This is a genomic window from Alkalilacustris brevis (genome assembly GCF_003350345.1).
GTDB classification, from domain to species: Bacteria; Pseudomonadota; Alphaproteobacteria; order Rhodobacterales; family Rhodobacteraceae; genus Alkalilacustris; species Alkalilacustris brevis.
The window spans coordinates 1-57671 of the sequence record NZ_QNVJ01000010.1 but is presented as its reverse complement, the minus strand read 5'-3'; the positions used below and the strand labels follow the sequence as shown (position 1 = coordinate 57671).

General features: G+C 65.6%; 50 protein-coding genes (1 of these 50 running past the window's edge). 17 read left to right on the top strand and 33 right to left on the bottom strand.

Annotated elements, in window-relative coordinates; genetic code table 11:
- On the bottom strand, positions 1-163 hold the beginning of the coding sequence (locus DQ229_RS01615; RefSeq protein WP_114964528.1) for a PaaI family thioesterase. It extends 257 nt beyond the left edge of the window; 163 of the gene's 420 nt are visible here — the first part of the coding sequence; its start codon is at positions 161-163; its stop codon lies beyond the left edge, outside the window.
- A gap of 146 nt (positions 164-309) precedes the next feature.
- Here DQ229_RS01615 and DQ229_RS01610 point away from each other — a divergent pair, with 146 nt between their 5' ends.
- From DQ229_RS01610 to DQ229_RS01600, 3 genes are all read left to right on the top strand, one after another.
- Positions 310-2235, top strand: coding sequence for a heavy metal translocating P-type ATPase (locus DQ229_RS01610; protein WP_114964527.1), 1926 nt, complete (start codon positions 310-312; stop codon positions 2233-2235).
- A gap of 30 nt (positions 2236-2265) precedes the next feature.
- A complete protein-coding gene (locus DQ229_RS01605; protein WP_155326416.1) occupies positions 2266-3045 on the top strand; it encodes a hypothetical protein in 780 nt (259 codons plus the stop codon).
- Between the two features lie 61 nt (positions 3046-3106).
- Positions 3107-4033, top strand: coding sequence for a glycosyltransferase family 2 protein (locus tag DQ229_RS01600; protein WP_114964525.1), 927 nt, complete (start codon positions 3107-3109; stop codon positions 4031-4033).
- Positions 4034-4198: 165 nt separating this feature from the next.
- Here the strand turns inward: DQ229_RS01600 and lepA are convergent, their stop codons facing one another.
- The 5 genes from lepA to DQ229_RS01575 form a co-directional block, all read right to left on the bottom strand.
- The gene (gene lepA / locus DQ229_RS01595) at positions 4199-5998 is read right to left on the bottom strand and encodes a translation elongation factor 4 (RefSeq protein WP_114964524.1); all 1800 of its coding nucleotides are present in this window, start codon (positions 5996-5998) and stop codon (positions 4199-4201) included.
- A gap of 88 nt (positions 5999-6086) precedes the next feature.
- A complete protein-coding gene (locus DQ229_RS01590; protein WP_114964523.1) occupies positions 6087-7610 on the bottom strand; it encodes a phosphate ABC transporter substrate-binding/OmpA family protein in 1524 nt (507 codons plus the stop codon).
- A gap of 21 nt (positions 7611-7631) precedes the next feature.
- Complete coding sequence (locus DQ229_RS01585) at positions 7632-8750, bottom strand: hypothetical protein (RefSeq protein ID WP_114964522.1); 1119 nt, start codon at positions 8748-8750, stop codon at positions 7632-7634.
- Between the two features lie 175 nt (positions 8751-8925).
- The gene (locus tag DQ229_RS01580; protein ID WP_114964521.1) at positions 8926-9297 is read right to left on the bottom strand and encodes a hypothetical protein; all 372 of its coding nucleotides are present in this window, start codon (positions 9295-9297) and stop codon (positions 8926-8928) included.
- 94 nt (positions 9298-9391) lie between these two features.
- A complete protein-coding gene (locus DQ229_RS01575) occupies positions 9392-9943 on the bottom strand; it encodes an NADPH-dependent FMN reductase (protein ID WP_114964520.1) in 552 nt (183 codons plus the stop codon).
- A gap of 147 nt (positions 9944-10090) precedes the next feature.
- On the opposite strand from DQ229_RS01575, the gene DQ229_RS01570 reads away from it, so the two are divergent.
- Complete coding sequence (locus DQ229_RS01570) at positions 10091-11776, top strand: thiamine pyrophosphate-binding protein (protein ID WP_114964538.1); 1686 nt, start codon at positions 10091-10093, stop codon at positions 11774-11776.
- 76 nt (positions 11777-11852) lie between these two features.
- Here the strand turns inward: DQ229_RS01570 and DQ229_RS01565 are convergent, their stop codons facing one another.
- Positions 11853-13073, bottom strand: coding sequence for a TsoY family (seleno)protein (locus tag DQ229_RS01565; protein ID WP_114964519.1), 1221 nt, complete (start codon positions 13071-13073; stop codon positions 11853-11855).
- Positions 13074-13288: 215 nt separating this feature from the next.
- On the opposite strand from DQ229_RS01565, the gene DQ229_RS01560 reads away from it, so the two are divergent.
- The gene (locus DQ229_RS01560) at positions 13289-16609 is read left to right on the top strand and encodes a PAS domain-containing protein (protein WP_162300717.1); all 3321 of its coding nucleotides are present in this window, start codon (positions 13289-13291) and stop codon (positions 16607-16609) included.
- Positions 16610-16641: 32 nt separating this feature from the next.
- Here the strand turns inward: DQ229_RS01560 and DQ229_RS01555 are convergent, their stop codons facing one another.
- The 5 genes from DQ229_RS01555 to DQ229_RS01540 all read right to left on the bottom strand — a co-directional run bounded on the left by DQ229_RS01555 (position 16642) and on the right by DQ229_RS01540 (position 20284).
- Positions 16642-17343, bottom strand: a complete 702-nt coding sequence (locus DQ229_RS01555; protein ID WP_114964517.1) for a methyltransferase domain-containing protein — start codon at positions 17341-17343, stop codon at positions 16642-16644.
- Entirely contained in the window at positions 17340-18029 is a 690-nt protein-coding gene (locus DQ229_RS01550; protein WP_114964516.1) for a class I SAM-dependent methyltransferase, read from the bottom strand. The genes DQ229_RS01555 and DQ229_RS01550 overlap by 4 nt, the downstream gene beginning before the upstream one ends.
- Positions 18026-18157 carry a hypothetical protein gene (locus DQ229_RS16880; RefSeq protein ID WP_274378815.1) on the bottom strand — a complete coding sequence of 44 codons (132 nt, stop codon included), beginning with the start codon at positions 18155-18157 and terminating at the stop codon, positions 18026-18028. Before DQ229_RS16880 ends, DQ229_RS01550 begins: the two co-directional genes overlap by 4 nt.
- A gap of 104 nt (positions 18158-18261) precedes the next feature.
- Positions 18262-19077 (bottom strand): glutathione S-transferase family protein, encoded by an 816-nt coding sequence (locus tag DQ229_RS01545; protein WP_114964515.1) that lies wholly within the window; start codon positions 19075-19077, stop codon positions 18262-18264.
- 79 nt (positions 19078-19156) lie between these two features.
- Entirely contained in the window at positions 19157-20284 is a 1128-nt protein-coding gene (locus tag DQ229_RS01540; RefSeq protein ID WP_114964514.1) for an S-(hydroxymethyl)glutathione dehydrogenase/class III alcohol dehydrogenase, read from the bottom strand.
- Positions 20285-20420: 136 nt separating this feature from the next.
- On the opposite strand from DQ229_RS01540, the gene DQ229_RS01535 reads away from it, so the two are divergent.
- Both DQ229_RS01535 and DQ229_RS01530 read left to right on the top strand, forming a co-directional pair.
- Positions 20421-21818, top strand: coding sequence for a leucyl aminopeptidase family protein (locus DQ229_RS01535; RefSeq protein ID WP_114964513.1), 1398 nt, complete (start codon positions 20421-20423; stop codon positions 21816-21818).
- A complete protein-coding gene (locus DQ229_RS01530) occupies positions 21808-22704 on the top strand; it encodes an NlpC/P60 family protein (RefSeq protein WP_114964537.1) in 897 nt (298 codons plus the stop codon). Before DQ229_RS01535 ends, DQ229_RS01530 begins: the two co-directional genes overlap by 11 nt.
- A gap of 9 nt (positions 22705-22713) precedes the next feature.
- On the opposite strand, the gene map is transcribed toward DQ229_RS01530, so the two are convergent.
- Positions 22714-23586: a type I methionyl aminopeptidase gene (gene map / locus DQ229_RS01525; RefSeq protein ID WP_238380918.1), complete on the bottom strand. Its 873-nt coding sequence runs from the start codon at positions 23584-23586 to the stop codon at positions 22714-22716.
- A gap of 74 nt (positions 23587-23660) precedes the next feature.
- Complete coding sequence (gene sfsA / locus DQ229_RS01520; RefSeq protein ID WP_114964535.1) at positions 23661-24377, bottom strand: DNA/RNA nuclease SfsA; 717 nt, start codon at positions 24375-24377, stop codon at positions 23661-23663.
- 48 nt (positions 24378-24425) lie between these two features.
- On the opposite strand from sfsA, the gene DQ229_RS01515 reads away from it, so the two are divergent.
- A complete protein-coding gene (locus tag DQ229_RS01515) occupies positions 24426-25157 on the top strand; it encodes a competence/damage-inducible protein A (RefSeq protein WP_114964512.1) in 732 nt (243 codons plus the stop codon).
- Positions 25154-25900 carry a GNAT family N-acetyltransferase gene (locus DQ229_RS01510; protein ID WP_114964511.1) on the top strand — a complete coding sequence of 249 codons (747 nt, stop codon included), beginning with the start codon at positions 25154-25156 and terminating at the stop codon, positions 25898-25900. Before DQ229_RS01515 ends, DQ229_RS01510 begins: the two co-directional genes overlap by 4 nt.
- Before the next feature lie 88 nt (positions 25901-25988).
- On the opposite strand, the gene DQ229_RS01505 is transcribed toward DQ229_RS01510, so the two are convergent.
- The 4 genes from DQ229_RS01505 to ilvD all read right to left on the bottom strand — a co-directional run bounded on the left by DQ229_RS01505 (position 25989) and on the right by ilvD (position 30026).
- Positions 25989-26894 carry a LysR family transcriptional regulator gene (locus DQ229_RS01505; RefSeq protein WP_114964510.1) on the bottom strand — a complete coding sequence of 302 codons (906 nt, stop codon included), beginning with the start codon at positions 26892-26894 and terminating at the stop codon, positions 25989-25991.
- Positions 26895-27050: 156 nt separating this feature from the next.
- A complete protein-coding gene (locus DQ229_RS01500) occupies positions 27051-27692 on the bottom strand; it encodes a DUF6478 family protein (protein ID WP_114964509.1) in 642 nt (213 codons plus the stop codon).
- The gene (locus DQ229_RS01495) at positions 27689-28312 is read right to left on the bottom strand and encodes a hypothetical protein (RefSeq protein WP_155326415.1); all 624 of its coding nucleotides are present in this window, start codon (positions 28310-28312) and stop codon (positions 27689-27691) included. The genes DQ229_RS01500 and DQ229_RS01495 overlap by 4 nt, the downstream gene beginning before the upstream one ends.
- Positions 28293-30026, bottom strand: coding sequence for a dihydroxy-acid dehydratase (gene ilvD, locus DQ229_RS01490; RefSeq protein WP_114964507.1), 1734 nt, complete (start codon positions 30024-30026; stop codon positions 28293-28295). Before ilvD ends, DQ229_RS01495 begins: the two co-directional genes overlap by 20 nt.
- A 230-nt stretch (positions 30027-30256) precedes the next feature.
- Between ilvD and DQ229_RS01485 the strand changes: the two genes are divergently transcribed.
- From DQ229_RS01485 to DQ229_RS01475, 3 genes are all read left to right on the top strand, one after another.
- Positions 30257-31150: a CPBP family intramembrane glutamic endopeptidase gene (locus DQ229_RS01485; protein WP_114964506.1), complete on the top strand. Its 894-nt coding sequence runs from the start codon at positions 30257-30259 to the stop codon at positions 31148-31150.
- Positions 31151-31216: 66 nt separating this feature from the next.
- Positions 31217-32224 carry an acetyl-CoA carboxylase, carboxyltransferase subunit beta gene (accD, locus tag DQ229_RS01480; RefSeq protein ID WP_114964534.1) on the top strand — a complete coding sequence of 336 codons (1008 nt, stop codon included), beginning with the start codon at positions 31217-31219 and terminating at the stop codon, positions 32222-32224.
- Complete coding sequence (locus DQ229_RS01475) at positions 32221-33495, top strand: bifunctional folylpolyglutamate synthase/dihydrofolate synthase (RefSeq protein WP_114964505.1); 1275 nt, start codon at positions 32221-32223, stop codon at positions 33493-33495. Before accD ends, DQ229_RS01475 begins: the two co-directional genes overlap by 4 nt.
- Before the next feature lie 19 nt (positions 33496-33514).
- On the opposite strand, the gene zapE is transcribed toward DQ229_RS01475, so the two are convergent.
- From zapE to DQ229_RS01425, 10 genes are all read right to left on the bottom strand, one after another.
- Positions 33515-34615: a cell division protein ZapE gene (gene zapE, locus DQ229_RS01470; protein ID WP_114964504.1), complete on the bottom strand. Its 1101-nt coding sequence runs from the start codon at positions 34613-34615 to the stop codon at positions 33515-33517.
- 175 nt (positions 34616-34790) lie between these two features.
- A complete protein-coding gene (locus tag DQ229_RS01465; protein ID WP_114964503.1) occupies positions 34791-35927 on the bottom strand; it encodes a polysaccharide biosynthesis/export family protein in 1137 nt (378 codons plus the stop codon).
- Between the two features lie 47 nt (positions 35928-35974).
- A complete protein-coding gene (locus DQ229_RS01460; protein WP_114964502.1) occupies positions 35975-36652 on the bottom strand; it encodes a sugar transferase in 678 nt (225 codons plus the stop codon).
- A 34-nt stretch (positions 36653-36686) separates the two neighbouring features.
- Positions 36687-37604, bottom strand: coding sequence for a glycosyltransferase (locus DQ229_RS01455; RefSeq protein WP_238380917.1), 918 nt, complete (start codon positions 37602-37604; stop codon positions 36687-36689).
- A gap of 300 nt (positions 37605-37904) precedes the next feature.
- Positions 37905-38927: a hypothetical protein gene (locus tag DQ229_RS01450; RefSeq protein ID WP_114964501.1), complete on the bottom strand. Its 1023-nt coding sequence runs from the start codon at positions 38925-38927 to the stop codon at positions 37905-37907.
- Positions 38927-40087 (bottom strand): hypothetical protein, encoded by a 1161-nt coding sequence (locus DQ229_RS01445; RefSeq protein WP_114964500.1) that lies wholly within the window; start codon positions 40085-40087, stop codon positions 38927-38929. The genes DQ229_RS01450 and DQ229_RS01445 overlap by 1 nt, the downstream gene beginning before the upstream one ends.
- A 4-nt stretch (positions 40088-40091) precedes the next feature.
- Positions 40092-41159, bottom strand: coding sequence for a hypothetical protein (locus tag DQ229_RS01440; RefSeq protein WP_155326413.1), 1068 nt, complete (start codon positions 41157-41159; stop codon positions 40092-40094).
- 8 nt (positions 41160-41167) lie between these two features.
- Positions 41168-42169, bottom strand: a complete 1002-nt coding sequence (locus tag DQ229_RS01435; RefSeq protein WP_114964498.1) for a hypothetical protein — start codon at positions 42167-42169, stop codon at positions 41168-41170.
- Positions 42170-42173: 4 nt separating this feature from the next.
- On the bottom strand, positions 42174-44396 hold the full coding sequence (locus DQ229_RS01430; RefSeq protein ID WP_114964497.1) for a glycoside hydrolase family 99-like domain-containing protein: 2223 nt from the start codon (positions 44394-44396) through the stop codon (positions 42174-42176).
- Between the two features lie 121 nt (positions 44397-44517).
- Positions 44518-45318 (bottom strand): ABC transporter permease, encoded by an 801-nt coding sequence (locus DQ229_RS01425; RefSeq protein WP_114964496.1) that lies wholly within the window; start codon positions 45316-45318, stop codon positions 44518-44520.
- 94 nt (positions 45319-45412) lie between these two features.
- Between DQ229_RS01425 and DQ229_RS01420 the strand changes: the two genes are divergently transcribed.
- From DQ229_RS01420 to DQ229_RS01410, 3 genes are all read left to right on the top strand, one after another.
- Positions 45413-46681, top strand: coding sequence for a KpsE/RkpR family capsule polysaccharide export protein (locus DQ229_RS01420; protein ID WP_238380916.1), 1269 nt, complete (start codon positions 45413-45415; stop codon positions 46679-46681).
- A gap of 3 nt (positions 46682-46684) precedes the next feature.
- Positions 46685-47365 carry an ABC transporter ATP-binding protein gene (locus DQ229_RS01415; protein WP_114964495.1) on the top strand — a complete coding sequence of 227 codons (681 nt, stop codon included), beginning with the start codon at positions 46685-46687 and terminating at the stop codon, positions 47363-47365.
- Positions 47366-47461: 96 nt separating this feature from the next.
- Complete coding sequence (locus tag DQ229_RS01410; protein WP_155326412.1) at positions 47462-49144, top strand: nidogen-like domain-containing protein; 1683 nt, start codon at positions 47462-47464, stop codon at positions 49142-49144.
- Between the two features lie 190 nt (positions 49145-49334).
- Here the strand turns inward: DQ229_RS01410 and DQ229_RS01405 are convergent, their stop codons facing one another.
- The 5 genes from DQ229_RS01405 to DQ229_RS01385 all read right to left on the bottom strand — a co-directional run bounded on the left by DQ229_RS01405 (position 49335) and on the right by DQ229_RS01385 (position 54633).
- Positions 49335-50063, bottom strand: a complete 729-nt coding sequence (locus tag DQ229_RS01405) for a ThuA domain-containing protein (protein ID WP_114964493.1) — start codon at positions 50061-50063, stop codon at positions 49335-49337.
- Between the two features lie 33 nt (positions 50064-50096).
- On the bottom strand, positions 50097-51608 hold the full coding sequence (locus tag DQ229_RS01400; RefSeq protein ID WP_114964492.1) for a sugar ABC transporter ATP-binding protein: 1512 nt from the start codon (positions 51606-51608) through the stop codon (positions 50097-50099).
- Positions 51605-52594: an ABC transporter permease gene (locus DQ229_RS01395; RefSeq protein ID WP_202909488.1), complete on the bottom strand. Its 990-nt coding sequence runs from the start codon at positions 52592-52594 to the stop codon at positions 51605-51607. The genes DQ229_RS01400 and DQ229_RS01395 overlap by 4 nt, the downstream gene beginning before the upstream one ends.
- An 8-nt stretch (positions 52595-52602) precedes the next feature.
- Complete coding sequence (locus DQ229_RS01390) at positions 52603-53577, bottom strand: ABC transporter permease (RefSeq protein ID WP_114964491.1); 975 nt, start codon at positions 53575-53577, stop codon at positions 52603-52605.
- 114 nt (positions 53578-53691) lie between these two features.
- The gene (locus DQ229_RS01385) at positions 53692-54633 is read right to left on the bottom strand and encodes a sugar ABC transporter substrate-binding protein (protein WP_114964490.1); all 942 of its coding nucleotides are present in this window, start codon (positions 54631-54633) and stop codon (positions 53692-53694) included.
- Between the two features lie 208 nt (positions 54634-54841).
- Between DQ229_RS01385 and DQ229_RS01380 the strand changes: the two genes are divergently transcribed.
- Positions 54842-56665, top strand: coding sequence for an extracellular solute-binding protein (locus DQ229_RS01380; RefSeq protein WP_114964489.1), 1824 nt, complete (start codon positions 54842-54844; stop codon positions 56663-56665).
- 10 nt (positions 56666-56675) lie between these two features.
- Positions 56676-57485: an SDR family NAD(P)-dependent oxidoreductase gene (locus DQ229_RS01375; protein ID WP_114964488.1), complete on the top strand. Its 810-nt coding sequence runs from the start codon at positions 56676-56678 to the stop codon at positions 57483-57485.
- The last annotated feature ends 186 nt before the right edge of the window (positions 57486-57671 follow it).

Here is a 57671-nt window from a genome sequence, read left to right as displayed (position 1 = left end):
TCGCACCGCCATGCAGAACCCCGTTGCGATTGGCCAGAACGTCGCTGACCTCCATTTCCGCCACCACGCACTCGGTGTCGAATGACACAACGCGCATTCCCAGAAAGCGGGCAAAAGGCGGCTGATCGCGGGCGATCTCTTCAAGATCGGGCTGGTCGTTCATGGGCGGGACCTGTCGGTTGTTCCGGTAGCGGATTCCGCAAGACCTAGGCCAAGCAGCAACCCTGCGCAATGGACGTGCCGCAGGTTTCGCGCGAAGCGAAGCGAAGGGATTGCGCCCGCTGCGGATAATGTGATTATGCCCCGATAATGACCAAGCCACCTGACTCCGGGCAGCCCGGCATCATCCTCACCCTACTCACGACGCTGGGCCTGTTTGGCGGCGTCGCCGCCAGCCTGTCGGGGTTCGAGACGGTCGCGCTGGGTGCCTATCTTCTGGCCTATATGGCAGGCGGCATCCCGGCCGGTGTCCGCGCGCTGAACAGCCTCTGGAACGAGCGCACGCTGGATATCGACCTGCTGATGGTGACAGCCGCCCTCGCCGCCGCCGCCGTGGGCGAGATGCTGGAAGGGGCGGTGCTGCTTTTTCTTTTCAGCCTGGCAAGCACGCTGGAAGCCCGGGCCATGGCGCGCGCCCGCAACGAGGTGCGCGCGCTCATGGCGCTGCGGCCTGAAACCGCCTTTCGCCGCGCGGATGATGGCAGCATCCGCGAGGTGCCCGTTGGCGAACTTTCTCCCGGCGATGTCGTTGTCGTGAAGCCGGGCGGGCGCATCCCCGTGGACGGGCGCATTGCCAGCGGTGAAACCGCGATCGACGAAGCCACCGTCACCGGCGAATCCATGCCCGTGCGCAAGGGTGCAGACGCGCAGGTGTTCGAGGCCACCGTCAACCTGCACGGGGTGATCGAGGTCGAGGTGACACGCCCGGCCGCCGAAAGCACCGTGGCACGCATGATCGAGCTGGTAACACAGGCGCAAGCCGCCAAGGCCCCCAGCGAACGCTTCAGCGCCTGGTTCGGCCAGCGCTATACCGTGGCGGTGCTTCTGGGGTCGGTTCTGGCCTTTACGGCGTTGCTGTGGCTCGGCTGGATATGGGAAGACGCGCTTTACCGTGCCGCCACGCTTCTGGTGGCGGCAAGCCCCTGCGCGATCGTCATCAGCGTGCCCGCCGCGATTCTTTCGGCACTCTCCGCCTCGGCCCGGGGCGGTGTGCTGTTCAAGGGCGGCGCGGCGCTGGAGACGTTCGGAACGATTCGACAATTCGCGTTCGACAAGACGGGCACCCTGACGACCGGCCGCGCAACGATCACCGATATCGTCACCAACGGAACCGACGAGGCCGAGTTTCTCGCCCTGCTGGCCGGGATCGAGGCGCATTCGGAGCATCACATCGCGGCCGCCGTGCTGCGCGCGGCACAGGAAAGGGACATCAGCCCGGCCCGGATCGAAGACCTGCAAGCACAGCCGGGCGAGGGTATCACCGGCCGGGATGCCGAAGGCCCGCTCTGGGCCGGCAATGCCAGGATGGCCGCGCGGATGGGGGCTGACAGCCGCCTGACCGCTTTCGATGAGATTCACGATGGCGCGGGAACGGTGGTTTTCCTCGGGCGGGGCGACAAGGTGCTGGGGGCGGTGGCGCTGGCCGATCAACCCCGCGCATCGGCGGCCAAGGCAATCGCCGCGCTGCGCACCGGCGGCGTCACCCATATCATGATGATGACAGGCGACAGGCTGCCGGTGGCCCGGCGTATCGCCGCCGAACTGGGCCTGCGCGATGACGAGGTGCTGGCAGAACTGCTGCCCGAAGACAAAGTTGCCCGCATCGCCGAGATGCGTCGGGGCGGCAAGGTCGCCTTCGTGGGCGATGGCGTCAACGATGCCGCCGCCCTGGCCAGCGCAGACGTAGGCATCGCGATGGGCGCGGCGGGCAGCGAGGTCGCGCTTCAGGCCGCCGATGTGGCGCTTTTGTCGGACGATCTCGAGCGGCTCGAGAAAGCCCGGCGCCTGGCCGCGCGCACCAACCGCATCATCCGCCAGAACCTGACCTTCGCCATGGGGGCGATGCTGTTTCTCGTCACTGCGACACTGTTCTGGGATCTGACGCTGCCGCTTGCGGTGATCGGCCACGAGGGCGGCACGCTGCTCGTGGTGCTCAACGGCCTGCGCCTGCTGTTCGACCCGATCCGCGCTGATCGGGGCAAGCGGGGTGGGCAACCCGAGGCCCGCCCAATCTGATGGCGGCAAAACGTTATCCGAGGTGCTTCAGTGACTGACTACCATGTGATCTGCATGAAATGGGGAACGGCCTTCGCTGCCGAGGATGTCAACGTCCTGCACAACGCATGCCGCCGCAGAACGACCCTTCCGTTTCGCTTCATCTGCCTGACCGATGATGCCGAAGGGCTGGCCCCCGGTGTCGAGACGATGCCGATCCCCGATATGGGCCTGCCGAAGGACCAGTGGCTGCGCCCCGGAGTCTGGCCCAAGATTGCCCTTTACCATCCTGACCTGCATGGGCTTCGGGGGCGCGCATTGTTCATCGACCTCGACATGATGATACTCGACTCCCTTGATGATTTCCTCACGTTTCCCGCCTCTTTCGTGACAACAGACATGGGGCGGTCGTGGCGGCCCGGCGGTGGGTCGTCGCCCCCTGAGCCGGGCACCTGCATCTTCGCTTTCAGCCTGGGAAACGAAAGCCAGTTATTCGAGCAGTTCGGTAGTGCCCCCGAGGCCGCGATCAGGACATACAGAAATGACCAGAACTTTGCCGCCGCATACGCCTCCTCCATGGCGTTCTGGCCCGATGGCTGGGTGATCTCGTTCAAGCGATGGCTGCGGCGGCCGATCGGGCTCGATCTGTTTCTCGAACCCCGGCGCCCCCCGCCTTCGGCCAAGGTTCTGGCTTTTCACGGCACACCGCGTCCAACGGCATTGCTTCGCCCCGGTGGCGGCCTGTGGGATCGTTTCCCCCATATGGGACGGGGGCAGGTAAGCTGGGTGGTGGAATATTGGCGCGAGATGGGTGGGACGATCCCGGAGTAGGTTCATCCATCGACAATTGGCCGTCACCTTGACAGGCAAGCAGGCACGAGCGCGACCTCCCATGGACGAACTGGACTTTTCAATTGTGATCCCGACCCACAACCGGCCCAAGATGCTGGTAGAGGCCGTAGAATCTGCACTTGCCGAGTGCCGCGAAGGTGGCGAGGTCATCGTGGTAGACGATGCTTCGGAACGGCCTGCCCGAGACATCTTGCGCCCTCTACGCGATCCACGCCTGCGAGTTGTCGAGAATCCGGGGCCACATGGCGCAGCGGGAGCGCGGAATCATGGCGTCTTGCACGCAAAGGGCCGGATCATATTTTTCCTCGATGACGATGACCGTTTCATGGAAGGCTACGCCAGGCGGGTTCTCGACCGGCCTGAACAAGGCTGCACCGGTGATTACGGTTTTGCCGCCGCGAAAGTCATCTGGCCCGGTGGACACAGCGAGGTTCTGTCGCACCGCATGCCCACGGGGCTGGTGGCCGAGCGGGCGGCTCTGCGACGCAGAATTGCCTCCACAGGAATGGGCTTCTGGGTCCGCCGCAAGGCATTCGTTGAAATTGGCGGCTTCGATACGATGCAGCAAGTCGATGAGGATACCGACCTCTGCGTCAGGCTTGCCGCCCGTGGGCATCAGGTCTGGTATGACGCGGACCCTGGCACATTGGTCACTTGGGGTCATGGGGGACCTGAAGGTGAAGCTTCGCAATTGACTACGGCCACACCGTCCAAACTGGCAGCAAACTGTTATCTGCGCACTTACGAAAAGTCAGAAGGCGACCTGCCAGCTTTCAGCGAGGCCCGCTGGTGGCTGGCGACACGTTACATCCGGCGCGCCGCGAAAGCGGGTGATATCCGGCGTGCGCAGAAATTTGCGACGGGCCAACGCCCGGTCCCGTTCAAGCTGGCCTTGCTGGGCTACTGGGCATTCCGGACCCTGCGCAAAGGTCTTACCAGCGATCCGCACCGCGCAAAAATCAGCTGACTCGTGCCACGAGGCCGACGCTATTGCCCCGCTTTCGATACTGAACGGGCAAGCAAGATCTTCACTCCCCATTGAATGGTGGCGGCCTGCTCCCGCTGGCCGGCGGGCCGCTTATGCTGATTGCAGCGCCGACCCTTCGCTTCCTGCAATCAGCAGAACCGCAACTCACCCGTCCATCTTCAGCGCATTGATAAACGCCTGCTGCGGAATTTCCACCTTGCCGAACTGGCGCATCTTCTTCTTGCCGGCCTTCTGCTTTTCCAGCAGCTTCTTCTTGCGGGTCACGTCGCCGCCATAGCATTTGGCGGTCACGTCCTTGCGCATGGCCGAAAGCGTCTCGCGCGCGATCACGCGCCCGCCTATGGCCGCCTGGATCGGGATCTTGAACATGTGGCGGGGGATCAGCTCCTTGAGCTTTTCGCACATCATGCGGCCGCGCCCCTCGGCCCGGTCGCGATGCACCATCATCGACAGGGCATCCACCGGCTCATCATTCACCAGGACGCTCATCTTGACTAGGTTGTCCTCGCGGTAGCCGGTGATCTCGTAGTCGAAGCTTGCATAGCCCTTGGTGATGGATTTCAGCCGGTCATAGAAGTCGAACACCACCTCGTTCAAGGGCAGGTCATAAACCACCATCGCCCGGCTGCCGACATAGGTGAGTTCCTGCTGGATGCCGCGGCGTTCCTGGCACAGCTTGAGCACGTCGCCAAGGTAATCATCGGGCACCAGGATCGTGGCCTTGATGCGCGGCTCTTCGATATGGTCAACATGGGTCAGGTCGGGCATGTCGGCGGGGTTGTGCAGGTCCATCACCGTGCCGTCGCGCATATGCACCTTGTAGACGACGCTGGGCGCGGTGGTGATCAGCTCGATGCCGTATTCGCGCTCCAGCCGGTCGCGCACGACCTCCAGGTGCAGAAGCCCGAGGAACCCGCAGCGAAACCCGAAGCCCAGCGCCGCCGAGGTTTCCATCTCGTAGGTGAAGGAGGCATCGTTGAGCGCGAGCTTTTCGATCGCTTCGCGCAGATCCTCGAAATCATTGGCGTCGATGGGGAACAGGCCGCAAAACACCACAGGGATCGAGGGCTTGAACCCCGGCAGCGGCTTTTCGCAACGCTTCTTTTCATGGGTGATCGTGTCGCCCACCCGCGTATCGCGCACCTGTTTGATCGACCCGGTGAAAATGCCGATCTCGCCCGGCCCCAGCTCCGGGATATCGACCATGGCGGGCTTGAGCACCGCCAGCTTGTCCACCCCATGGGTCGCGCCGGTCTGCATCATGTGGATGCGGTCGCCCTTGCGGATCACCCCGTCCATCACCCGGATCAGGACGACCACGCCCAGATAGGGGTCATACCAACTGTCGACCAGCATCGCCTTGAGCGGCGCGTCGCGGTTGCCCTGGGGCGCGGGCAGGCGGGTGACGATGGCCTCCAGCACCTCGGGGATGCCCAGGCCCGATTTGGCGCTGATCTCGATGGCCTCAGACGCGTCGATGCCGATCACATCCTCGATCTGTTCCTTCACACGCTCGGGCTCGGCGGCGGGCAGGTCGATCTTGTTGAGGACCGGCACGATCTCGTGATCGGCCTCGATGGCGGTGTAAACATTGGCGAGTGTCTGCGCCTCGACCCCCTGGGAGGCATCGACCACCAAGAGCGATCCCTCGACCGCGCGCATGGAGCGACTGACCTCATAGGCGAAGTCCACATGCCCCGGCGTGTCGATCAGGTTGAGGATATAGGTGTGGCCATCCTTGGCGGGGTATTCGATCCGCACGGTGTTGGCCTTGATGGTGATGCCGCGCTCGCGCTCGATATCCATCGCGTCGAGCATCTGCTCTTTCATGTCGCGTTCGGCCACGGTGCCGGTCAGCTGGATCAGCCGGTCGGCAAGAGTGGATTTCCCGTGGTCGATATGCGCCACGATCGAGAAATTGCGGATATATGCGAGTTCGGTCATGCGCACGGATATGATGGGGTTTCAGGGGCTGGTCAATGGGGCACGCAGGTGTTGCGAAGCGAATACGGCCAGATCCGCCACACCCCCGTCACCTGAGCCAGACTTCCACGCGACGGTTTACACGACTGCCCCATTCATTGTCATCGCAGGCCAGCGGCAGGGCGGGGCCGAAACCTTCGGCTGTCAGCGTCACGGCGTTCTCGGCACGCAGCGGCGCGGCCCGGGACACGGCATCGCGGATTGCCTCGGCCCGCGCGCGCGAAAGACGCAGATTCACATCCAGCGGACCTTCGCCATCCGTGAACCCCGCAAAGACCAGTTCGCGCCCGTCATAAAGCCCGGCTTCGATGTCGCGGGCCAGCGTCTCGATATAGGCGCGCGACTGGACATCGGGCGTCGAGGTGCCGCTTTCGAAACGAAAGCTGAGCGACAGCCGCTCGGCCTTTTCCATCACTCGCAGGAGACGCTGCAATTCGGCCAGACCCTCGCTCCCTTCGGCGGCCAGAACCGCGTTGGCCAGCCGCCGGCCCTGGGCATCAAGGCCCTGCCTCTGGGGCAGTTGATCGACAAAGCCGATGCTGCGCGCGGCCATCTGGCCCGACGGCCCCGCCACATGCGCCAGAAAGCGCCGCACCTGCAGCGGCTGGCGCCCGGTGCGGGCATAAAGCAGCACCGGCAAGGTCAGCGGATAATCTTCGGTCTTGATGGCCAGGGGACTGGCCGGCAGCTCCAGCCCGCAACGACCGGTGAGGGTGAGCGCCTCCTCCGCCAGCCCGCGCGACCAGAGCATCACGCCCAGCGCGAAGGGATCGCGCCGCAGCGCACGCAGCAACCCGGCATCGTCGTCATGCCGCACCACGCCGGAGGCCAGCGGCAACTCGCGTGACGCCAGAAGCTGCGTCTCGAGGGCCTGCTGAACCCCCGAGCCGGCATCACGCACATGCAGGGTGATCGGGGCCTCCATCCAGCCCAGCGCAGACCAGTTGTCGATCTCGCCCGCGTAAATGGCGGCAAGGTCGGTTGTGGTGATTCGTTCCAGCGGGTTTCCACGCCCGACAATGGGCAGAAAGGCATCAAGAGCCACGACGCGGCCATGCACTGCCGGGTCGCGCAACTCGTTGAGCGAAAGCGCAAGGTCGGCGCTGCCGTCGAGCAGCTCGATCAGGCCCGCATCGCTGGTGCTCAACCGCAATCCGATGCGCATGACCGGCTGGTGCGTTTCGGCATCTGCAAGGGTGAAGTGGCGCATCGCCCGTGTATCGTCGGCGACATGCAGCACAAGACCCCGCGCCCCGGCGAAATCGGCAATCAGCGCCGGAAGAAGCCGCCGCCCGGCTGTCGCCGACCCGGAAATGACGAGCGCCGCGACATGGGCGGTCAGGTCAGGGCAGCCCGGCCCGGCGCAGGCAACGCCTTCGGCCGCCAGGGTAAGAAGCCCGTAATCGGTCTCAATCTGATAGAATTCCCCGTCATAGGACCGCAGGGTGCCGCTCAGTTCGACCCCGCCATCATGCGAGGTCAGCGTCACATCCTGCGCCCGCGCCGGAGCGCCCCATGACAGGGAAAGAAGCGCGGCAAGGATGGCCCCTGCGGCGGAGAATGCTCGGAACATGAAACCTTCGCGCCAAATAGGTCAGTTCTGCGCGATTCTCATGTCTGGAAGCAGATTGTTCAACACAAGAAACCCGTCGGGGGTATCGCATTCGGGCATCGCCAGGGTGATCTCGATCACTTCGGTTGGCGCGCCGGGGCGCATATGCAATGCCTCGCCCAGCATGTCACGCCCGCAGGTTCGTTGGGTGACCGCAGCCTCCACGTCAAAGCGCACGACGCCTTCACGCCCGGCCTGTTCGACGGGAAAGCTGTAAACCTCGGCCAGCAGGGGCCAGTCGCCACGGCCATCGCCCAGACGCAGCAGAAATCCGCCCGCTCCCTCAAGTGCATCCTCGATGGCGCCCGGCGCGCGGGCCGAGACATGCCCCTCCTCGCCAAACCTTGCGCCGAACTCATACGCGTGAAGCTGAAACGAATCCTCGCCCTGCCACTGCACGGCAACACGCTCGAAACCGGCCAGTTCGGGAACCCGGATCTCGGCCTCGGCGCTGGGGCCACCCCGGATCGCAAGCGTGACCGAAGCCTCCTGCGCCATCGCTGGAACCGACAGATCCAGCGCGCCCGTTTCCGAGGTGTGAACCGTGAAGGCCAACCCTTCATGCCGCAGCAGAACCCTTGCACCAGGGTGGCAGGGGGCATCGAAAGCCAGATCCATCATCGCACCCGGCGCAACGGCGAGCACAAGCTCCGGCGTGCAGGAATCATCCGCCTGCGCGGGGGCTTCGGCCAGCACGATGGCCTCATCCTGGCCTGCATACGCGCCATTGACGCGCGCCAGCGCCATGCGCGGCATTGCCGGGAACAGCTCGGGCAGGGCATCAGGCGGGGTATCAGGCGCCATGGAAAGGGCAAGCAACGGCGGCTCGGGCGCAGCGGGTGCGGCGCCCGGCGCGGCGTCAAAGGCAAGGTTTGCCGGGGCAGCTTCGGAAATCTCCGCCGGGCCTGACAGCAACTGTGGGACAGCAGGAACGCCGCTTGCGATTTCTTGGCGCACGGGGGCCATCGCAGGCTCCGGCGCGGCGGCGCGCAGGGTGTTGGCCGGGTGATCCTCGCCGGTGGCACGCTGCATGACATGGCCGGTCAAAGCCGCCAGGGCCACGGTCGTCGCCAGCATCGCGATCTTTCGCTTAAGGTCCATCGGGGCCTCCACCCACTGCTCGTTGATGCGAAACTTACACCAAAAAGCGGCGACGCCTAGGCCAGACGGTGGCCTTTCCGGTATCTGTCAGGGGCGGTTCTATGAAAAGAATGGGGCATGAGTTTGTCAGGCCAGGCACGGCGCCGATGCGTCGAGGCCACGCGCGGCGCTCGTTTCAGCCCCGGCGCGGACGCTCGCGCATGGCCTTTGCGGCAAGCCGGCGGGCGACATCGGCCCGCGCAACGTCGCGCGCGGCCTTCTGGCGTTTGTCCTGCCACGCGGCGGTTTGCGCAGCCAGCCGGATGTTGAGCGCGGCGCGGCGGTGCTGCCGCCATTGCTGATGGCGCGCAAGGATGCACAGATCACCCAGCCCACCAACATCTTGCGCAGCGGATGTGTCGGCCTGCAGCCGCCCCAGCGCGCCCAGTGTTGCCAGACGCTCTTCCGACACGGCGCTCAGACGGGCCAGACTGCCCGCCTCGATCATGCCTGCCAGATCCGCCAGGCTGGCGATCTGTGCCGCGCGCTGTCCTTTCAAAGCCTTCATGCCAACACCTGCACAACCAGCAGCCGGTTCACCCGCCGTTGGTGATCGGGATACACCGCAGCGATTAACCGGGCGTTGACACCAGCCGCCCGGCTCAATCGCGGCGGGCAGAGGCGATCTTGCGCAATTCGCCCATCAACTCGTCAAGCTGGTCGAGATGCCGCTGGTTGGTCAGCCGACCTTCCGCATCAAAATGTTCAGAAGCATTGCCCACCAGCACTTCGGGCCCCGGCAGCACACGCGGTCGGAACGGGTTGAGGCAAAGCCGCAGCGAATATTGCGAGCGCTCGCCCCCCGCACGGCCCGCCGCCGCCGACATTATGGCCACCGGCTTGTCGCGCCAGGGGTTGCCTTTGGTCCGGCTAACCCAATCGAGCGCGTTCTTCATCACCCCCGACAGCCCCTTGTTGTATTCAGGGCAGGCAATCACCACCGCATCCGCGCGGGCAATCTGGTCGGCCAGTTCCTGCACCTGGGCCGGGATGCCCTGTTCGGTCTCGACATCGACATCGAGCAGGGGCAGCCGCAGATTGCCATCGACAAACGTCGCGGGGCCGAACCTCTCGACCGCGGCGCGCATCAGCTTGCGGTTGAACGACTCGCGGCGCAGCGATCCGCAAAGGCCAAGCAGGGTGAGGTCTGGCATGTCTGCTCCTTGATGGTGTTTCATGTCCTCCTTCACCTAAGGCAATCGCGTGCAAGGCCAAGCCCCCTGGCCACGCTTGCGGCGGGCCAAGGATTGCCGCAGGGTGCTGTCAGGCTGCAGGCAGAGCGGAAAGGCGGGCAGATGAGTTTGCGCCACGGCGGAAAGATCTTGACCGATCAATTGGTTGTTCACGGGGTGCAGCGGGTCTTTTCGGTGCCCGGTGAAAGCTTTCTCGCAGCGCTCGACGGGCTGCATGACAGCGGCATCCGCAATATCGTCTGCCGCCACGAAGGCGGCGCGGCGATCATGGCCGAAGCCACCGGCAAGCTGACCGGGCGGCCCGGCGTGGTGTTCGTCACACGCGGGCCGGGGGCGACCAACGCCTCGGCCGGCATTCACATCGCGCGGCAGGATTCCACGCCGCTGGTGATGTTCGTGGGGCAGATTGCGCGGGGTCACCGCGACCGCGAGGCCTTTCAGGAGGTCGATTACCGCGCCTTCTTCGGGCCGCTGGCGAAATGGGTGGCCGAAGTAGACCAGACCGACCGGTTGCCCGAATACATCAGCCGCGCCTTTCATGTGGCGCAATCGGGCCGTCCGGGGCCCGTGGTGCTGGCCCTGCCCGAGGACATGCTGGCCGAGAAGGTGGATATCCCTGACCAGCCGCCGCTCACCGTGCCGCCGCAGCAGGTCTCTACGGCGCAGGTCGCGGCAGTGATGGAGGCGCTTGCGCAGGCCGAACGGCCGCTTGTGGTGGTGGGCGGCAGCCAATGGACAGCCGAGGCAGGCGCACAGCTTGCCCGCATCGCCGAGCGGATGGATCTGCCGGTGGCGGCCTCGTTCCGGCGGCAGGACCGGTTCGACAATCACGACCGCCACTATGTGGGCGATCTGGGCGTGGGCATGAACCCGCGTCTGGGCCGGAGGCTGGCCGAGGCCGATTGCCTGCTGGTGTTAGGCGCGCGGCTGGGTGACACGGCGACAGGCGGCTACCGGCTGCTTGACCCCACGCGCCCGGGCGAGGCGCGGCTGCTGCATGTGCATCCCGACCCTGACGAGTTGGGCCGCGTGTTCCGCCCCGATCCCGGCATCGCGGTGCCAGCGCCCGATCTGGTCGCAGCCCTCCATGCGGCGCTGCCCGCCGATGGCAGCGTCCCCGCGCACCCTGATCGGGCCGACTGGCGACGCGCCGCCCGTGCAGATTACGAGGCCTGGATCACCCCGCAGGAAACCCCCGGCAAGGTCAAGCTTGAGCGCGTCGTGACATGGCTGAGCGACAACCTGCCCGAGGATGCCATCATCACCAATGGCGCGGGCAATTTCGCCGCATGGGTGCACCGCTACATGCAGGCGCGGCGCTTTCCCGGGCAGCTTGCGCCCATCTCGGGCAGCATGGGCTATGGCTTCCCCGCCGCCATCGCCGCCAAGCTTGAGCGCCCGGCCAGCACCGTTGTCTGCATTGACGGCGACGGCTGCTTCCAGATGACTCTCAACGAGATGTCCACCGCCGTTCAGCATGGCGCAGCCCCGATCGTGATCGTGTGCAACAATGGCCAGTACGGCACCATCCGCATGCATCAGGAACGGACCTATCCGGGGCGGGTCAGCGGCACGGCGCTGGCCAATCCCGATTTCAAGGCGCTGGCGCGGGCTTATGGCGGCTATGGCGAGCGGGTCGAACGCAGCGCCGACTTTCCGGCAGCGTTCCAGCGCGCGCTGGCATCGGGCCTGCCGGCGGTGATCGAACTGATGCTCGAGGCAGAGGCGCTCAGCCCCGCTCAGACCCTGACCCAGGCGCGTGCGGCGGGTGAGGCTGCGCAATCGCAGGGCTGAACCGAGGCCGCCGCAAACGAAAACGGGCGGGCTTGTGCTGGCCCGCCCGCTTGTGAATCATGTCAGTGGCCAAAGCTTACTCGGCAGGGACAGCCGACGCCTGTTTCGGCGCGCCGAAGTGACGCCGGTTGAGGTGCAGCACCAGCCAGATCATCGCCGCCTGCGACACCAGCGCCACCGCCGTCAGCGCCCAGAAACCGGCGCCGAACTTGGCCAGCAGGCCCGCATCGACCAGCCCCTTGTTGATCCAGAATTGCAGCATCACCGCAAAGCCGACACCGGGGCAGACCAGCGCGTAGGAGCCCGGCGAATTCTCGTCCCCGAAGATAAAGCGCTTCGCATAGCCCTGGCGCGCCAGGATCAGCAGGCCGAACAGACCGAACAGCACCTGCACCGAGACGAATTTGGTCAGCAGGCTGAGGTTCTCACCCGCGTTGGCCATCAGGCCGAAATGTTCGCCCAGCCCGTGGTTCTGGCGCAGCATCAGGATACCCAGCACCGTCACCAGCGGCACGATGATCATCAGCGTGGGCGCGGTTTCGGGGTTGGCGCCGTTTTCCATCATGGCGCGGAGCCCGAGGATCATCGCAACCACCGCGATCAGCGCGGCGGTGACCAGAAAGAAGGTCGACAACATAAGCGAGATGCCCGCGATCGCCGGCGCCGTGCTGAGCGCGCTGGGGGCCGCCAGCCCGACCCCGACCATCGCGAAGGCAAAGGCCGGCAGGATCTGGCCGAAATTGTTGTTGGCCGCACAGTTGAAGCCCCCTTCGGTCAGCACCCGGCCGATGAAACCGCCCATGATCCGGAATGCCAGGACCGCGATCGCCAGAAAGGCAACCATTGCCAGCGGAAACAGGTATTCGACCACGTTCCACAACCCGGGCACGAAAACCAGCCCGAGGATAAAGCCGACATTCACGATCATCGCCAGCGCCAGCGGCAGCGCCATGAGTTGAGATTGCGCGTTGGTGCGGCTGAATTTCGCGAAGGCCTCGCTCCGCCTCCAGGAGGCAAAGGCGCGCAGGTTCCAGACCAGCGAGCGTATCGCGATGGCGGCGAATGTGGCGATCCCTGCCATGGCGGCGGCGATCATGCCCTTCATCGCCAGGCCACCCGCAGCAAAGGCCGCGGCAATGTCTTCAAAGACAGGCACCGGCTGACCCGGGTGCGGCACCCAGAACATCAGCCACATGAAGAAGGTCACCGCCAGACCACCGGCGCCAAGCGACGCCAGGAAGTAGAGCGGCGAATAATTGTCTGCCGGTCGGGCGAGAGTGTTCGTCACAGGGTGCATGGTTCGCTCCTCACTTGATATTCGTTTTAATGAATATGATTTGTTGAATGTGTTCTGTCAAGGCTGCTTTTGCCCAGCGACAATCTGCCTTTTCCCCCGAATTACGCGCTCTTGCGAAGGCCCGACATCTGACCGATCGTGCCTGCTTCCCTGCTCCGGAACAGGCTGCTAGTGTCGCGGCAACCGGAAACATTGGCCGAAAAGACCGTAGAGCAGTGGCACGAGATGCAATCTTCGCCGACCACCCCGATCCGATCTGGGTGGTGTGCAAGGCCTCTGGCAGGATCCTCGCAGCCAACCGCGCGGCCTGTCGGCTGTATGGCTATTGCGAAGAGGCGTTTCAGCGCATGGCATTTGCCGCGCTGGAATGCGAGGCCGCCCCCGGACAGCCTGACGGCGCCCGCTATCACCGGCTGAGTGATGGCCGCTGCGTGCCCGTTCAGGTGGACCGCGAGAGCACCGAATGGAAAGGGCGTGACGCCGAGATCGTGATCGCGCGCCACCGGGCGCCCCAGCTTTCACGGCGACTCATGCAGACGCTGGAATCACTCTCCGATCCGTTTGTCCTGCTCGACCCCGACCTCAGCGTCGCCTTCATGAATGGCGAAGCCATCCGGCTCTTCAAGAAACTTCAAAGCGGAACGCCCGACCCGTTTCAGGGTTTCACCCAAGGCGGCCTGCCCTTGCACCGGCATTTCACACAGGCGCTGGAAACCGGCGCGAGAGTGACCGCCGAGGCTTGCGCTCCGGGCAGCGCGGGCCGGTTCTTCGTGAACGCCTACCCCACCGGCGACGGCCTTGCGGTGCATGTTCAGGACATTACCGAAAACCGCGCCCAGAAGGATCAGATCCGCCTGTTCGACAATGCGATGTCCAGGTTGAAGGACATCGTGATGATCACCGAGGTGTCGCCGATCGATGCCCCCTTTGGGCCGCGCATCGTCTGGGTCAACGACGCGTTCGAGCGCAACACCGGCTTCAGCCGCGAGGAAGCGCTGGGCAAGACACCACGCATTCTGCAAGGCCCGGACACCCAACGCGACGTGCTCGACCGCATCCGCGCCGCGCTTGAACGGCAGGCCCCCGTCAGCGCGGAACTTGTCAACTACCGCAAGGACGGCACGCCGATCTGGCTTGAGATCGATATCGTGCCCTTCTCGAACGATAGCGGCGGGGAGATCACGCATTTCATCGCGACCCAGCGCGACATTACCGACCGCAAACATGCCCAAGCCGCCCTGTGCGAAAGCGAAACACGCTTTCAGCTTGTCGCCAAGGCCGCCAATGAGGTGATCTTCGACTATGATGTCGTCAACGACCGCGTCTGGTGGAACGAGGCCATGCAGGCGATCTTCGGGCACCCGCTGGAGGATCACAACAACTCGCTTTCCTTCTGGACACAGATGATTCATCCCGACGACCTGCCCGCCAACTATCAAAGCCTGATGCGGGCTTTCGAAGGCGATAGCGATACCTGGGTGGGCGAATACCGTTTTCGCCGCGCCGATGGCAGCTATGCCAATGTGGTCGACCGCGGGCTGATCCTGCGCGATGCGGACGGCAACCCGCTACGCTGGGTCGGCAGCATGATTGATGTCACCGCCCTGCGTGAAAGCGAGCAAAACTTCCGCCTGGCGGCCAAGGCCGCCAAGGACGTGATCTTCGTTTATGATTTCGCCACCGACAGCCACTGGTGGAGCGAGGCGATCCATACCCATTACGGCCATGCCGCCGCCATTGATGGCGGCACCCTCGAAGACTGGCTTGAACTGGTTCACCCCGATGACCGCGCACGGGTAAGTGCCGCGCATGAGGACGCTGCCGAAAGCGATCAGGAGACCTGGTCAGCGCATTACCGGCTGATGCGGGCCGACGGCCGCTATGCGCATGTCATTGACCGCAAGTTTTTCATCCGCGACAGCGAGGGCCGCCCCCAGCGCAGCATCGGCAGCATCGTCGATGTCACGCAGATCCGCGAGGACGAGATGCGATTTCGCGCTGTCGCACAGGTCGCCACCGACGCGATCTATGATTACGACCCGCTGCGCCAGATCATCCATTACAGCCAGGGGATGCAGGAGTTGTTCGGCCATGCCTGGCAGGGGGCGCACAAGCAGGCGGCCGACTGGTACGACCATATCGCCGAAGGCGACCGCGACACCGTTCGACAGGGCTATGAAAACTTCATCGCCGGCTGTGACGAGCAGGCACAGTTCGAGTATCGGCTGCGCCGCACCGATGGCACATTCGCCACCGTCGAGGAAAAGGCCGTCGCCCTGCGGGATTCGGATGGCCGTGCAACGCGGATCATCGGCTCGATCCGCGATGTCAGCATCGCGCGCCAGATGGAAGAGCGGCTGCGCCAGTCGCAGAAACTGGAAGCTATGGGCCACATGACCGGCGGAGTCGCGCATGATTTCAACAACCTTTTGACGATCATGATGGGAAATGCCGAACTGCTGGCTGAATCTCCCTCTGTTTCGCCGGTGCATCGTGGAATGGCGCGCTCTGTCGTCACGGCCGCCGAACGTGGCGCGGGGCTGGTCAACAGCCTGCTGGCCTTCGCCCGGCGCCAGCCGCTGGATGCCCGCCCGGTGGACCTGCACGAGCTGTGCGAAGAACTTGCCTGCCTGCTCGAGCGCACCCTGCCTGCCAATGTGGAAACACATATCCAGCCGGCGCCCGACCTATGGCTTGCCCAGGCGGATCCGGCCCAGTTGACCACCGCACTGATCAACTTGGCACTGAATGCGCGTGACGCCATGCCAAGGGGTGGAACACTTGTCATTCGCTGCGAGAACATGGCGCTGAACGAGAGTGAGGCGCAGAGGCTCCTGTTGGGGCGGCCAGGCGAGTATCTGGCGATTTCGGTCATCGATACCGGCTCCGGCATGAGCCGCAAGGTGCGCGAACGGGCCTTCGACCCCTTTTTCACGACCAAGCCGCCGGGGCGCGGTTCGGGTATGGGGCTGAGCATGGTGTATGGCTTCGCGCGTCAGTCCGGGGGCCATGCACAGATCCAGTCGGAACCGGGAATGGGCACCACCGTCAGCATCTATCTGCCACGCAGCAATGAATGCGGCAGGGTGGACTCAGGTGCCGACGCCCGCGAAGCCTTCCCCCTGGGGCGGGGCGAGCATGTTCTTGTCGTCGAAGACGACGCCATGCTGCGCGATCATGTCCAGGCAACCATCGCCGGGTTGGGGTATCGCGTCTCGGTCGCCGCAAATGCCGCCGAGGCGCTGGCCGTGCTGCGCAGCCAGCCGGGAATCAGCCTGCTGTTTTCCGACATCGTGATGCCTGGCGACATGGACGGCCGCGCCCTGGCCCGCGCCGCGAGAAAAGAGTTTCCGAGCCTGCAAATGCTACTGACCTCCGGCTATGCCGAAAACACGGTGCTTCATAACGGAAAACTGGAAGCGGGCGTAGCGCTGCTGAGCAAGCCATACCGGCGTATCGACATCGCCCGAAAGCTGCGCAGCGTGCTGGAAACGGACGCGTCGACATCTTCTCAAGGCACCCCTGCAAATCGATAGGGTCGCTCACGATGGCCACCATCTTGATGTCGTCAGCAATCAGGCCGCGAGTCACCGGCATCCTGATCGATCGCGGCATCGGCTTCCCCGCATGGTGCATCTTCATGGACGCGTGATGCCTGCTGCTTGCCGGTGATCGTGCGTCTGCGGAACACGGCCATCTGGCTGGCACCGCCGAGGTCGGGATGACAGCCCGCGATATCGCGAAACCGCACATCATAGCACCAGGCCGCAGCCACGCGCTGCCCCCAGGCGCGGAACCGGGCGCGCGGCCACTCGAAACGGTGATCGGGGTGGCGAAAGCGGTGCGCCGGCACGCCCAGCAGCGGGTTGAACTCGGCATTCGGGGTGGTGATGATGACGGTGCCGGGCTGCATCTGCCCGAAGACCGCGCGCTCGAGCCGCGAGAGATGCGCAGGCTCGACATGTTCGATCGTCTCGACCAGAACGGCGCAATCGAACCCTGTCAGGGCGGGGTCGGCCTCGGTCATCGATGCGCAGCGCAATTCGATGGCGCCTGCCCTCGCCGCCTGCTCCCTGAGCCTGCCTTGCAGCCGCTCCAGCGACGCGGCGCAGATGTCGATTCCCACCAGCCGCTCGAGTTCCGGCGCGGTGGCGAGGCGCACGAAAAGATCGCCATCGCCACACCCAAGGTCGAGCACGCTTTGCGCGCCACTGTCCAGCACCTCGGCGCGCACCGCCTCCAGCCGCTGTTCGTGCAGCCAGGTCGTCATGCGCCCCCCTGCGTGCCGGGGCGCTGCAACAGGGCGACATCCTTGGCCGGCACCTCGCAATGCCAGCCCCAGCCCTGCGCCAGATAGCGAAACGTGGCCGCGCGGTAGAATACCACATGCGTAGGGTCCTTGCGGTAATGCCACGCCGCGAAACGTGCATCATCTGTCTGAAAACAGGTCATCACCGCCAGCCAGCCGCCGGGGCGCACAAGCCCCCGCAGGCGGGCGAATTCGGCGTATGGATCGTGGAAATGCTCGGCCACCTCGGTGCAGGTGATGAAATTATAGGTTTCGGACAAAGGCGCCGGGTCAGGGGCAAAGAACGGGTCATACAGCGCCACCTCATGCCCCGCCTCGCGCAACATCGCCGCCAGCGCCGGGCCGGGGCCGCAGCCATAATCCAGCCCGCGCGCGCCGGGCGCGAGACGCTCCAGCAGTGGATCGGCCAGCTTTGACAGAAAACGGCGATAGCGCGGATCGTCGGGGGCGTTCTCGTGATGCAGGTAATGTGCGAATTCGTCGTCGCGCGACGGGCGCTGCGCGGGCGCCAGATAGCGCGCCTCGCATTCGGCGCAGCACCAGTAGTCGCGTCCTTCTACGTGCAGGAAAGGCTCAATCGCCGCCGCACCGCAGACCGGGCAGGCATCCCCGGCGGGGGCAACGGGCGAGTTGGCCGCCGCCGTCATGCCCCGGCGCCGCCGTCATTGCGCGCCAGATAGACCGTCTGGGTGACGGGACGATCGGTTAGCGGGTTGCACCACCGTGCATCCACGCGCGTCACACAGTCATCAAGTTCTTCAAAAAGTTGGCTCATGGGAACGGCCCGGAAAGGGCCTTGCGCCTTTCGTTGCCAGCACCGCAAGACAACCTTATCGGTGGTTTGCGCAAAACATACAACGTCATCCGCCTCAGGCCGGCTCAACCCGCCAGCAGCCCCAGTTCGCGATCGGTCGCCGCCCGCCCATACTTGTCGCGCGGAGGCCAGGGCCGCGCGGACCAGTGCGGTGTGAAAACAAGGCTCGAAACCTGCCGCCCTTCGGGAAGTGCGCCGTTGCCGGCGCCAAGCGCGTAATCATAGTAGAGCTTGATGATTTCCTCGCGGCTGACCTGATCGACATGCGCATGCTCAAGGCAAGCCTCGCGCCACCGCCGGACGCGGGCATAATCGGCTGTCTGCGGCAGGTCGAACCCCTCGTAATACTCAAGAAACCAGAACCGCATGAAGATCGGCGTGAACACCGCCTCTGCCAGGCCGAAACGATCGAACAGATAGGTGCCGTCAGGATTATGGCGGGTGAGGAAGGCATCGAGCTTGCCGAACTCCTCCAGCATCCGTTCCACGTGCGCATCACGCGCATCCGGGTCGCGGTTCATCACAAACCTATACCCGCAGGCGGTGAACGGTCCTTCATGTGCGATCAGCATACGCTCAAACGCGCGCTCGACAGGGTCGCGCCGGGCGATGACCGGCTCGGGAAAGGCCTCTTCCAGATAGCGCAGGATCACCAGGCTTTCCTTGATGACCCCGCCATCGGGCAGTAGCAGAACCGGCATCGCCGTGGTCCCCTCCGTGCGTTCGAGCAGCCAGCCCGGCCGCGGGCGGGTGATATCGACAACGTGGAAATCGACGGCATCACTCAACCCCTTGAGCGCAAGCAGGATTTCCAGCCTTTGCGAAAACGGGCACACCGGGATGTGGCATACGAGCGGGCGCTTGAGTTCGGGCAAGGACATCCGGGCTACCGTTCACGGGCAATGGCGGGACACGGCCCGAAATGCGCAAGCGCACCACGGGCCGTTGAAACGGGGCGCGTCAGTAGACCACCACCGAGCGGATCGATTCACCCTTGTGCATCATCTCGAACCCCTTGTTGATCTCGTCAAGTTTCAGCTTGTGGGTGATCATCGGGTCGATCTCGATCTTGCCGTCCATGTACCAGTCGACGATCTTCGGCACATCGGTGCGCCCGCGCGCGCCACCAAAGGCAGTGCCTTTCCAGACCCGCCCGGTGACCAGCTGGAAGGGGCGGGTGCTGATCTCGGCGCCTGCGGGCGCGACGCCGATGATGATCGACTGGCCCCAGCCCCGGTGCGTGCATTCCAGCGCATCGCGCATCACCTGCACATTGCCGGTGCAATCAAAGCTGTAATCGGCGCCGCCGATCTGGTCGAAGGGCGTTTTCGTCAGGTTGACGATCTCGGCCACGACGTTGTCGCAATCCTTGGGGTTGACGAAATGGGTCATGCCGAAGCGTTCGGCCATTTCCTTCTTGCCCGGGTTGATATCGACGCCGATAATCATGTCGGCCCCAGCCAGCCGCAGGCCCTGGATCACGTTGAGCCCGATGCCGCCCAGCCCGAACACCACCGCCTTGGCGCCAATCTCGACCTTGGCGGTGTTGATCACCGCGCCGATGCCGGTGGTGACACCGCAGCCGATATAGCAGACCTTGTCGAAGGGCGCGTCCTCGCGGATTTTCGCAACGGCAATCTCCGGCAGCACCGTGTAGTTCGAGAATGTCGAGCAGCCCATGTAATGCAGGATCGGGTCGCCATCGAGGGTGGAGAAGCGCGAGCTTCCATCGGGCATCACCCCCTGGCCCTGGGTGGCGCGGATCGAGGTGCAGAGGTTGGTCTTCTGGCTCAGGCACGAAGGGCAGGCGCGGCATTCGGGCGTATAAAGCGGGATGACATGATCGCCCGGTTTCACGCTGGTCACGCCTGCGCCCACCTCGACGACGACGCCGGCACCCTCATGGCCCAGGATGGCAGGAAACAGCCCCTCCGGGTCGGCACCCGAAAGGGTGAAATCATCGGTGTGGCAAAGCCCGGTGGCCTTGATCTCGACCATCACCTCGCCGGGGCGCGGGCCTTCCAGGTTCACATCCATGATTTCAAGCGGTTTTCCGGCCTCGACGGCAACAGCAGCGCGGGTACGCATGGCGGCTCCTCCACACAGGTGATTTTTGCGCAAGCGTGATCGAAACACCGCCCGCGCGCAAGAGCCGAACGGACAGCTTGCGCCGGCCTGTCAAAGCATTAGGCTTCAGCCCATACCCGAAACCGGAGGATCATTCGTGACATTCACCTTTGCCGCGCCCGAGGACGACTCTCTGCCGCTTCACGTCATCGACAGCGCGGGCTTGAAAACCTGGCGCGAAACCCTGCCCGAGCCGCAGCGCGCCTGGGTCGAGGCCGCGGGCTTTCGCGCCAAGCTGGGCGAAACGCTGGCCCTGCCCGGCCCCGATGGCCGCCCCGCAGGTGCCGTTCTGGGCCATGGCGACGGCAAGGCGCGGGCGCGGGCGCGGTTTGGCGCGCTCAAGGGCGTGGCGGGGCTGCCCGAGGCCGCCTATCATCTGGCGACGGTGTTGCCTGAAGAGGACCGCGACGAGCTGGCGCTGGGCTGGCTTCTCTCGGCCTATCGGTTCGAACGCTATCGGGTGGGTTCCACCCGCGCCTTGCCGCGCCTCAAGGCCCCCGAGGGCGCCGATGCCGCGCGGCTGGAAAGCATCGCCACGGCCGAGGCGCTGACGCGCGATCTGATCAACACGCCCGCCGCCGACATGGGCCCCGATGACCTTGAGGCCGCCGTGACGGCGCTGGCACGCGAGTTTGACGCCGACCTGATCGTCACGCGCGACGACGAATTGCTGACCGGCAACCTGCCGCTGATCCATGCGGTTGGCCGGGCCTCGCCGCGCGCGCCGCGGCTGCTCGACATGACATGGGGCAGTGAGGGGCCGCGCCTGACGCTGGTGGGCAAGGGCGTGTGTTTCGACACCGGCGGGCTGAACATCAAACCCGGTTCTTCGATGGGCCTCATGAAAAAGGACATGGGCGGCGCGGCCACGCAGATCGGGCTGGCGCGGATGATCATGGCGGCGGGCTGGAAGGTGCGGCTGCGGCTGCTGATCCCCGCGGTGGAGAACGCCATTGACGGGAATGCCTTCCGCCCCGGCGACATCCTGACCAGCCGCAAGGGCCTGACGGTCGAGGTGAACAACACCGACGCCGAGGGCCGGCTCGTGCTGGCCGATGCACTGGCGCTGGCCGATGAAGAGGCCCCGGATGCAATCATCTGCATGGCGACCCTGACAGGCGCGGCGCGGGTGGCAATGGGGCCCGAACTGGCGCCCTTCTTCTGCGATGACGACACGCTTGCAGCGGTGCTGTCGCAGGGCGGCCAGAAGGTGCGCGATCCGGTCTGGCGAATGCCGTTCTGGGACCCCTACGAGGCAATGATCGAGCCGGGCATCGCCGATCTCGACAATGCGCCATCCGGCGGCCAGGGTGGGGCGATCACGGCCGCACTGTTCCTGCGCCGCTTTGTCGAGGCGACCGAACGCTTTGCGCATTTCGACATCTACGGCTGGCAGCCCAAGGATGCCCCGGCGCGCCCGCGCGGCGGCCTGGGCCAAGGCGCGCGGGCGTTGTTCGAGGCGCTGCCTTCCGTTCTGGCGCTCGATGAGGCCTGAGCCGTCCTTCGACCCCCGGCTCATGCCCTTCAACGGGCATGTCGCGCATGTGTCGCTGCGGGGGCGGGTGGAAGCCGGGCGCTTCGTTGAAGGGCTGCGAATGCGCATTGCGCCGGCTCTAATTGACCTCAACCTTGAACCAAAGGGGCCACGGGCGCGGCAGCTCCTGATGGGCCAGGCGTTCGTTATGCTGGAGCTGCGCGGCGATCACGCTTTCGGGCAAGCCGAACACGACGGGCATGTGGGCTGGCTGCCGATGGCTGCGCTGGACGACTGGGCTGACCCGACCCATCGGGTCGGCGCCCCGGCCACACATCTTTACACCGCACCCGACCTCAAGGCGCCCGAGGCTGCCAGCCTGTCGCTGGGTGCACGCCTGACGATCAAGGCAAGCGACAAGGCGAAAAGCCGGCAGGCGGGCAAGACCGCGCTGGGCGGTGGTGCCGCGGTGCCTTTCCTGGCTACCGATTGCGGGCATTTCGTGCCTGCCCAGCATGTCCTCCCTCTGCATCAGCCAGCGCAAGACCCGGTCGCGGTGGCCGAAAGCCTGCTGGGCACGCCCTACCTGTGGGGCGGGAACAGCCGCTGGGGGATCGACTGCTCGGGGCTGGTGCAGGCGGGGTGTCTGGCCTGCGCCATCCCCTGCCCGCCAGACAGCGACCTGCAACAGGCGCTGGGCCAGCCGCTTGTGCAGGAAGCACCGCTGAAGCGCGGCGACCTGGTGTTCTGGAAGGGGCATGTGGGCTGGATGCTTGACGGTGCGCGGCTGCTCCACGCCAATGCCCATCACATGGCCGTCGCGATCGAGCCGCTGGCCGAAGCCCGCGCACGGATCAAGGCTGCGGGCGGCGGTGATATCATCGCATGGCGGCGGCTCGACCGCTGAAACAGCGCATCAGCCCCAGGTCGGGTGAAACCTGCCCGCCGGCGAGAGCGTAAAGATATCGCAGCCCGTCGCTGTCACGCCCACCGAATGCTCGAACTGCGCCGAAAGCGACTTGTCGCGGGTGACAGCGGTCCATTCATCGGCCAGAACCATGGTTTCGGGGCGGCCCAGGTTCACCATCGGCTCGATAGTGAAGAACATCCCTTCCTCCAGAACCGGACCGGTGCCGGGGCGACCGTAATGCAGCACATTTGGCGGCGCGTGAAACACCCGCCCCAGCCCGTGGCCGCAAAAATCGCGCACCACGCTCATGCGGTTGCCCTCGACGAATTTCTGAATGGCCGCGCCGATATCGCCAAAGGTATTGCCGGGCTTGACCGCGGCAATACCTTCCATGAGCGCGTCATGGGTGACATCGATCAGTCGCTCGGAATAGGCTTTGGGCGTTCCTGCGACATACATGCGGCTGCTGTCACCGAACCAGCCATCCACAATGACCGTCACATCCACATTCAGGATGTCGCCGTCGAGAAGCCGATCATCAGGGCGCAGCTTTTCGTGGCTGCGCGAGTTGGTCTCGCCCCGCCATTTCGGCACCGGCGCCCCCGGAATCCCGTGGCAGACCACATGATTCACGCTGATGCACGACGCGTGCTGATAACCACGATAGCCGATGGTGGCCGATTTCGCGCCGGCCTCTTCGACCATCCGGGTGATCGCGGCGTCGATTTCGCCGGTGGTGCGGCCGGGTTCGATCAGCGGAATGACCGCATCGAGGATCCCGGCCGCCAGCCGGCCTGCCTTGTGCATTGCCTCGAAATCGCCGGGCTCGTGAATCCGGATGCCGTCACGGGTTACGCGGCCTTTGAGATTCTCGTCCAATGCTTTCTCCGTCGCAGTCACAGTCGCGCCTTCAGTTTCACGCGGGTCACAATACCGGCATGGCCGGAAACAAGCTAGGCCTGCGGCGCAGGATCGACAGGCATTTGATCGCCGAAACCGATGCCCTCGGGTGAAAGCCGGGTGCCATAGGCCAGCACCTCGACCCCGGCGGCGCCGGCCGCATCGAAGGCGCGCGCATAGGCCGGGTCCAGATCGCTCGCCAGCCGAAAGCGCGCGCAATCGCTGCGCTGCACCAGATACAGCATCACGGCGCGGTGCCCCTGTGCGGCCATATCCGACAGCTCGGCCAGGTGCCGCGCCCCGCGCGCGGTGACGCAATCGGGGAACTCGGCCCAGTCGCCTTCGCGGCGCAAGTGCACGTTCTTGACCTCGACATAGGCCTGCCCGCCCTTGCCTGACAGCAGAAAATCGACGCGGCTGGCCTTGCCATAGCGCACTTCGGCGCGCACCGTCTCATACCCGGCAAGCGGGGCAATCCGGCCAGCGCGCAGCGCATCGCCGACCACACGGTTGGGCAGACCCGCGTCTATTCCTGCCATATGCCCGCCCGGCAACTCGACCAGCCGCCAGCCGAACCCGAGCTTCTTTCGCGGGTCGTCATTGGGTTCCAGCCAGCAGCGCATCCCCGGATCAGCCAGCCCCAGCATGGCGCCGGGGTTCGGGCAATGGGCCACCACCTCGCGGCCATCGGCCTCAAGCACCATATCGGCAAGAAAGCGTTTGTAACGCCGAACCAGCCGCGCCGGCACAAGGGGGGTTTGAAAGCGCATGGCGCGCGACATATACCCTTGGCACAAGCCGGACAAGGAGGCCGCGACATGCCCAATCCCACCGCCGCGATGCTGGTCATCGGTGACGAGATACTCTCGGGTCGCACGCGCGATTCCAACATGCACCACCTCGCCGGAATGCTGACCCGGCACGGCATCGAGTTTCGCGAAGCGCGCTTTGTCGCCGACGATCACGACATGATCGTCGCTGCGCTGAACGCATTGCGTGGGGCACATGACCATGTCTTCACCTCCGGCGGCATCGGCCCCACCCATGACGACATCACCGCCGATGCGGTGGCCGCGGCCTTCGGGGTGAACATCGGCGTGCGCGACGATGCCCGCGCCCTGTTGGCTGCGCGCTATGAACAAACCGGCGGCGAACTGAACGAGGCCCGGCTGCGCATGGCCCGTATCCCCGATGGTGCAACGCTGATCGAGAATCCGATTTCCGCCGCGCCCGGCTTCATCCTGGGCAATGTGCATGTGATGGCCGGGGTTCCCGCGATTTTCGAGGCGATGGTCGCCTCGGTTCTGCCGGCGCTGACGGGGGGGGCGCCGCTTCTCAGCCAGTCGCTGCGCATCAACCGCGGCGAGGGTGACATCGCCGGGCCGTTGCGCCAACTGGCGCAGGATTACCCCGACCTGAGCTTTGGCTCCTACCCCTTTGTGCGTGACGGCATTCACGGGGCCGAAATCGTCGTGCGCGGCCAAGACAAGGCGCGCGTCGATGCCGCAACCCTGACGCTGGCCCGGCTTTTCCCCGAGGCCACGGCATGAGCGCAGCGGCACCCTCGGCCGAAACACTTTTCGCGGTGCTTGCCGCCACATGGCCGCCCGCAGCAGTGCGCAAGCAGGGGCCGTGGCTTCTGCGCGAGGGTGCGGGCGGCGGCAAACGCGTGTCAGCCGCCACCGCAGAAGGGCCATTCGGCCCCGATGATATTGCGGCCGCCGAACAGGCGATGCGGGCGCTGGGGCAGGCGCCACTTTTCATGCTGCGGCCGGAAAGCCACCCCGGCGATGCCGTCCTGGACGAGGCGCTTGCCGCGCGGGGCTACATGCGCAGCGAACCCACGGTGATCTACGCAGCCCCGGCCCGGCAGCTCCTGCCCGAGCCGCTCCCGGTCATGCAGGTCTTGTCGATCTGGCCGCCGCTGGCGATCCAGCGCGAACTCTGGGCCGAAGAGGGGATCGGCCCGGAACGCCTGCGGGTGATGGAACGTGCGAGCGATCCGCGCGTGGCGCTGATGGCCCGACAATCGGACAGGGTGGCCGGCGCTGGCTTCATCGCCATGCATCAAGGCATCGCCATGCTGCACGCGGTGGTGGTGACCGCGGCCCTCAGGCGGCGCGGGGCCGCGCGCAACCTGACGCGCGGCGCGGCCGAGTGGGCAATGGCACAAGGTGCGGAATGGCTGGCCCTGGCCGTGACCGAGGCAAACCAGCCCGCGCGGCTGCTTTACGCCGGCCTCGGGATGGAACCCGCCGCGCGCTATCACTATCGGAGTTCCGGTGACATCTGAGCCGGCACCACAAAAAGGCCGGCGCCAATAAGCGCCGGCCAGTCAGCGCCACAAGAGGCGCCAGGCGGACGGAAAAAGGATTGCCGCGTTACCAGCTCTCGGGTCCGCGCCCCGAAAAGCGCGCTGCAAGAAAGTCGATGAAGGCCCGCACCTTGGGTTGGGTGAACCGCCCCGGCGGATAGACCGCGTAGATCCCCAGATCCTCGCGCGGGAGGTCCGGAATCGCCTCTTCCAGCAGCCCCTTGCGCAAGGGGTCCGCATAGAGAAAGCTGGGCAGATGGGCGATCCCAAGCCCGGCGATGGCGGCATTGAGCAGCGATTGCCCGTCATTGACGGTAAGCGAACCGCTGCTGCGAACCTGCCGCTTTTCGCCCGACGGGGCAGTGATCTTCCAGACATTGCCGCTGGGATGGTTCGAATAATGCAACAGCTTGTGGTCGCTCAGATCATCGATTCGCATGGGCCGCCCATGCGCCTGAAAGTAGGAGGGCGCCGCGACCATACGCTTGGTGGTTTCGGTGATCTTGCGCGCCCGCAGCGTGCTGTCTTCCAGGTCGCCCACGCGAATCGCCATGTCGAACCCTTCCGAGATCAACTCGACGAAACGGTTGCCCAGCACCATGTTGATCGAGATCTCGGGATATTCGTTCAGGAAATCGCCAAGCATGGGCGAAAGCAGGTGCACACCGAAATCGGTCGCCACCGACATTCGCAGCACGCCCGACGGTGCCGACTGCATGGCGCTGACCAGCGAATCGGCCTCGCCCGCATCATTGAGCACGCGCCGCGCGCGGTCATAATAGGCAAGCCCGATCTCGGTCGGGCTGACGCGCCGGGTTGTGCGGTTGAGCAGTCGCGCACCCAGCCGCGCCTCCAGCGATGACACGTGCTTGGAAACCGCCGACTTCGATATGCCCATCTTTCGCGCCGCATCCGTGAATCCTCCCTGATCCACGACGGTTGCGAAAGCTTCCATTTCGGTCAGTCGGTCCATGAGTACACCCGCTGCGGCAAATCTTCATTTCAGTGAAGCAATTTCTGGCGGCGAAATCGGGCGAGATTGCGGAACCGGCCAGACAATATCTAGGTATTGTCGCGAACCGTTCCTTTTTTGGAAACATGCAACCGTCGAGGGCAGGCCATGGCCGCGTCAGATCGCGGCGCGCGGCCTTCGGGTCAGGCTTACATCCCGCAGGACAGCGCCGGAGGACCCCTCATCGCCCAAGATCAGATCGCACCAGATCTGACTCACGCGCTTTTCGTTGAACGGGGTGCAAATCAGATCGAACTCCGTCAGCACGCCTCCGGCATCGGCGCCCCTGCCGGGCGGCACATGCCGCAACAGCTGAAGGTGGTTCGGGCCGTGTCGGATGTTGAGCCGCAGATAGACGCCCCCGCCTTCTTCGGTCAGAGCCAGCCAGACCCCGAGCAGATGATCGGGGCGCAACCCCTGCCAGGCCGCCGGCGGAAGCTCGAGAGCCAGCGACAGGAAACTGCCGTCGAACCCTTCGGCCGTCAGGGAAAGCGCCTGATCGGCGGGTCCCTCCGGCTGGGCCATCTGACTGCAAGCGATGCGGCAGGCCGAGGACGCGTCATGATGCAGGCTGACATCCCCGGTCAGCGCATGACCGCTTTGCACCCAATCGACCGCCGCCCCGGACAGCCGCGACGCCCAGGGCGCCGGGCGCCAGGCCCAATCGCAATGCAGCGGGCGAAAGGGCACGCCGGGCGCGGCCCGTGCCACTACCTCGGCCCCGGCACGGGGCGCGGGCATGTCCGCCCGGCCACTCATGGATTCTCCCGCAGGACACGGTCGCGAAAGGCGTCAAGCAGCGCCTGCACGGCCTGCGGCTCCATCGGTTGCGCGGCAAGCGGCACGACCGAAAGCATCACGATGCTGTCGCCCAGGTCGAAGACCGCGCGCAGATAGTCTTGCGCAACCTCGGGTCCGGCGAAATCGCTGCTGTCGCTGACATGCAGCGACAGCGCGCCTTCCTGCGCCTCCACCGCGCGCAAAGTCACGGTTTCCGCCCGGCCAGACCGGCTGAGCATCGCACGCCCCGCCTCGCTCGCGAAATGCGCGGCCATCTCTTCGGCGATCTCGGCCACTGCCGGCCCGCCCGCACGCGGTGTCACCGACGCGGTCAGCACCGCCAGATGTCCCGGATGCCGCGCGGCCCCATCGCCCGACAGCGCCGCGCAACTGCCCAGCAACACGAAGGCCCCGTCGGCGTTGTCGCGCGTGCCGACGGGATCGACGCAATACCCGGCTGGCCCGCCGATGGCGACGCCGCCATCAAGCACCCGCACCACCTCGACCGCCTCGCGCCCCTGGCCAAACCCGTCAAGGCAACCGGCCAGCAGCAGCGGGGCGAACGCAGCAGCGAGCGGCCTAGAGGTCCATGTAAACATGCTGCTCGGCGCTGGCCCCCGGATGCGTCACCGCGCCCTTGCGGGTGGAGCCGACAAGTTGCGCATATTTCCACAACGCCCCCGAGGCGTAGATCGTCGCGCGCGGGCCTTTCCAATCGGCCTTGCGCCGGGCAAGCTCCTCGTCCGACACGGCCACGGAAAGCGCGCCCTTGATCGCGTCGATGGTGATCATGTCCCCGTCGCGCAGCAGCGCGATCGGCCCACCATGAGCCGCCTCGGGGCCGACATGCCCCACACAGAACCCACGCGTCGCCCCCGAAAAGCGCCCGTCGGTAATCAGCGCGACCTTCTTGCCCATGCCCTGACCCGACAGCGCGGCGGTAGTGGCCAGCATCTCGCGCATCCCCGGTCCGCCGGCGGGGCCCTCATTGCGGATCACGATCACTTCGCCTTCCTCATAGCTGCGCGCCTTCACCGCCTCGAACGCGTCTTCTTCACATTCGAACACGCGCGCGGGGCCGGTAAAGACCTGCTCGCTCTCGGACATGCCGGCGACCTTCACGATTGCGCCCTCGGGCGCGAGGTTGCCCTTGAGCCCCACGACGCCGCCAGTCTTCGTGATCGGAGTGGCAGCGGGATAGATCACGCGGCCATCGGCCTCGCGTTCGACAATGTCGATCTCCTCACCCATGCTGCGGCCGGTGGCGGTGATGCAATCCTCGTGGATCAGGCCAAGCTTGCGCAACTCCTTCATCACCACCGGCACGCCGCCGGCCTCATACAGATCCTTGGCCACATATTTCCCGCCGGGCTTGAGATCGACGAAATAGGGCGTCTCGCGGAAGATGTCGCAGACATCGAACAGGTCAAACTCGATCCCCGCCTCATGCGCCATCGCAGGCAGATGCAGCCCGGCATTGGTCGAACCGCCCGTGCAGGCCACGACGCGCGCGGCGTTCTCCAGCGATTTGCGGGTGACGATGTCGCGGGCGCGAATGTTCTTTTCAAGCAGGTTCATGACCGCCAGGCCTGAAGCCTCGCAATACTGGTCGCGGCTTTCATAGGGCGCAGGCGCGCCGCTGGAATTGGGCAGCGCCAGTCCGATCGCTTCGGACACGCAGGCCATGGTGTTGGCGGTAAACTGCCCGCCGCAGGCCCCCGCGCTGGGGCAGGCCACACGCTCCAGCACGGCCAGTTCGGCATCTGAGTAATTGCCCGCCTGATGCTTGCCCACGGCCTCGAACACATCTTGCACGGTCACGTCCTGGCCATTCAGCCGCCCCGGAAGGATCGAACCGCCATAGATGAACACCGAGGGCACATTGAGCCGCACCATCGCCATCATCATGCCCGGCAGCGACTTGTCGCAGCCCGCGAGGCCCACCAGCGCGTCATAGCAATGCCCGCGCATGGTCAGCTCCACCGTGTCGGCGATCGCCTCGCGCGAGGCGAGGCTCGAGCGCATCCCCTCATGTCCCATGGCGATACCGTCGGTCACAGTGATGGTGGTGAACTCGCGCGGTGTGCCGCCGCCCCGTTTCACACCGTGCTTGACCACCTGCGCCTGACGATTCAGCGCGATGTTGCACGGCGCGGCCTCGTTCCAGCAGGTGGCGACACCAACCCAGGGCTGGTGGATTTCATCCTCGCCGATCCCCATCGCATAGAAATAGCTGCGATGCGGTGCACGCGCCGGCCCTTCGGTGACGTGGCGGCTGGGAAGTTTCGACTTGTCAAAGCGCTGGTTGGTCATCGGACACCTTTACCGGAAAACTGGCTGCAGAAGGGATAATCGGCGAAAGCCCACGGGGCAAGCCGCATCATGCCGCGCCGCCCCATCCTTGCGCGCCTGTCATTCTTCTTGGTCATAAATATCCGCGCCGCAGGCCCCCGCCGGCCGGGGGCGCAACATCGGGGGCGGCGCTCCGCCGGCGGGCCACAAGCCGCCTTGCCCTTACCGTGCGGGTGGCGGAAACTGCCGCCATGACACCGGAATTTCTAAGCTATATCGCCCCGGCCCGGCGTTATCCGCAACTCTGGCGGCTGCTGGCCGGGCTGGTCGTGATCGGGGTGGTGCATGTCGCCTGGTCGGCTCTGGTGATGCTGGGCGCCGGGCTGATGATCGGACGCGGCCTCATCGCCGCGCCGCCTGGCGGCCTCAGCCGCGAGACGATCGGCGCCTCGCCCGGCATGATGCTGATGCTGCTGGCAACCTTCGCCGGCATGGGAATCGGCACGGTCCTGGCGGCGCGGCTGCTGCACCGGCGCGGCCTGCGCAGCCTGATCGGGCCGGGCCGCACCGCGCTGCGCCATTTTCTGGGCGGCGCGGCGCTGATCCTGGCGGTCAACCTGCTGGCGCTTGCTGCCCTTGTCGACCCCGCCGCGCCCGAGCCGGCCCTGCCCATGCGGCTATGGCTGGCGCTGCTGCCGCTGGCGCTGCTGGGGGTGCTGGTGCAGACCGGCGCCGAGGAGCTGGTGTTTCGCGGCTACCTGCAACAGCAGCTTGCGGCGCGGTTTTCCTCGACGCTGGTGTGGATGCTGCTGCCCAGCCTCGCCTTCGGGATGCTGCATTATGAGCCCGGCCAGATGGGCGCCAACGCCTGGCCGGTGGTGGCGATCACCGCGCTTTTCGGCCTGATCGCCGCCGATCTGACCGCGCGTGCGGGCACGCTGGGGCTGGCCTGGGGGCTGCATTTCTCCAACAACCTTTTCGCGCTGCTTCTGCTGTCGCCACAGGGCGATCTTTCGGGGCTTGCGCTTTATCGCATGCCCTTTGGCGCCGACGACACCGAAACCATGCCCCTTCTGCTGGCCTTCGATGCGGTGCTGCTGCTCGCGATCTGGGCAATCTGCCGTCTTGCTCTGCGCCGTCGCTGATTGCATTCGCGCCGCGCGCGCCTTATCTGGAAGGCCGAACAGGCCGAGCCGGGAGTCCGCCGCGCGATGAACTGGATCACCAACTACGTCCGCCCGACGATCAATTCGCTGTTCTCGCGCCGCGAGATGCCCGAGAACCTCTGGGTCAAGTGCAGCGAATGCGGCACCATGCTGTTCCACCGCGAACTGAGCGACAACCTCCAGGTCTGCAGCGGGTGCGGGCATCATATGCCAATCACCCCGCGCGACCGTTTCAAGGCACTTTTCGACGGCGGCATCTTCTCGGAAGTGCCGGTGCCCGAGCCTGTCACCGATCCGCTGCATTTCCGCGATCAGAAGAAATACCCCGACCGGCTGCGCGCCGCGCAGAGGTCCACGGGCGAGAAAGAGGCAATGCTCGTGGCCGAGGGCGAGATGGGGCGCACGCCCATCGTCGCCGCCGCGCAGGATTTCAGCTTCATGGGCGGGTCGATGGGCATGTATGTGGGCAATGCGATCATCGCCGCCTGCGAACGCGCCGTCAAACTGCGCCGCCCGCTGGTGCTGTTTTCCGCCGCCGGGGGCGCGCGGATGCAGGAAGGCATCCTCAGCCTGATGCAGATGCCGCGCTCGACCGTTGCCATCCAGATGCTGCGCGAGGCCGGCCTGCCCTATATCGTGGTGCTGACCCATCCCACCACCGGCGGGGTGACGGCCAGCTACGCGATGCTGGGCGATGTGCAGATCGCCGAGCCCAACGCGCTTATCTGCTTTGCCGGCCCGCGGGTTATCGAACAGACCATCCGCGAAAAGCTGCCCGAGGGTTTCCAGCGTGCCGAATATCTGCTGGACCACGGGATGCTCGACCGTGTCACCCCGCGCGGCAAGATGCGTGACGAACTCATCACGATCCTGCGGATGCTGCTGCGCGAATCGCCCGCCGTGCGCGGCGACCTGCCCGCACCGAAGCCCGAAGCCGCCACACCCGCGGCGGCTGCCGCCGAAGGCACCGGAAGCACCGAGCTGCCCGCTGCAAGCCCCGGAAAGGCTGACAAAGACGGCGGCACCGGTCACGGGAGCGCCAGCAAACCGTGAGCGCCGCCAAATCTGATGCCATCCTCGCCCGGATGATGGCGCTGCACCCCAAGATCATCGATCTCACGCTCGACCGGGTCTGGCGGCTGCTGGCCGCGCTGGATCATCCCGAAACGGCGCTGCCGCCGGTGATTCACATCGCGGGCACCAATGGCAAGGGCTCCACGCTCGCCATGATCCGCGCGGGGCTCGAGGCTACCGGCGCGCGCGTCCATGCCTATACCTCGCCGCATCTGGTGCGTTTTCACGAGCGCATCCGCCTTGCCGGTGAGCTGATCGCCGAACCCGCGCTGGCGCGCCTGCTCGATGAATGCGAGGCCGCGAATGGCGGCACGTCGATCACATATTTCGAAATCACCACCTGCGCGGCGCTGCTGGGCTTCGCCCGCACCCCGGCCGAATGGCTGCTGCTCGAGGTCGGCCTCGGCGGGCGGCTCGATGCCACCAATGTGGTGGAGAAACCCGCGCTGACCGTAATCACGCCCGTCTCGCTGGATCATCAGCAATACCTGGGCAATACCCTGGCCGAGATCGCCGGCGAAAAGGCCGGGATCCTCAAGCCGGGCGTGCCCTGCATCGTCGGGCCACAGCCCGAAGAGGCACTCGCGGCGATCGAGGCCCGGGCCGCGCGGCTGGGCGCGCCGCTTCTGGTGCATGGCCAGCACTGGCACATCTGGGAAGAGGCTGGACGGCTGATCTATCAGGATGAACACGGTCTGCGTGACCTGCCCCTGCCCCGCCTGCCCGGAAAGCACCAGATCGACAATGCCGGCATGGCACTGGCGGCGCTGCGCGCGCTTGGCCAGCCCGAAGCCGCACTCGAGGCCGCCCCGGGCGCCGACTGGCCCGCGCGGATGCAACGGCTGCGCCGCGGGCCACTGCCTGACAGCGCGCCGGAGGCCGAGATCTGGCTTGACGGCGGGCATAACCCGGCGGCCGGGCAGGCGCTGGCCGAAACGCTTGCGCAGATGCCCCGGCGGCCCACCTATCTGATCTGCGGGATGCTCAATACCAAAGATGTCACCGGCTATCTGCGCCCGCTGGCCGCGCAGGCAAAGCAGCTTCATGCCGTGGCCATTCCGGGCGAGGCAGCAACCCTGAGCGCCGAGGCCACGCGCGACGCGGCGCTTGCCGCGGGCCATGACGACCCTCGCGTTTCCGGCAGCGTGGATGCCGCGCTGGATATGATCACGCAAGAGGCCCCGCAGGCGCGCGTGCTGATATGCGGCTCGCTTTATCTGGCCGGGCAAGTGCTGCGAGATAACGGCTAAACGCGGCCCGCCTGCCTGCCTACTCCTCCGCGCCCCATTCGGCCGACTGCATCTCGCGCAGGCGGCTGGCGGTCCGCTCGAACTCGAAGGCGCCCGCGCCCTCAAGGTAAAGCTGCTCGGGCGTGTCGGCGGCGCTCGCGATCAGCGTCACGCGCGCCTCGTAAAGCGCGTCGATCAGGATCACGAAGCGCCGCGCCTCGTTGAAATTCTTGCGCGAAAGTCGCGGGATGTCTTCGAGAATCAGCACATCCACCGCATCGGCCAGCGCCAGGTAATCCGCAGGCCCAAGGGGTTGGCCGCAAATATCCCAGAACCCCGCGCGGGCCACCCCGCCGGCGAATTCAGGCACCACCACTTCGCGCCCCTTGATGCGCAGCCTTAGCGGATCGGGGCGCGCGCCCTGGGTGAGGTTCTGCCAGATCTGCGCAATCTGCTCGGCCGCCACATCATCAGCCGGATAAAAATAGCGCTGATCGCCGATATCACGGTTCTGGCGGTAATCGGTGGCCGCGCGCAGCTCGCGCACCTCCAGCTGCTCCTTGATCAGGTCGATGAAGGGCAGGAAAATGGCGCGGTTCAGCCCGTCCTTGTACAGATCGTCGGGCGGTCGGTTGGAGGTGGTGACAACCACGACACCCGCCTCGAACAGCATCTTGAACAGCCGGCCCACGATCATCGCATCCGTGATGTCGGTGATCTGCATCTCGTCAAGGCACAGCAGCCGCAGATCGCGGGTGATCGCCGCGCCGACCGGGGCAAGCGCGTCATCGACCCCCTGCTTGCGGGCCGCATTGATGCCCTCGTGCACCTCCTGCATGAAGGCGTGAAAATGCACGCGCCGCTTCGCAGCGGTCCCGACATTTCCGTGAAACAGGTCCATCAGCATGGACTTGCCGCGCCCGACCCCACCCCAGAGATAAAGCCCCCTGGGCGGGGCCTCGGGCGGGCGGGCGAAAAGCCTGCGCAGCACACCGCCATTGCCCGCCGACGGGGGCGGGGCGGCCTCAAGCCAGCGGCGCAGCGGCTCAAGGCTTTCCAGAACCGCGCGCTGCGCCGGATCGCGGCGCAGCTTCTCGCCCGCGATGTAGCGGTCATATATCTCGGCCAGGGTCTCGCTCATGGTGCGCTCTTAAAGCAATTTCAGAAAAAGTTGATAGACCTTTTCGGTTCGAAATTGCGACAAAACATAAGGCTGAAGCGTTTCGGCGATTCAACGAATGGCCGAAACGCTTTAACGCGACGGCCGGGGCGGGGAAAGAGGGCGCGCGCGCGACGCGCCCCGCAGCACCTCTGCCTCAATCAAGCCGGCCGGCCACACCCAGCCCCTGCGCGACCAGCGCCAGCACCGCGCGCAGTGAATTCGCGGGCGATTCCGTCACCATCAGCAGATCGCCGGGCTGAATCGCAAGGCCGCGCGCGGCGAACAGCCCGTCCGTGCCGCTCAGGTCCAGCGTGAAGACGACATGCGCCCTGTCCGGCCCCCGCACGCCCGACGGATCAACCGCGCTTTCGGGATAGGCGCGCAAGATCAGCACCCCGCGCGGTGAGCCGCGCGCGCCCTCGACACCCCCGATCATCGACACCGCCTCCAGCGCCGAAAGCCGTTCGCGGCCGAAGGGAATCAGATCCTGCTGCCCCGAGGCGCCCAGCGCGATGAAATGGCGGCTGTCCTCTTCCAGCACCACCCGGTCACCGGCGCGCAACGTCGCATCCAGCCCCGGCGCGTCATAGAGACGTGCCAGCGCGATGCCATAGCGCTGCCCGCCACGCAGCACCCGCAACTGGGGGTTCGCAAGTCCCGGCGCCGGCCCGCCCGACAATGCGATCAGGTTGAGCGCGGTCAGCCCGCCATCGGGCAGCGGATGGCTGCCGGCACGGACAACCCCGCCCACCACGTCGACCATGTTGCCGCGGCCCGGCGCAATATCGAGCTGCACCTGCCCGGCCCCGAAAGCCGCCGCCATCCGCGATTGCAGACGCTCGCGCGCCGTCTTGAGGCTCAGCCCGCCAAGGTCGATCTCTTCAAGATAGGGCAGGAACACACTGCCTTCAGCGTTGACGGAGACGCCGCCGATATCGACAACCTTCTGCCCCTCGGCCGTCAGCAGCGAATTCGGCTCGTTGTCCCATACCGCGATGTCCAGTCGATCGCCCGGGCGGATCACCGGCCCCGGCGCGCCCGGCCCCGCGGGCGGCCAGACAGGTGGCGCATCGACCAGCCCCGCCGGCCACTGCGCTATATGACCTGCTGAACCGCGGGTCACGGGCACCACCATGACATCGCGCGCCTCACCCCGGCTGTCGCGCAGGACGGTGCCCTGCGCCGGCGCGGTGCGCGGCAGGTCGCAGGCCGCAAGCGCCAGCAGACAGAACAGGATTGCAAGCGGGCTGGCAGCGCGGCGCTGGCCGCGCAGGCGCGGAAGATCCGGCAACCGCAAGGCAAGGCGCCAGCCTTGCCTGACTCTGCCAACCGCGCCGCTCACCGCTCCACCACCCGCGGCGGGGTCGCCGCGCCCCCCAATCGCAGCCCCCTCAATGCGGCGCCGGCTTGCCGGAACGGCGGCAGCACCTTCAGCGCCGAACGCCAGAGCAGCCAAAGGTCGAGCCAGAACCCCGCCCGCGCCTGATAGATCAGGTCGAGCCGCGCCTTGCGGGGAATGCAATGTCGGGTGTAGATCCGTTCGGCCTCCCGCGCGGTGCGGCACCGGGCCAGAAGCCGTTCCTCATGGGTGTGGTAGATCAGCGTGGCAAGCCCCGTCACACCGGGGCGCCGGCGCAGCACCCGGGCATAGAGGTCGGGAAACTGCGCCACATATTGCGGCTCTGGCGGCCGCGGGCCGACAAAACTCATGTCGCCCCTGAGGATGTTCCAGAGTTGCGGCAACTCGTCCAGCCGCAGCTTGCGTAGCCAGCGCCCCAGCGGGGTGATCCGCCACACCTTGTGCCCGCCGCATACACCGGTTTCGTCAGGCCCGGGCTGCATCGTGCGTAATTTCCACATGCGGAAGTGGCGGCCTGGGGCGCGCACCCGCTCCGACGCAAAGAGTGCGGGCCGGCCGTCAACCAGGCAGACCAGCAGCATCAACCCCAGCAAAACCGGCAGCAGCGGCACCGCAAGCACCAGCGCCAGGGCGATATCCGATATCCGTCTTGCCACGTGTTTCCTCCGTTCCGGGGGGCTGAGCCAGGTGTCACAAATGCCCCGTGAGCGCCGCGAACCAGAGCAACGCGTTCCCCGCGCGGCCCTGCCGGTAGACCCCGCTGCCGCGCAGCAGGCGCAGGCGCCGCGGCAGGGGGCTGCGGCGGGCCTGCGCAAAGCGGGCCAGCAGGGCACGGTTCCCGGGTGTCAGCCTGTGGCGCGAGGCCTCCAGCGCCGCGAGGTTGCGATCGTTCCACGCCCGGTAATCCCCGCGGAGCAGTTGCGCGATCCTGCAAAGCCGCGCGCGCAGCCCGTCATTCGCGCCAATCAGGTTGTTCGCGTGCTGGCGATAAAGCAGGCCGGGGCGATCATCATGCACCACCGCGCCGCCGGCCCCGGTGACGATCTGGTATATCCACCAATCATGCGCGACGGGCGCATCGCGCAGGTCGGTTCCGGCGGCCTGCACCAGGTCGAGCGCGGCGCGGTTGAGTACGATGGTGTTGCCCGACGCGATATTCTGCACCAGCGCATTGGCAAACCCCGGCGCGCGGCGCAGGCGGCACGAGGGTCGGCGTGCGCCCAGCTTCGCGTCGCTGATCAGGCTGCGGCTGCAATAGAGCGCGGGCAGACACGGCGGCAGCCCGGCAAGCGCGGCAAGCGCACGCTCCAGCTTCGCGGGCAGCCAGACATCATCCTGATCGGAGAGCGCCGCAAACGGCGCATCGGGGCCGGCCGCCTGCAGCAGCGCCAGAAAATTGCTGGCAAACCCCGCGCGCGGACCGGCGCGCAGGCGAACCGCCCGCCCCGCTGCGCGCGCGGCAAAGCGTTGCACGATCTGCCGGCTGGTGTCGCTCGATCCATCATCGCTGACGATCAGCGACCAGTCGGCATGGTGCTGGGCCAGATAGCTGGCAAGCTGCTCCTCGAGCAGTGCGGCACCATTATATACCGCCAGAAGAATCGCCACGCCCCGCGGCCGCCCTTGCCAGCAAATCGGGGCATCGCCGGCGGCAGCGCGGTGGCACAGCTCCAGCCCGCCACGCATGACGCGCGAAGGCATCGGTGCGCACGGTGCGGGCGCCGGTTGCGCTGTCACTTCGGCTGCCGGGATCGCTGACACGGTTTCTCCCCTTTCGCCTGCGGCAGATCTGCCCTGCGCCCTGCGGCGGAGCGGTTCCAGAAACGTGCCCCCGCGGGCCGCCAGCCTGGCCAGCGGCATCGGGGCGCCTTTCCTGCTTAGCCGCGATTCCTTAAACGACCCTTATGGTTAACCGGGTCGGGCGGCCTTGATCCGCGCGCTCAGGCTGTGGGCCAGCACCCGGATCTGCGCGGGCGTCAAGTGCAGGCTGCGCGCCTGAGCTTCTGAAGGCATTTGCGCACACAGCGCTGCCAGCGATTCGATGTGGTAATGCTCTGCCCGCGGCAGCAGCGCGTTGACCGGGGCAGTCAAGGCGCGCATCCGCTCAAGAAATTCCGCCAGCGCCTCGTGTGTGGCGTGGGGAGGCTCCGGCGTGATGTCAGGCAGTTCATTGCACAGGACATCGCTGATGAACCTGGACGATGCCTTGCCGAAGCTCCGGTTGAACGCACGCTGCAGCTCAAGCTCCGCCCGAGTGAGCGAGCGATTGACCCGCCTCGCCCGAGGCCGCAGCAGCGCGCCACGCGCGAGGCCGAGCCAATCCTCGACACACTCGACAAGTGCGCGCTTGTGGCGCGAGTAGTTGCGCACCACCAGTTCCGCGCCCGCCGCGTTGGTGGCATGCAATGCGGCCAGAACGGCAGCAGGCATCCGATAGCCGGGCAGAAAATCGCTGAAGCTGTCCGCCCGGCCCTGACGTTTGACATTCTGCTGATAGGCCGAAACCGCGTGTTCGAACGGGTCACGAATGAACAGCAGCACCCGCAGCCGCGCCCGCGGATAAACCGCGCGCGCCTCATCGAGAAACCCGGCCTCGGCGATCGAGCGGAAAATGTTCTCGTTCGAGACAAGCAGCGTCTTGCCCGGCCCCGGAAGGGGTGCGGCACGGCAGGCGAACCTCCGAAAACTCCCCTTCGGGTGCAGGGTGCGGCCAGGGCCGGGCACCAGGTTGCCCTCGTTGATGTGCCCTGCGCCTGCACGGGCGCGATCTTCGGCGCCGATCGGATAGAACAGCCCCTGCTCGGCAAGTCGCTCCTGCGACAGCGCCAGGCTGGACTGGATGTAACTGCTGCCGGTCTTTCCGTGACCTGCGTGAATGCAGATGCAATCGGGTGCCGGGCCGGTAGGGCCGAGCGCGCCGGGCCGGGTCATCAGTCTGCCCCCTCGGGCTGGTGCCGCGCCACCGTCACCCGGCTGCCCGCCTGCGCGGCAATCAGGCGTGTGGGTTTCGTTCTGGCTCGCGGCGATGGCCCCGCGTGGCCGCGGACCGATCCGTTCAGGCGCGGATTGGCGGCGCGATACTGGGCGCGCCGCCCCTCGAGCCGGGCGAGAAAACTCCGCTGGACCTCCTGGGTAAGGTCTTCGCGATGCACCCGCCCCGCCGGCATGTGTGGCTTGCTCAACGCGAAATCCGGCTGAAAGGGTTTGATGCGCGCCGCGAACGTCGCGTTGAGCGGCGCGAAATGGGCCTGAACTGCTGCCGCCTCGCGTCTTGTGTAAAGGGTTGTGCGGCAATCCGCTCCGAACTGCTCGCGCAGGCTGTCCTGCGCCACCGAGATCACCCCGGGGCCCGGCACATGCGGACCGATGGTCTGCTGTGCAAGCCACATCGCCAGCGGCTCGGGCGAGGTGTTGCGGTCGCGCGCCAGGGGCACGAATTGCGCGGCGGCGCTCTCGGCCCCGGCCTGCCGCAGGAAAAAGCGCACCAGCCCCGCCCGGCTCGTGCGAAGGTGATCGAAATCGGCAAAGCAGATTTCGCCGGGGGCGAAGCCCTTCAGCAGGTGATCATAAAGCGCGCCATGCTCACCCCACAGCCCGGCCACGCGGTTACTGCGCAAGGCCCGGGCCAGGAAATCCGCGAACGGCTCCATCACCGCGCGCCGCGCCAGCTCCAGATAGACCGATTGCAAGAAACCGCACTGTTCGCGCAGCACATGGATTACCCCGACCTGGTCGAACGCGGCCACCCTGCGGCGCAGATCGGCCATGTCGACCGCCATCCTACTGCCTTGCGAGAACGCCTCGCTGCTAAGCAGGACCGTGCGGTTGCTGGACGCATGGGCCGCGACGATCTCTTGCAGCATCCGCCCCGGCCCCTTCTCGGCGAAAAACCCTTTCGGCAACCGCGCCGAACGATCGCACCAGATCGCGGTCAGCGCATGATGGCCCATGTTCGGGCCGACATGCGGGTAGATCAGGCCGTGGCGCGCCAGCAGATCGCGGTTCTGCGCGAAACTGTGCTGCAACGTGGTCGTGCCGGTCTTGTGGGCGCCGGTATGCAGAATCAGGCGAGAGGCAGCCTTGTCTTTCATGGGTTTATCCTTGCAGCGGCGCGGCGGGGGCAGGCGCCGGGTCGTCGGGTTGCGGGCCGTTGAGGGCACGGGAAGACGCGTTTTCAGGCGTGTGGAACATCGCCCGCGCCAGCGCGGTCCAGGCCTCCTGATCCAGTGCATCGCGCCCCGGCAGGCCGGCCCAGTCATCAGGCCAGCCCGGCATCCCGAAACCGGGGTCATGCGGGCGCAGGCGGGCTGCAAGCCGGGCATTGAGCGGGGCGAAGCGCGCCTTCATCCGCACCAGTTCGTCACCCGCGAACAGAGTGCCGCGCGCGCCCTCGCCCAGCACATGGCCCAGAACCTCCCGCGCGAGGGCGAGCGCCGGCGCCCCCGGAAACTGCGGCGCGGTAAGCGCATGGGCGGCCAGAAACTCGAGCGGGCGGGGCGAGACATGCGCCGCCCCTTCGGCTGGCGGCGCCAGCATCCGGGGCGCAACCCCAACGGCCAGAACGTCAAAAAAATGCGCAATCGGCCCGCCGGCATGCGCCCGCATCGCATCGAACGGCACGAAGCGGATCTCATCGGCGGCGAAACCTGTCAGCAGATGATCGTAGAGCCGATTGTAATCCAGCCACAGATTGCCGGCAAAACCATCACGCAGCGCGGTTTGCACAAAGGCGCGGAACGGCCCCGGCGCGCGGTGGCGCGCGGTTTCCATATAGAAGGACTGCACCAGACTTGCCTGATCACGCAGGGCGCAAACCACCTCGACACGGTCGAACCGGGCGGCACGGGCGCGCAGCTCGGCCATGCCGATACGGCTGCCGGAACGGCCGCAGCAGAATTTCTCGCTGCTCAGGATCACGGTTCGGTCGCTTTTGGCATGGGCCTCGTCAAGCCAGCGCCAGACCTGATCGGTGCCGCCGGGCACGCGATAGGCCAGGGGCAGGGCGACCCAATCCTCGACCAGGCCGTGATGCCCGGCCTCCTGCCCGATGCGCGGGTAGATCACGCCGTGACGCTCGAGCACAGCGCGGTTCTGCGCCAACGCGTTCTGAATCGCGGTGGTCGCCGTCTTGTGCGTGCCGATATGGAGGATGAGTCGCGCCATCGCCCGCCTCACGCCACTGCCGCGTGCCGGGCGCGCCAGATGGCGCGGGCATACCGCCGCCACACAGCAGCGGTGATATCCTGGCGCGACACCGCCTCGCGCGCGGGGCTGATGCGTTCGAGCGCAAAGCCAGGTTGATACGGGGCAACCGCCTTTTCCAGCGCGCGGTTGGCCGGGCCGAACCGTGCGCGGAAGGCCCGCATTTCCGCAGTGGTGAAAAGGGTCATGGGCCGGTCGGTGCCGAAATGCTCTCGAAGAATATCCTCGGCGATGCCGATGGCCCAATCCGACGCGGAACCGGGCGCTGCAAGCGTGTTCGCCATAAATTGTGCAAGCGGGTTGGGCGAAACATTCGAATCGCCGCGATCAAGCGCTTCGAGTTCCTCCGGAGCAAGCGCCGGGTCGATCACCGCCAGACAGGCCCCCAGCACCCCACCCGGCGCGCGTTTCGCCCCCTCGTAGCTGATCAGCACGATTTCCTCCGGGGCAAAGCCGCACAGGAAATGCTGGTAGAGGTGCCTGTAGTCGAGCCAGAGGCCGCTGGCCACCGCGCTTTTGCGGGCCTGGGTCAGAAACGGCTCCAGCGGCGGGCCGGGGCGATCGCGCGAGATCTGCTGATAGATCGACTGCAGGAAATCCGGCTGCCGGCGCAGAGTGCAGACAAGCCGCACCTCGTCGAACGGGCGCAGACGCGCGCGCAGCTCGGCCATGTCGACACGGCGGTTTTCGGGCAGCGCGCGCGAGAATTCCTCGCTCGACACGAAAACGGTGGCGTCGGTCCCGGCCCAGCGGCGCACCAGCCTGTCCCAGGCCGCGGCCGGATCCTCGATGGCGAAGGGAAACGGCAACTGGTTCCAGACACAGACAAGCCCGTGCTGGCCCCGGCTCAGCCCGATGCGCGGATAGATGACCCCCCGGCGCGACAGCTGCGCGCGGTTATGGAAAAGCGTGTCTTGAATGGTCGTGGTGCCCGTCTTGTGGGTGCCCACATGCAGGATCAGCCGGGCCATGCGCCTAACCTCCGGGTTTCAGATGGGCACGCAGCACATCAAGGCAGGCGCGGCCATATTGCTCGCACGGTTCCAGCATCGCCTTCTCGGCCCATTCGTTCCAGGCGTTGATGAACAGCTCGCAGCGGTAGGATTCGCGCAGCGGCCCCGCGCACAACTCGCGCAGCCAGCGGTCGAACGCGGCCGGGTTGGCCCCGTGCGCCAGATGCGCCTGCGCGCCCCGCCTCGCGGTGTTGTCCCATCCTGGCATGACCCCGGCAATGGTATGGGGCGGCAGGGCGGCGCGGTGATCACGCGAGAGGCTGTTGCGGATCACTGAAAGGTAGTCGTAGATCACACCCCTGAAATGGGCCGGGTTCACCAGCCCGCCCATCTGGTCGCCCTGCGCGCCGCCGAAAAGATAATCCTGCGGCGCAACCAGCCCGTGCGGTGGCATCTCGATCCAGAAATCGAACAGGTCGGGCGCGACGGGCGCGTGGCCCGCACGGTGGAAATGCACCGCGCCCAGTTCCACCTCGCCCAGCCCCAGCGCGCGCCAGGCCTCGCGCAGCCGCGTCACATTCGCCGCCGGGTCGGGCATGTCGCCGGGTCGATAGACCACGAAGCGCGGGCGCTGGCCGTCGGGGCGGGCATACCGCGGATCGCGCATATAGGGCAGGCAATCGCGGGCGAGCGCCGCCTCGAACCCATCCGCATAGCCTTGTTCGAGCAGCACCTCGCCCGAAAGCCCGTCCCAGTTGCGCCGCCAGCTTTCATTCGCCCAGCACAAGTAGAAGCTGAAAGGCACCTCCGGCGCGGCAAGCAGCCCGTCAAGCGGAGCCTGCAACACGCGCCGACCGTCGAACCAGTAGTGATGCACGCAGAAGGCATCGATCCCCGCCGCGCGCGCCATCTGCCATTGCCGGCCCATCGCCTCGGGCAGGCGCAGGTCATAGAACCCCAGATCCGTCGGCAGCACCGGCTGGCAATGACCCGCAAAGGCGGGGCGCGCGCGGGTCACGGCTGCCCATTCGGTGAAACCCTTGCCCCACCAGGCATCGTTCTCGGGGGTTGGGTGGAACTGCGGAAGATAGAAGGCGCTTGTATAGGCCGGGCGCACGGGCGCGGGCCGGGGTGGTGATGGGTTTGCCTCGAACTCGCGCGTCTGGCGCACCTTCTGCCCGCCGTGACGCGCGAAATAGCCCAGCGCCCGCTCGAATGCGTGCGCAAGGGTGCCATCCACCTGCCCGTGTTCGGGGTCGAAGCTGTGGCGATCCAGGCGCAACCCGCGGATCATGTCGCGCATCAGCGGCTTGAGCCAGTACATGGACCCCGCCGGAAAGGCGAGCGCGTCGGGGTCGCAGGCAATCTCCACACGGTTGAGCAGGTGCTGCGCGCCCTCGCGGTTGCTGCCCCACCATTCCCGGCCTTCGTAAAGCTGCCCGTCGGCTACCCAGAAGGCGGCCTCCGCATCTGCAAGGAACCGGTCGAGCAGCGCGCGGGTTCCCCAGCCCCTGAGGATGCCGCGGATCAAGTGCTGGCGCCAGCGATCGCCATCGATGCGGTGGGGCGAGCGTTTGGTATGAACCTTGGCGATCGCGCGATAGGGGTCAAGCAGGCCCGAGTTGACCAGATGCACGAAAGGGAAGATGTCCCGCCCGAGATTGGGCATCGCCGCAACCACCGCCCCCGGCCAGGTCTTGCGGATCTGAGTCATCAGGGCGGTGCTTTCGTCGTCGATCGCCGTGACGGTGACGAAAAGGTCGAACTCCAGATCGAGCCCGCGCAGGGCCGAATCGATCTCGGGCCACAGCTCGGGGTAGAAGACATGCGCGACAACAGCGAAATCGCGGGGGGGGACGGCATCGGCCGCGCGGCGCAGCACCGGAACCGGCACATGCCGCGTGGCACGCACCGGCGGCAGATCCCGGGTGACGCGGCGTTCGAACCGGCCACGGCGCAGATAATGCAGAAAGGCCGGCTGATCGAGTTCGGCCAGGTCGGGGTTGTTGCGCAGATATCCCCCCGGTGAAAAATCAGGGTTGGGGTGGCGCCCTTCCCGCTCACCGAAGAGGATGAAGTGCCGCTCCGGGCAGAGCCGGTAGAGCGGGTTCAGGCCCGGATTGCTCGCCAGGTAGAACTGCCGGTCGAACAGGTGGCTTTCCGCCACCTCGCGCAGGTAGATGCGCCGCCCCTCGGCCAGGGGAAACAACAGAAATCGCAACAAGGCGCTGAAACGGTTCTTCACGGTTGCCGATGCTCCCTTTCCTCGGCGGGGTCATGCCCGCCGGGCCGAGACTGGCCGCGATTTCCTGAACATCGCGTAAACCATGATGCGTTTTTCCGTGCGGCGCGGGGCGAGGCGGGATTCAGAGATTGTTCAGCAGCCGCATGTGATGCTTGCGCAGCAGAATCAGCCCCGCCACCAGGGCAATTAGCGAAAGCGCGAAAATGAATGCAGGAGCAACATAGCCAGGGTCGTAATAGGCATAGAACCCGCGCCGCATCTCGCCCGTGACATGCATCAGCGGGTTGAACCAGAGGAATTGCTGAAGGCTGCGCGGCGCATCCTCGTAGAGGAACAGCACCCCCGAAACGATCAGCAAGGGCCGCGTCGCGATCATCCAGACACGTTCCCACAGCGGAAAGGCCGTGAAGAGATAGCAGTTGAGCGTCCCGAACCCCAGGGCCAGCGCCCCCGCCATCGCGAAGGCCAGCACGACCGGTCCAAGCCGGATCACCGGGCGCAGGTCGAAAATCAGGAGAACCCCCGCAATCACGATGCAGAACACCACGACACCCGTCAGGGCATTCAACACAAACCGCGCGAGGATCGCGTCGATGTACTTGACCGCCGGGTAGAACAGCAGTTGCCGCGAATGCCGGATCGCACCGGCCACCGCATTGGAAACATCGTGCCACATCATGAAGATCAGCAGCCCCGTGGCCTTGAACAGCGGAAAACTGGTGCCCAGCGAGGGCGCGCGCAGAAGCAGGCTGAACACGAATGACAAGAGCAGCACCCCACCGATCGGCACCAGCAGCGCCCAGACATAGCCCCCCGGCGCGGCGCCATAGCTTGTGGACATCTCGCGCAGCATCAGCGCACCGATGCTGCGCAGGCTCCGGTAACGGCGGCGGGGTCGGGCCGGGGGAAGCTGAATGTTCATGTGTCCTCACCTGCGGGCCGGCACGCGGGCAGCCGGCGCAATGTGACGTCTCTAGCCCGAAAACCTTGTCAAATCGCTTCGCGAGGAGGCGCCCGTGCCCGGACCTTCACTGAAAGCGGCGTCCCGGCGTGCCATCGCCCGCCCCCGGCGCAACAGGAAATGGTCGGCCGCCCCCGCCACGCTGAACCTGCCGCCCGCCGCCACCCCGCCCGAAGCGGCGGCCCGGCCTCCTGCCCTCCGCCCGGCGACGGCAAGGCTGAGGCCGCGCCACATGGGGCTGTTTCTCGGCTTCTGGCTCATGGTCATCGCGCCGCTGGCCGTGATCGCCTGGTATCTGGAGTATCGCGCAAGCGAGCAATATGCCTCGCATGTGGCCTTTGCCGTCCGCCAGGAAGGCGCCGGTTCGGCCTTTGATATCCGCGGCGGGCTCTCGCAGCTTCTGGGTGGCAGCTCCAGCTCGTCCGACACCGACATCCTGAATGAATTCATCCAGAGTCAGGACATGGTCGCACGGGTCGATGCCCGACTCGGGCTTGCTAGGGCCTATGCGCGCCCGAAAGGCGACCCGGTTTTTGCCTTCGATCCGACAGGCAGCATCGAAGACCTGGTGCGCTATTGGCGGCGCATGGTGCGGGTGATCTACGATCCGTCCGCCGGGCTTATCGAATTGCAGGTGCGGGCCTTCGATCCGCATGAGGCGCAGGCGATTGCCACCGCGATCGTCAATGAAAGCTCGGCGCTGATCAACATGCTCTCGGCCATCGCGCGCGATGACACGCTTGCCTTCGCCCGCGATGAGCTGACCGAGGCCGAGACCCGCCTGCGCCTGGCCCGCGAGGCGCTGACGGAATTCCGCTCGCGTACACAGATTGTCGACCCTGCAGCCGATATTCAGGGGCAGATGGGGCTGCTCAACACACTTCAACAGGAGCTTGCCGGGGCATTGATCGAACTTGACCTGCTGCGGGGAAACACCCGCCCCAGCGATCCGCGCATCGCCCAGGCCGAGCGCCGGATCGACGTGATCAACCGCCGCATCGCGGATGAGCGGCGCAAGTTCAGCATCGGCGGCGCAGGGCCGCAGGGCAGCGATTTCGCCACATTGATGGCCGAGTATGAACGCCTGACAGTCGATCGTGAATTTGCCGAACAGGCCTATCGCAACGTATTGGCTGCCTATGACACCGCCGTGGCCGAGGCGCGGCGGCAAAGCCGCTATCTGGCCACCTATATCCGCCCCACCCTTGCCCAGAGTGCCGAATACCCCCGCAAGTTCCAGATTTTCGGCCTTTCGGCGCTGTTTCTCTTCCTCGCCTGGGGGGCGCTGACACTTGTCTATTACGGGATCAGGGACAGACGCTGAGCGATGATCCGGCTTGAGAACCTGACCAAGGCCTTTCACAGCCGCGGCACGCGCAAGCTGGTGCTCGACCGTGCCAGTGCGGTGTTTCCCGCAGGGGTGTCCATAGGGCTTGTCGGGTGCAACGGGGCAGGGAAATCAACGTTGCTGAAGATCATCGCCGGCACACTGAGCCCCACGGCGGGGCGTGTGCTGGCCACCGGCTCGATCTCGTGGCCGGTGGGCTTTGCCGGCAGCTTCCACCCCGAACTGACAGGCGCGCAAAATGCCCGTTTTCTGGCGCGGGTCTATGGCGTGGACACCGATTCGCTTGTCGGCTTCGCCGAAGATTTCGCCGAACTGGGCGCGCATTTCCACCTGCCGTTTCGCACCTATTCGGCCGGGATGCGGGCACGGCTGGCCTTCGGCGTCTCGATGGGGGTGCGTTTCGACACCTATCTTGTCGATGAGGTCACCGCAGTGGGCGACGTGCGGTTTCGCGCAAAATGCGAGGCTGTCTTTCGCGACAGGCTGCATGACAGCGGCGCGATTGTCGTTTCGCACGGGGCGGGGCTTCTGCGCCGACTCTGCCGGGCCGGATGCCTGCTGCACGAGGGGCAACTGACCTATTTCGACGATATCGAGGACGCCATCGCCGCATATCACGTCACGATGGGCGGCGCGCCGGAGGAAACCGACGATGACTGAGCCGCGCTGCCCCTTTCACCCGGTGAAGAGTGTTTCTTAACCCCACTGCGCCACCCTGACCCCGTTGAGCAACAGTCATATGAACGGGGCCTGGCTGTGACGGACACTGCAACCTCGGCCAGCGGGGCGATGCTGCGCAATCTGGGCGGGCCGGAAGGCTTCGGCGAGGTCGCGCTCGACCGGGTCGACGATGGCTGGCTCCAGATCGACCTGAGCGCGGTCTTCCCCACGGGGCTGCGCCTGGGCAGCACGTTGTTCCCGGCCGCGGCTTTCTATGTCAACAATGACGGCCATGTCTCGCTGGGCCAACCGCTTGACATGAACGCTTTCGGCCCGCTGCCAGAGGGCGATATCGCGGTGATCGCGCCCTTCTGGGCCGATGCCGATACCCGGCTGAGCGGCGAGGAGCCCGAAAGCGGGCAGGTCTGGGTGCATCAGGATGCGGCACAGGGCCACGTCATCATCACCTGGGACCATGTTGGCGCCTACCGCTACAACGCAGCGCAAACCAATGCCTTCCAGTTGCAGATCATCGACCGGGGCGGCGGCGATTTCGATATCGTCTTTCGCTACGAACAGATCGAGTGGACAAGCGGCGACCTGGTCAATTCTGACCCGGCCTTTGCCGGGGTGCTCGGGCCGGGCGGCCTGCTTTTCGAACTTGCCGCGTCGCGGGATGCAATCGCGCTGCACACGCTTGTGTCGGATACCGGCAATACCGGCACTGCGGGGCTTTGGATGCTGCCACTGCGCGACGGTGCCCTCGCCGTGCCCGATGGCGGCGGGGGCGACGGTGGCGTGCTGGTCGTCGGTGACGACTCGGGCGGCGTGCTCGGCGGTGGCACGGGCGATGACACGTTGCTCGGCGGCGCAGGCGACAACACGCTGATGGGCAGTTCTGGCGCCGATCATCTGGATGGCGGCGGCGGGCGCAATCTGGTCAGCTACGCCAATGCGCCAACAGCGGTCACGGCCGCGCTGGGCGATCCTTCCGTCAATACCGGCTGGGCCGCCGGGGATAGCTATGCCAATGTCGGAGACCTTGCCGGCACCGGCTTCGACGACACCCTGCAGGGCGATTCGAACAACAATTTCATCAATGGCGGCTGGGGCAACGACACGATCTACGGCGTTGCGGGCAACAACGTGCTGGTTGGCGGCATGGGCAATGACCTTCTGATCGGCGGCCCCGGCAACGACATCCTCAACGGCGGGCCCGGGCACGACACGCTGATCGGCGGCGAAGGCAACAACCGGCTGCGCGGCGGGTCGGGGCGCGACCTGCTTCAAGGCGGGCCGGGCAACGACACGATTATGGGTGACGGCGGCAATGACACGCTTTACGGCGGGCCGGGGCATGACCTGCTGTTCGGCGGACCCGGCCACGATCTGCTGGTCAGCGGGCCGGGGCGCAACCTGCTGCATGGCGGGCCCGGCGATGACACGCTGATCGGTGGCGGCAACACAGACACATTGCGCGGCGGCTCGGGCGATGACGTGCTGACCGGCGGCGGCGGCGCCGACATCTTTGTCTTCACCCGCGGCAACGACCACAACATCATCACCGATTTCGAACTGGGCCTCGACAGGCTCTTTCTCAGCCGTGAGATGTGGGAGGGCGAGGCGGACGCGGCGCAGGTCGTCGCGGAACATGGCCAGGTGTCAGGCGATGATTTCGTTCTTGATTTCGCCGATCGCGGGGGCACTGTCATCGTCTTGCAAGGCATCACTGACGCAGCTTTCACGCAGCTTGCTGACGACATCCTGATCATCATGTGACCTGCGCCGCATGGCACCCTCGGCTACGGGTGCCGGCGCCCGGTTCTCCGGCCGCCACGTCGCTTGCCGCGCGCCTTCCCGGTTGCACATGGCGATGAGCTCTCCGATCCGTTTGCGCGGGGCCATCAGGCCGCGAAGTTCCTCGTCGCTGATCGTGGTGAACCGGGGCATCGATCTTTCAGGCGCCCTGTCAGACGGGGGCATCCATGCCATCAACCGAACCACCGGCCGCCCAGATGGCGCCCCGGCGGATCATCTCGGTGACCTGGGGCAGTTTCAGATCATCCAGCTCGTGCCCGATGGAGCAATAGAACACCCGCCCCTTGTCCCACCGGCGCGTCCATGTGACCGGCATCACCGTGCCTTCGATCCACCACAGGTGATCGCCCGAAAAGGTGGTGTGGGCCAGCACCTCGTTGGAGGGATCGACCAGCATGTAATACTGCTCGGACCGGATGCGAAAGCTGCGGATGCCTTCCACCAGCGGATGATCCGGCCGGCAGATCGTCACATCGTAATCGATGTAATCTTCGCGGGGTTGCAGGTTGTCGGGCCATCCCGGCGGATGCGCGACAAACTGCCCGCCGATCAGAAAGTGATAGGTCGGCCTGTCGCGAAACGCGTCGCCCATGTGGCCATGCCACCCCGCCAGACCGCAGCCGTTCCCGACAAGCTGAAGCAGCCCGTCCTCCTGCGCCTTGGTCATGTTGCCGAATTCTTCGCGATGGCCCGACCGCGCCGAAGACCAGATCGGGGTGATCAGGTCGATATCGGCCAGATCCTCGGGCCGCTCGAGCGGCGCAAGGCTGTCATGGACCGTGACGGTGAAGCCGTTGTCTTCAAGAAGTCCCTGATACCAGTCGGCGAACCGGGTCGGCGCATGCCCGTCCCAACCGCCGACGAAAAGAACCGCTTTCATGGTCGATCCTCCTGAGAACAAAGCTTTGGCGGATCAGGCCGCCGTGCCGTTGCCCAGGCCCGATATCGCCTGGACAAGCGCATCTTCCGACACTTCCGCCGCGCTGAACTCGCGGGTGATCTTGCCGTGATACATGGCGATGATCCTGTCCGACACATGCAGCACCTCGGGCATTTCCGAGCTGATGACGATCACCGCATAGCCTTGTGCCGCCAATTCACGCAGCAGGTTGTGAATCTCGGCCTTGGAGCCCACGTCGATGCCGCGCGTCGGCTCGTCCACGATCAGCACGCGCGGCTGCATCGACAGCCACTTGCCGATCACGATCTTCTGCTGGTTCCCGCCCGAAAGATACCCGACAAGCTGACGCCAGCTTGGCGTCTTGATCGCCAGCCTGTCGCGATACTGGTCAAAGATCGCGATTTCGGCCCCTGACGACACGAACGGCCCGGCGGTCAGATCGCCAACCTGCGGCAAGGTCATGTTGTCACGGCAATTCATTGTCAGCACCAGGCCCTGCTCCTTGCGGTTCTCCGGCACCAGCGAGATGCCGCGCGCAATGGCGTCCTGCGGTGAGGTGGTCGCGACCTCCGCGCCATCAATCAGGATCGTTCCGCCGTCGGGGCGGCGCAGGCCGAAAAGCGTCTCGGCCAGTTCGGTCCGGCCCGCGCCCACCAGCCCATAAAAACCCACGACCTCGCCGGCGCGAAGCGCGAAGCTGACATCGCTGAACGATGGCGCACAGGACAGGCCGCGCACCTCGAGCACCACATCGCCCAGTTCGGGCGTCTTGATGTTGCGCGAAAGGTCCAGGCTGCGCCCGATCATCAGCCGGGTGACTTCGTCTTCGTCGGTCTCGGCGGTGACAAGCGTGCCGCGATAGCTGCCGTCGCGCAGCACGGTTATGCGGTCGGACAGAGTGAATATCTCGTCCATGCGGTGCGAGATATAGACGATGCCCACGCCCTGCGCCTTGAGGTCGTTGATGATGTCGAAAAGCACGACCTTTTCCGCATCCGTCAGCGAGGCCGTGGGCTCGTCGAAGATCACAACGCGTGCATCGACAGTAAGCGCGCGCGCGATTTCCACCATTTGCTGATTGGCGATCGACAGCCCCGCCACCACCGTATCGGACGAAAACCGGCATTTCAGGCGCGACAGGATCTCGTCGCAGCGGGCGTGCAATGTCTTCCAGTCGACCCGGCCAAAGCTCTTGCGTGGCAATTCGCCAAGGTAGATGTTCTCGGCCGCTGTCATTTCGGGCACCAGGCTGAGTTCCTGGTGAATCAGCACAACGCCCTGATTCTTCGCGTCCAGCGGGGTGGTCATGGTGACCTCTTCGCCGGCGATGTAGATCTGGCCCTCATTGGGCTGATACATCCCCGCCAGAACCTTCATCAGTGTCGATTTTCCCGCGCCGTTCTCGCCCAGCAGCGCGTGCACTTCGCCGGGCAGGACCTCGAAATCCACCCCGTCAAGCGCGCGCACACCGGGGAATGTCTTGACGATCTGCTGCAAGCGCAGAGCGGGTTCCTTGCGTGTCACAGGCGCAGCCCTCCCTCGGCCTGGCGGTTGAAATGTTTGTCGAGGAACAGCACCGCAATGAGGATCGAGCCCAGAATGACATAGACGTAGAAGGCCGGAACCTGCATCAGGTTCATCCCGTTGCGCAGCATGCCGATCGCCAGGACACCGCCGAAGGTGCCGATGATATCGCCCTTGCCGCCGGTCAGCTTGGTGCCACCCAACACCACCGCCGTGATCACCCAAAGCTCATAGTCGCGGCCAAGATTGGGCGTGGCCGCCCCCATCTGGGTTGACAGCAGCACACCCGACAGGGCCGCCAGAAAGCCGATGATCATGAAGTTGACCATCATGTGCGGCCCGACGCGGATACCGGCATTGACCGCCGCCTCGCGGTTGCCGCCCACCGCATAGCTGTTGCGCCCGTGAACGGTGCGCGACAGCAGCAGGTGCACCGCGATCGTGCAAAGCAGGAAGATCAGCGCCAGAACCGGCAGCGGCCCGACCTTCAGCGCGCTGAAATCGGAATAGGCGAAGTTCATCGCGTAGAACGACGACTCGCCGGTGTAGACAAACACCAACCCCCGGATCCCCAGCATCGCGCCAAGGGTGACGATGAAGGCATCAACGCCGGTCTTCCAGACGATGAAACCGTTCAACCCACCCAGAACCACGCCGACCAGCAGCGCAAGCGTGACAGCCGGCAGGATCTGCCAGCTGCCCCATGTGGCGAACATGGCCCAGCCTTGCACATCCACCGCGAAAGCCGCCGCCAGTGCCAGCGTCGCCCCCACCGACAGGTCGATGTTGCCGTTGATCATCACCAGCGTCATGCCCAGCGCGATCAGCCCGATGGTCGAGGTCTGAACAAGGATGTTCTGGAAGTTGCGCAGATCGAAGAAATGATCGGTCATCAGGCTGAAGAAGATGAACACGATCAGCACGAAGCCCCAGATCGGGTTCTGCATCAGCCAGCGCACAAGAGCATTTCGAGTCAGATAGGCCATGGCATCCCTCATGCGATCGGTGACAGCAGGCGGCCGCGCTTGGCCGCGACATCAAGCCAGACGGCGATGATGATGATCGCCCAGGTGACAAGCCACTGCATGTAATAGGGCTGCCCCATCAGGATCAGACCGTTCTGGATGAAAGCGAGCATCAGCACACCCAGCACCGTGCGGCTGATGCTGCCCGAGCCGCCCATCAGCGAGGTGCCCCCCAGGATCACCGCCGCGAGCACCTGCAGCTCATAGCCCTGGCCGACATTGTTTTGCGACCCCATGACACGGCTGCCCAGGATGATGGCCGCCATGGATACGCAAAGCGCCGAGATCAGGTAGGTCGTGAACACCACGCGCGAGCGCGAAATGCCGGAAAAGACCGAGGCCGTCGGGTTCCCCCCCACGGCATAGACCTTTCGCCCGAAAGGCATCGAGGACATGATCACGTGAAACAGCAGCGCCAGCCCGAGAAACATGACGATCGGCGTGGCGATGCCCATGATGGCCCCACGCCCGAAAATGCTGAACCAGGTGCCTTGCTGATCGACGATATCGACATTCTGGCCACCGCTGTAGATCAGCACCAGCCCCTGGATGGCCGAGAGCATCCCCAACGTCACGATAAGTGAGTTCAGGCGCAGAAAGCCGATGAGCGCCCCGTTGATCGCGCCCAGGCACAATGTCGCCAGGATCATCACCGGGATCGCCAGCTCCGGCCCGATCTTGTCGTGCAGGTCTACGACAAGCACTGTCGCGAAAGACAGCATGGAACCGACCGAAAGGTCGAGGTTGCCGCCAATGACGACGATTGTCACACCCAGAGCCATGACGCCGATGATCGCCGACTGGCGAAAGACCGACATGAAGTTGTCGGCGCTCAGAAACCGGTCGGACATGAGCGAAAACGCAACCATGAACAGCAGGAAGGCCACCAGTATCCCTTGCCTGGCAATGGCAGGGCCGCCGGCCTTGAGACGGGTCAACAGCATCGGGTTCCTCTCCCTGTTTCGCAGCTGGCCCCGCACCCTCCCCGGTGCGGGCTGCGCCTTTCCCGTATGGGAAACGGCCGGGGAATTCCGCCCCCGGCCGTGCAATCGAACGCCTCAGAATACGGGGCGATCGAACTCGTGCATGTTGTCTTGCGTGATCTTCGGCGTGTCGAAGTAGTTCAGCAGCGGCACATCCTCGCCCGCCAGAACATCGAGCGCCGTCTGCAGCGCCGCGCGCGCGTCATCCACCGGCGACTGATAAACCGAGCCCCAGTACTCGCCGCGCTCCATCGCGTCATAGCCCACGGCAAAGTTGGTGGCCCCGATAAAAACCATGCCCTCGGCCCGGCCTGCCGCGATTGCCGCGTTCAGGGCGCCGACACCCATGTTGTCATCACCGGCATAGACGCCGTCGATGTCGTCGAACCGGGTCAGGAAGGTTTCCATCGTGCGCTGAGCGCGCTCGCGGTTCCAGTCACCGGGCTGGATGTCAAGCTGCGTCACGCCGGGGCACAGCTCTGCCAGCCGGTCGTCAAAGCCCTGCTGGCGTTCGATGGCGGTGGTATAGCCGGGCATCCCGGTGATCTGCACGATCTGCCCTTCGCCATCCAGGGCGTCGCACATCATCTCGGCCGAGTAGATGCCCTGCTGGATGTTGTTGGGGCCCGAGAACGCCGCGATGAAATCGAGCCCGGCTTCGGCAATGTTCGAATTGGTCACAACGACGGGAATACCCGCATTGTAGGCATTGCGCACCGCCGGGACCAGTGCCTGCCCGTCGGTCGGCCAGACGATGATCGCATCCACCTGCTGCTGGATCAGGTCCTGCATCTGGCTGATCTGCCGCGCCACGTCACCGCCCGCGTCCAGAACGATCACCTCGACATTCGGGTTGGCCTCGGCGGCGGCGATGAAAGCCTGTTCATAGGTCGTCTGATAGCTGTCGATGCCGACATTGTTCTGTGTGATCCCGATGCGGACAGTATCGGCCGAGGCGGCGGCGCCCAGGGCGATCGCGCCGCAGCTGGCCAGCAAGAGCGTCTTGGTTCTTTTCATGGTCTTCCTCCCAAAAAATCCGTGCGATGCGCCTCCTGCCTGTCGCAGATTGCCATGCCACCGGCAGGAACGCAGCAAGGATATCCTGCCCGTGCAGGAATAACTTCAACAGGCGATACATGTTCAGTTTGAATATTGTAATGTTCATTCTGAACATATGTGCGCTGTCACCGGACAGCCGATTTGAACACCCTGCAAGGAGGACCCCATGTCCGACACCGCAAAGCCCGGCAACAAGACCCGAAACTTCAGGAAGCCAGAAGCCGTGAAGATGGCAGATGTCCAGAATGAACGCGCGACACCCGTTTCGGCCCCCCGGCCGGGGCCGGGCGCGGCTGCGCAATCTGACATGCAGTCGGTCCTCGGGTTTCTGGCCGCGGCCTCGGGCGAGATAGAGGCCGCGCTTGAGGTCGGCGAACCGAACCCGCATCTCAACATCGTGCTTGCCCTGATCGGGGGCCATCTTAGCGGCAAGACCGTGACGGCAAGCAACCTGGTTGCCGCTTCGGGGGTGCCCTATGCCACGGCTCGGCGCAAGCTGCATGAACTGATTGCCGCCGGCCTTGTCGAACAGCGCGCGCGCTCGCGCTCCGGGCGCTCTTTCTCGCTGCATCCCACGGCCCGGCTGCTCAGGAACTGGCGCCAACTGGCCGAGCGGATCGCGCGCATCGCCGCCGATCTTTCGGGCGCAGCCCCCGATGCCGGGCGCGAATACTATTTCGGCGCCTCCTACCTGCCTGCAAGCCACTCCATCACCCCGCCCCAGGTCCTGCCCGAACCGCTGCAACTGCCCGGCGGGCTGCGCATCCTGGTGCATGGCGACCCAACCTTCATGGTGATGGAGAACCTCAAGCGCCAGTTCGAGCAGATCATCGGCACCTCGATCAGCCAGCGCGCCTTCTCGATCGACCGGCTGCGCGTCGAGGCGCTCCAGAACGCCAGCCGCAGGTCCAGCAAATACGACATCATCGCCGTCGATCTTCCCTGGCTTGGCGAATTCGCCGAAAAGGGCGCGCTGATGCCGCTCGACGCGTGCCTTGATACCGACAGGCTCGACCCGCCCGATTTCCACACGGCCGGCTGGATGGCCGCGCATTGGGGCGGGCGGCCCTATGGCGTGCCCAGCCAGACAACACCCGAGCTGCTGTTCTACCGCAAGGACTGGTTCGCCGAGGCCGGGCTGGAGCCCCCGCTCACCACTGCCACCGTCATCGAGGCCGCGCGGCATTTTCACAATCCTTCGCGGGGCCGCTATGGCATCGCCTGGAATGCGGCGCGCGGCACGGCGCTGGGCCACCAGTTCCTGATGACCTGCGCCGATTTCGGCCAGCCGATCGTCAATCTCGACCCGATCGCGGGCGGCTTTGCCGCCGATATGGCGGGCCGCGCCGATATCGTGCCCACCATCGACACCCCGCTTGCGCGCGACGCCTGCGAATATCTTCTGGCCCTGCTCGAGTTCTCGCCGCCCGATATCCTGTCGATGTCCTGGTACGAGCGGGTGCGCCCCTATGCGGCAGGCAAGATCGCCATGGCCTATGGCTACACCTTGCTCGCCCCCTATTTCGAGCGCGACAAGACCTCGCCCGCGCATGGCAACACCGGCTATCTGCCGCATCCGGCCGGGCCAAGGGGGCGGCCCGTCGCGCCGGTCGGCGGCTATGTGCTGGGCATCCCCGGCAATCTGGCGCCGGAACGGCGCGCGGCGGCGGCCGAGGCGCTCATCGCCGTGACCTCGCCCGAGGCACAAAAGCTGTTCGTGCTCCACGGCAGCCGCACCGCGCCGCGCTATTCGGTCGGCGCCGACCCTGAGGTCCGCCGGATCTCGTCGATCTTCGAGGCGGTGGATGCCATGTCGCTACGCGACGAGCTGCAATTCTGGCCGCGCCCGCCGATCCCCCAGATATCCGAGATCATCGAGATCTGCGGGCAAGAGATACACGACATGCTGCGCGGCGTGATCAAGCCGCGCGAAGCCCTGCAAAAGGCCCAGTCACGGGCCGAACAGGTCATGAAGACATCATTACCTTGAGGAGGAAACAATGGACCCCAACCGCCTGAAAGGCAAGAATATTCTCATAACCGGAGCCGCCCAGGGGATGGGGGCGCAGAACGCCCGGCATTTTGCCGCGCAAGGCGCCAATGTCTGCCTTGGCGACATCAACCTCGATGGCGTCAGCGAAGTCGCGGAAGAAATCAACGCCGCCGGCAACGGCAAGGCCGTCGCGGTCGCGCTGAACGTCACCTCGCGCGACGACAATGCCGCCGCGGTCAAGGCCTGTGTCGATGCCTTCGGGTCACTCAATGTCGCGCTGCTGAACGCCGGCGTGAACAAGCCGCGCATGTTCATGGATATCGACGAAGACAACTGGGACATGATCATGAACATCAATGCCAAGGGCGTGCTTCTGGGCATGCAGGAGGCAGCGCGCCAGATGATCGCCCAGGGCCCGATGGAGGGTCACCCCTACAAGATCATCCCCGTGGGCTCGATCGTGTCGCGCACGGCCTTTCTTGACGTGATCCCCTATTCCTGCTCCAAATATGCCGTGCTCGCCATGATCATCGGCGGCGCCAAGGCGCTGTGGGAACACAAGATCACCGTCAACGGCTACGGCCCCGGCGTCGTCCGAACCGAGCTGTGGGAACAGCTCGACAAGGATCTGGTCAAGATCGGCATGTTCGAGAAGGAAGGCCAGTCGATGGACCATCTCGCCAAGACCATGATCACCATGAAGCGCTACAGCTACCCCGAGGATGTGCAGGGCACCGCCGCCTTCCTGTGCTCCGACGATTCCGATTACATGACCGGCCAGTTGATCATGATCGATGGCGGAATGATCATGCAGTGAAGGCCGCTTCCCGCAAGGCCCCTGCAGGGCCGTTTGCTTGTCTTGCAGACCCGCCCATAGATTTTGCCCTCCCTTTCCTGAAGAAGGAGCCGTCCGATGTCGCGTGCTTTGTTGCCCAATCTTTTGACCCCTCAGGATCTTGAGCCGGATTGGCGTTGGGAGGGTCGTTTGCCGGCCTGGGGTCAT

Bases quoted from the DNA above. Each gene is read 5' to 3' on its own strand.
- sfsA (WP_114964535.1), bottom strand. From the start codon at position 24,377: ATGCGCTTTCAAACCCCCCTTGTGCCGGCGCGGCTGGTTCGGCGTTAC.
- DQ229_RS01505 (WP_114964510.1), bottom strand. From the start codon at position 26,894: ATGGACCGACTGACCGAAATGGAAGCTTTCGCAACCGTCGTGGATCAG.
- DQ229_RS01485 (WP_114964506.1), top strand. From the start codon at position 30,257: ATGACACCGGAATTTCTAAGCTATATCGCCCCGGCCCGGCGTTATCCG.
- DQ229_RS01565 (WP_114964519.1), bottom strand. From the start codon at position 13,073: ATGCACCCTGTGACGAACACTCTCGCCCGACCGGCAGACAATTATTCG.
- DQ229_RS16880 (WP_274378815.1), bottom strand. From the start codon at position 18,157: ATGAGCCAACTTTTTGAAGAACTTGATGACTGTGTGACGCGCGTGGAT.
- DQ229_RS01550 (WP_114964516.1), bottom strand. From the start codon at position 18,029: ATGACGGCGGCGGCCAACTCGCCCGTTGCCCCCGCCGGGGATGCCTGC.
- DQ229_RS01500 (WP_114964509.1), bottom strand. From the start codon at position 27,692: ATGAGTGGCCGGGCGGACATGCCCGCGCCCCGTGCCGGGGCCGAGGTA.
- DQ229_RS01610 (WP_114964527.1), top strand. From the start codon at position 310: ATGACCAAGCCACCTGACTCCGGGCAGCCCGGCATCATCCTCACCCTA.
- DQ229_RS01545 (WP_114964515.1), bottom strand. From the start codon at position 19,077: ATGTCCTTGCCCGAACTCAAGCGCCCGCTCGTATGCCACATCCCGGTG.
- DQ229_RS01600 (WP_114964525.1), top strand. From the start codon at position 3,107: ATGGACGAACTGGACTTTTCAATTGTGATCCCGACCCACAACCGGCCC.
- DQ229_RS01375 (WP_114964488.1), top strand. From the start codon at position 56,676: ATGGACCCCAACCGCCTGAAAGGCAAGAATATTCTCATAACCGGAGCC.
- DQ229_RS01445 (WP_114964500.1), bottom strand. From the start codon at position 40,087: ATGAAAGACAAGGCTGCCTCTCGCCTGATTCTGCATACCGGCGCCCAC.
- DQ229_RS01390 (WP_114964491.1), bottom strand. From the start codon at position 53,577: ATGCTGTTGACCCGTCTCAAGGCCGGCGGCCCTGCCATTGCCAGGCAA.
- DQ229_RS01405 (WP_114964493.1), bottom strand. From the start codon at position 50,063: ATGAAAGCGGTTCTTTTCGTCGGCGGTTGGGACGGGCATGCGCCGACC.
- DQ229_RS01415 (WP_114964495.1), top strand. From the start codon at position 46,685: ATGATCCGGCTTGAGAACCTGACCAAGGCCTTTCACAGCCGCGGCACG.
- DQ229_RS01385 (WP_114964490.1), bottom strand. From the start codon at position 54,633: ATGAAAAGAACCAAGACGCTCTTGCTGGCCAGCTGCGGCGCGATCGCC.
- DQ229_RS01425 (WP_114964496.1), bottom strand. From the start codon at position 45,318: ATGAACATTCAGCTTCCCCCGGCCCGACCCCGCCGCCGTTACCGGAGC.
- DQ229_RS01540 (WP_114964514.1), bottom strand. From the start codon at position 20,284: ATGCGTACCCGCGCTGCTGTTGCCGTCGAGGCCGGAAAACCGCTTGAA.
- DQ229_RS01380 (WP_114964489.1), top strand. From the start codon at position 54,842: ATGTCCGACACCGCAAAGCCCGGCAACAAGACCCGAAACTTCAGGAAG.
- accD (WP_114964534.1), top strand. From the start codon at position 31,217: ATGAACTGGATCACCAACTACGTCCGCCCGACGATCAATTCGCTGTTC.
- DQ229_RS01395 (WP_202909488.1), bottom strand. From the start codon at position 52,594: ATGGCCTATCTGACTCGAAATGCTCTTGTGCGCTGGCTGATGCAGAAC.
- DQ229_RS01440 (WP_155326413.1), bottom strand. From the start codon at position 41,159: ATGGCGCGACTCATCCTCCATATCGGCACGCACAAGACGGCGACCACC.
- DQ229_RS01580 (WP_114964521.1), bottom strand. From the start codon at position 9,297: ATGAAGGCTTTGAAAGGACAGCGCGCGGCACAGATCGCCAGCCTGGCG.
- DQ229_RS01530 (WP_114964537.1), top strand. From the start codon at position 21,808: ATGAGGCCTGAGCCGTCCTTCGACCCCCGGCTCATGCCCTTCAACGGG.
- DQ229_RS01585 (WP_114964522.1), bottom strand. From the start codon at position 8,750: ATGGACCTTAAGCGAAAGATCGCGATGCTGGCGACGACCGTGGCCCTG.
- zapE (WP_114964504.1), bottom strand. From the start codon at position 34,615: ATGAGCGAGACCCTGGCCGAGATATATGACCGCTACATCGCGGGCGAG.
- DQ229_RS01515 (WP_114964512.1), top strand. From the start codon at position 24,426: ATGCCCAATCCCACCGCCGCGATGCTGGTCATCGGTGACGAGATACTC.
- DQ229_RS01435 (WP_114964498.1), bottom strand. From the start codon at position 42,169: ATGGCCCGGCTGATCCTGCATGTGGGCACCCACAAGACGGGCACCACG.
- DQ229_RS01590 (WP_114964523.1), bottom strand. From the start codon at position 7,610: ATGTTCCGAGCATTCTCCGCCGCAGGGGCCATCCTTGCCGCGCTTCTT.
- DQ229_RS01510 (WP_114964511.1), top strand. From the start codon at position 25,154: ATGAGCGCAGCGGCACCCTCGGCCGAAACACTTTTCGCGGTGCTTGCC.
- DQ229_RS01450 (WP_114964501.1), bottom strand. From the start codon at position 38,927: ATGACCCGGCCCGGCGCGCTCGGCCCTACCGGCCCGGCACCCGATTGC.
- DQ229_RS01555 (WP_114964517.1), bottom strand. From the start codon at position 17,343: ATGACGACCTGGCTGCACGAACAGCGGCTGGAGGCGGTGCGCGCCGAG.
- ilvD (WP_114964507.1), bottom strand. From the start codon at position 30,026: ATGACCAACCAGCGCTTTGACAAGTCGAAACTTCCCAGCCGCCACGTC.
- DQ229_RS01575 (WP_114964520.1), bottom strand. From the start codon at position 9,943: ATGCCAGACCTCACCCTGCTTGGCCTTTGCGGATCGCTGCGCCGCGAG.
- lepA (WP_114964524.1), bottom strand. From the start codon at position 5,998: ATGACCGAACTCGCATATATCCGCAATTTCTCGATCGTGGCGCATATC.
- DQ229_RS01495 (WP_155326415.1), bottom strand. From the start codon at position 28,312: ATGTTTACATGGACCTCTAGGCCGCTCGCTGCTGCGTTCGCCCCGCTG.